The sequence below is a fragment of the Shewanella septentrionalis genome (assembly GCF_025370265.1).
Taxonomy (GTDB): Bacteria; Pseudomonadota; Gammaproteobacteria; order Enterobacterales; family Shewanellaceae; genus Shewanella; species Shewanella hafniensis.
Map to the genome: position 1 here is coordinate 173,014 of NZ_JAMTCC010000003.1, position 41,528 is coordinate 214,541.

The following is a 41,528-nucleotide window of genomic DNA, read 5'->3' on the forward strand; positions in this document are numbered from 1 at the left end:
GCTATAAAACCCATCCTGTGATTGCAAAGTATTTAACCGGCGGCGAACGTCTCAGTTACGGCGCCCGTGCTATCACTAAAGGCGGCTTGAACTCGCTTCCTAAAATGAGCTTCCCCGGCGGCCTGATCATCGGCTGTAACGCTGGGACTTTGAATTTCGCGAAAATCAAAGGCACTCACACTGCGATGAAGAGCGGTATCGTTGCGGCAGAAACCTTAGGCAAAGCCATGATGGCGGGTGTTGAAGGCGGTAAAGATCTCGACTGTTACCAGACTCATATCGAAGAAAGCTGGCTACATGAGGAGCTGTATAAATCGCGCAACTTTGGCCCAGCGATGCATAAATTTGGCACCTATTTAGGCGGCGCATTCAATTACATAGATCAAAACTGGTTTGGTGGAAAGTTCCCGATCACGCTACGTGATGAACACCCAGACTATGCACAAATGGCCTCAGTGAGCGCTTACAGCAAGATTGATTACCCAAAACCCGATGGCAAGCTTAGCTTCGATAAACTGTCCTCAGTGTATCTGTCGAGCACTTATCATGAAGAAGACCAGCCTTGCCATTTACGTCTTAAAGACAGCAGCATTCCACTGGGTATTAACCTGACTCAGTTTAATGAGCCAGCACAACGTTACTGCCCAGCTGGTGTGTATGAAATTGTCGAAGAGGCGGGTCAGCCTAAATTTGTAATCAATGCGCAAAACTGCATTCACTGCAAAACCTGCGATATTAAAGATCCTAGCCAAAACATCACTTGGGTTACGCCGGAAGGCGGTGGTGGTCCTAACTATCCCAACATGTAATTAGTTGCCAACAAATGTTAATAACGGCGCTCAATAGAGCGCCTTTTTTTCACCTTTGACACAAATATCTCACTTTTTTTGCTTGCCCTTAGCTACGACATTAGCCACAATTGCCACACAAAAAAGAGTTCGTTTTCAATCACCATCTCATTTCCATCTATACTCTACATAATTAGATCTACTGCAAGACCAACGGGTTAAGCCAAATAAGTTTTTATTCGCTGTTTTATTCGGCATTCGGCCTAGACTAAGGTTAACTTTTCACATTCCTGTCCGATAATCTTTTACCGTACAAGAGTGCGTTGACCGATAACGCAAAACAGTCCAACACAGGCATATTGATATTTATGATATTTAATAACCTCACCATTAAGCAGAAAATTCTGCTAACAGTGACATTTGCAGTACTGCTGTCGACCATACTCGTCGGCGTATTAAGCCAACGTAGCGCTAAAAATGTCGTACAACAACGGATGTTAGGTTCGGAACTGCCGAGTTTGATGATGCAGATCCGCAATAAGATCGATCTCGACATCTCCACTTTAATGAATGCTGCAGAGCAATTAGCCAGTAGCCGCATGTTACTGCAATGGCTCGAAGATGGCAGACCGCAGGCCCAAGAAACCCAAGTGGTTGCCCAACTGAAAGACATCACGCGTCAATATAAGCTAGCGCAAGCCTCCTACGCCGACAGACAAACTGCCGCCTATTACACTCAGGATGGGTTTTTGCGCGTGCTTACCCCCGCGCAGGATGGCTGGTTTTTTGGTTACCGAGACAGTGGTCAAGAACGTATGTTGAACGTATTCACTGAGGCCAACGGCGAAGTCAAACTCTTCATCAACTACCAACAACCCAATGGCCGTGGCTTAGTTGGGCTCGCTAAATCACTCGATGATATGGTGCGCTTACTAAGCTCGTTTAAGATTGAGGAAACGGGATTTGTTTACTTAGTTGATGCTAAAGGTGAAGTGAAACTCCACCCAGATACGGGTCAAATTGGTAAGAGCAACCTAGGTAACTTATATCAAGATGCAAACTCAAGCGCCTTACTTAACCGTGGCGATTTCAATCTTATCGAAACCAAGATCAATGGCGAAAACATGCTGGTTGCCAGTAGCTATATCGCATCTATGGATTGGTATTTAGTGGCACAAGTGCCAGAAGCCGAAGTGTTTGCGCTATTAACCGAAGCCGCTTATCAGATCTTAATCTGGACGCTGATTATTGCTGCGGGCTTTATTGTCCTCGCTATCGCTGTTGCAGGCTCTGTGAGTCGCCCCATAGCCCAGGTTGCCGCTATGTTCCGCGACATAGGCGAAGGTGAAGGTGACTTGCGCCAACGCTTACCCGTCAATGGTGAAGATGAAATTGCGCAGCTCGCTAAAGGATTTAACAGCTTTATCAGCAAGATCCAAGATTCGGTCATCGAAGTAGCGCAAACCAGCGAACAACTCGGCTTCTCGGCTAAGGATGTGTCGAATCAGGCACAACAAACCTTAGAAGACAGCCACGAGCAGAAAGATCGCACTATGATGGTGGTCACTGCCATTAATGAAATGGGCGCGACGGTTAACGAAATCGCCAGTAATGCCGCTCAAGCTGCGGTTGCTGCAAGAGATGCAGACACTGAAGCCAGCAGCGGTCAAGTGGTCGTGACCCGTGCCCGTGATACCATTAATCAATTGTCTAAGGACGTTGGCCAAGTGGGCGAAGTGATTGAGTCCCTCGCGACCCACACTAAATCCATTGGTGGGATTTTAGATGTGATCCGCGCTATCTCTGAACAGACCAACTTGTTAGCCCTCAACGCGGCCATCGAAGCGGCACGTGCCGGTGAAGCTGGGCGCGGTTTTGCTGTCGTCGCCGATGAAGTACGTAACTTAGCATCACGCACAGCAGCATCGACCAATGAAGTGCAAGGCATGATCGACAAGCTGCAATCGGAAGCCAGCCGCGCGGTTAATGCGATGGCTCAGAGTCGTACTCGCTCCCACGAAGGTGTTGTGGCCGTCGATGAAGCTAGCAAATCGTTGATTGGTATTAGCGACCGCATTGGTCTTATCAGCGACATGAACATCCAAGTTGCTGCGGCAACGGAAGAACAATCCACTGTAGTGGAAGACATCAACCGTAACGTCACAGAAATCAATGACATTACTCAACGTACTGCCAATACTGCACAAGCGGCAGCGCAGGCGAGTTTAGCCTTGAATCAACTGTCACACCGTTTAGATACCTTAGTGGCCAAGTTTAAGGTGTAACACCTTAAACTTACGCAATAAAAAAACGCCTTAGATGGAAACATCTAAGGCGTTTTTCTTTAATTCGAAAAAGCGATTAATCCATAGCAATAAATTTAATCGTTAATGGGTATTTATATACCTTACCCTCACTGGCCTTAATAATCGCCAGCACAGTGCACACCAAATCGAATATGCCGAGTATGGCTAAAAAGATGAAACCTATTCCGACCAAAGCTAATACGCCACTGATGATTACATAAATCAGCAGGCTCAATTTAAAGTTCAGACAACTACGGCCACATTGATCGACAAATGCGGACTCTTCACGCTTCATCAGCCAGATAATCAAAGGACCAAGAATAGAGCCCAACGGCACTAGGTATCCAACAAAGCTTGAGGCGTATACCAGTAAGCCAAAATCTTTATCACTTTTTGTAACGGGTTCAATCATAAGGTCATCCCTGTTTTATCATTATGAATATAAATACTTATTTACCGCTCGGCCCATATAAACGCATTTGCCAATCTTCCACTGTTTGCGATACTAAGCGCCGTTGTAGGCTATTCACCCAGCTCTGCGCTAATCCCTCACAGCAAGCTAAACGATCATAGCCGCTAGCATTAAACGTTGGCGAGAAATAGAGTGACATAGCCTCAGCAACACTAATGTCCGTGCGGCGCTCAACCAACTCAATCTTATCGTTTAACTGAATAATCCCTGGGGTTAAGATTCTATAAAACCAACCACATAATTGGCTCTGCTGCATGGCGAGGGCAAATTCTTTGTGCCCAAATTGCAGATTCAACTTAAAGCAAGGTGAACGTGGCTGAGTAATCTGCACTGTTACGGCGCCAATTTGTAAGATATCACCAATATTAACTTGGGTTTCGTTCAGCCCAACGGTACTGATGTTCTCTCCCATACTGGGCGCATCTTCGAGTTGAGTGATTAAATCCCAACGACGATATTGGCCGTAATGCTCGCGGGGAAAATGATGTAACACGCGATCGAGTCCGCCATGGTGTTTAGGATCGGCCTGCGCGTCCCCGTCTACATGGCTAACATGTACTAGCAGTTGTTGAGCCGCTTGCTTGCCATCAATCCCAGTAGCAACACCGGACATGTCTTGAAGATGGGTTCCTAAGTACAATCCTGATAACTTATTGATCAACAACTTTGACATCTGCAACTCCCAATCCATAACCCATCTCGCATTACCGCCAGAGTGTAAACTGCGATACGCCAGTAACACAATCAACTCGCTCAATAACTCATAAAAGTAGGCGCAATCTTGCCGCCAGTAAGCACGAGGCTAAATCTATGAATGATTTAACACCACTTGATTTCGACCGGCTTCTTTAGCCTGATACAAGGCCAGATCGGCACGCTTGATCAGATCTTCCGCAGGCTCTTGCGCCTGATGCTCAGCAACGCCAATACTAACGGTAATAGAAATGTGTAAGCCATTCACTTTAATTTCCCGCTGAAAAATAAGCTCACGGATCTGCTCAGCCAGTTCTGCCGCTTGGGTTAAATCCATCCCCGGAAGTAAAATCAAGAACTCCTCGCCGCCCCAACGGCATAAGATATCCTGTTGCTGCAGTGCGCTCCGCAGCATATTTGTCATGGTTTTTAATACTAAGTCACCAATCCCATGCCCATAGCTGTCGTTCACTTTTTTAAAATGGTCGATGTCCAGCAAGAGTATTGAAATCGGCGATTGTGTCAGCTTAGCTTTATCTAATGCCAGCCTAAAGTACCCATCGAACACCTGACGGTTAGCGGCGCCAGTGAGCTTATCGGTAGACGCCATTACTTCTAATTTGCGCTGATAACGACCTAAGGTCATGTTAGAGATGAATAAAATCCCTAGAGTCACCATTAGGCTTAACGCCAAGTTGCCCCAAAAAGTATTCAGTAACTCCCGCTCCTGTGGCGCATCTTCCTGCTCAACAATCAAATACCACTTAAATTCGGGGACTAGACGGCTGTTGAGATAAACGGTTTTGCCATTTCTCTGGTAGCTAAAAGCCGCACTTGGACTCGTTAAAATACGCGTCGCTAAATTTTCAAGCCCTAAGCTGGTTTGCAGCGAATCTGCACCATCATATTCATCTCCATGCAAGGTGACATTGCCCTGCCTATCGGTAAAGAACACTCGGCGGTTATAACGTTTTTGATAAAGTTCGATGAGGGACTTAACCTTTTCAACCGCCAAACCAACACCGGTAACGCCTATAAATTTACCTTCAAAATCAAAAACTTTATAGTTCACGAAAACGGTTGTTTTACTGCGGTCCGCCGTATCGGCGTCGATATTAACCTCATAATGCTCAGATTCGGGTAAAGATCGCACTCGAAAGTACCAAGCATCATCTGGCTCAACATCTTGGATTTGTTTTAAAATCCCCGTGGAGTGGTAATAATTTCGGCTCTTTTCTGACACAAAAAAACTGGTAACAGTATCGTATTTTTCTTGGATTTCCTTAAGATAACGGATCAGCTTTTCTGGCTCTTGCTCGTGACTTAATGTCCAATCGCGAACAAAGGTATCCTGCGCCATCAAGGATGAAATAAAGATAGGTCGCAGCAGATCCTGCTGAATTTCAGAGTAAATATTGTCACTTGTGAGTGGTAGGGTATTACTCTCGATTTGTTGACTCAGTGAGTCATGGGCCACCTTGTAACTGATACCACTGGTCACTAAAAAGGCGACCAAAAGCAGAACAGAGAGCAGCCAAATAAATTTATTCTTATCATTCCAAGCGTTATTGCCCATTCTCAACTCCAAAGACTACAGAACACCTTGAGTGGCTTATTATTTTAATGTCACGATAACTATTTTAGTTGAATAAATGTTAACGCAATTGCGCCATGGTCGCACAACATTTCAGCTTTATGAATGTTCTGCGATGGAATAACTTTATTTTGAGCAAAAAAATGCCTCGTTGGGGAAACGAGGCAAAAAACATACTAACCAATAAATGGGAGAAAAGCACAAGAAAACGTTAAGGGACAAGAGCTATGCGCCACATGACATACTCTAGCAAGGCCGTATGACAGAAAGATGACTCAAACTGCTCATCCGCAGATTTATCATGCTATTTGCTTGGCCTCTAAATACTGTTTCAGTGCCTCACCCGGAATAGAACTATCGGTTGCCACCGCAAATGCCGCCCAAACAGCACCTTCAGCCATCGCCTCGGTAATCGACTGACCAGTGCATAGACTATGGATAAGTCCCGCCGCATAGGCATCGCCAGCGCCAGTGGTATCAACAACAGTGGCAGGGATAGCAGCAACATGCTGCACTTGATCGTGCGTGTAAACCTTAGCCCCATTGATGCCATCGGTGACAATAAAGTAACGCAGACACTCACCGCCAATGTTTTTGCCATATTCCCAAGAGGCGCCATCACAACGCCCTTGGATATCACTCATTGATGCCAGTAGAATATGACAAGGTCTCTGCCTGTCATCTTTGGCTAATTGCGCGACCACAAGGCAATGTTCCAAGGCTGTCTTTGCCCAACTGACCGATCCCTCAGCGGAAGTATTAAAATACAGCGCGTCCCATGGCTGCCATTTCGGCGGCACTGATAACTCAAATATGGGTCTTTGTGGCCGAATAATCGTCCGTTCACCGTCTGGCGTCATCACGAGTAACATTTCGCAAGTGTTACCGGCTCGGCGCTGCACTAAGCGGCAATCGAGTCCTTGAGTGCTGGCTTCTGCAATGAGCCAATCTCCCATGTCATCACGGCCAACTTGACTCACCAACGCGACGCTATGCCCAGCCCAAACTAAACCTAATCCAGTATTTGCCCCGCCACCACCTGGCCTTTGCCCACCATCTTGATAATGGAAACGCCCACCTGTTTTTAAAGGTTTATCAAGCAATAAGATCCGATCACAGTTGAGATTGGCAACTAACATAATATTCGCCATTACGCGGCTCCAAAGGACAAAGAAGACTCAAGGCCAGAAGATAAAAACAAAGAAATATCAATCTAGAGCAAAATGCTCACAGGTACAATCCAATCATCAAGCTAGCAACACAATCAGGCTATGGCTGCCGCCTGTGTAAGCATTTGTCCCGAATAAGATAAGGAGAAAAGTCCATCAACATACGGTAAAACCAACTTTTTGGCTTCAACACTCTGTTTAAAAATAGATTTTTACATTGTGTAACGCCAATCGGCATAGATACATCCGATAAATTTCAAACCCGCTGAGTTAAATAGCAATAACTGTCGTTAAAATATGTGAAGTGAATAAGGAATTAAATTTATGAATGGAATCAAACGCTATGCTAATGGAAAGATGGGATGCAGATGAGGAAAAAGCTGAGCAGCTACGCCGTTACCAGCTCTGCCTAGATGAGTTTAATGAGTTAGATTTTCACGATGTGTATATCGCAGAAATAAAACAAGAATACCAACAACTTGCAGAGCTAGTAAAAGTGCAGTCAACGTCAGCTCCCGAACGTTAACTGCACTTACTTATTTATTAGTCGCTTAACGATAAATCTTCAATTACTTTATTGGCGTCAATGGTGATAAAGACGCAAATTGTACTGCCAACGTCCAATCTGTGATGACCATATCTGACGGCTGCCAACTGTCATCAACCCACTCATAAATCAATCCTGGATTTTCCTCAGCATTGACTAATAAACGCCGTCCATCTTGCAATACCAGCGTATAATCGAGCCCCTGTGCATCGACACTTTCAATGTCCTCCAAGACATTATGTTTAATGGCCGAAATGGTTCCCGTAGCCTTGGCGGCATCACTCCCCTTTGCACCGCTGTAAAATGTTAACGCCTCGTTTGCGACAGTCTTATGAAAGACAAACTCCTCAGTCACACCCACTACGATCGATTGATCAAGTTCGTACCAGGCGGGTATCCATAATGCGTTAATTGTCATCCCGTTATATCCTGCATAATAATTTTACGGACGGGATCATTCTGCCTTAACCCCGACAGAGAAAATACTCTTCAGGGATAAAATAATTTTAATCCTAAAAAGGATGGCATCACGAAACGCAGTGCTCACTTCCTTTGTAAGATAATCTTAACTCCAAAGGTCATATCCGAGATGTTTTAGTGCCAGTGGCTGATGTTGGACTCAATTCGTGTTTCTGTTAGTTTGTAAAACACTTTGCCTCAAATCGACACATTAAGCTGACAAAGTGATCCTGAGCCCAGTAATCGCGTATAGAGTCACACACGATAGATTCATAATCCATGCTTGCACCGCAGGCCGATAAATACGGAGTTTACTTGCCTATGGATAAGCCCATAACGCAACCCCCTCAAACCCTTAAGCTAATTGGTGAAACTGAGGCAGGAAAGCGTCTAGAGCTTAAGCAGTACTTTAATCAGACATGGGCTCTGTACGAGTCACTGTTTGATTTGATCCAAGAAGATAGCGCCTATTACCTCAAAGCCGAGCCACTGCGCCATCCGTTGATCTTTTATTTTGGCCATACGGCCACTTTCTATATCAACAAACTCAAACTCGGCAAATTTCTCGACGAACGGGTAAACGATAACTTCGAATCCATGTTTGCCATTGGTGTCGATGAGATGTCTTGGGACGATCTGAACGAGCAACATTACCCATGGCCGAACGTGGCAGAAGTGCGCAGCTATCGCCAACAAGTTAATGCTGTCGTCAATCGCGTGATTGATGAAATGCCGCTGGCGCTGCCGATCACTCAAGACAGCCCCGCTTGGATTATTTTGATGGGCATTGAACATGAGCGAATTCATTTAGAAACCTCATCGGTGATCATCCGCCAACTGCCATTGGAACATGTCGCACCTAACAGCCTCTGGGCTGCGTGCCAAGACTTCACCGCCGCCGAAGCCAACTGTTTACTGGCAGTAAAAGGGCAGAAAGTGACCTTAGGTAAAACTGAGCAAGATCAAACCTACGGCTGGGACAACGAATACGGCCATAAAATCTTTAATGTTGTCGACTTTAAAGCCTCTAAATTCTTAGTCTCGAATCAAGAGTACCTCGCATTCGTCGAAGCTGGCGGCTATTGCTCACCCCAATTTTGGAATGAAGAAGGTCAAGCTTGGCTCGCTTACACCCAAGCTCAAATGCCGCGTTTTTGGCGCTTAAAACAAGATAAATGGTGGCAACGTAACTTAGCGGAAGAAATCCCGCTGCCATTGAACTGGCCTGTAGAAGTGAATCAACTCGAAGCTAAGGCCTTCTGCAATTGGAAAACCGAGCAAAAGCAAAGCAACATTCGCCTACTGACGGAAGCCGAATGGTACATCTTACGCGAGAATATGCCCGCCGATGCGCCCGATTGGCACGAAGTGCCGGGCAATATTGCTTTGGCTTATTACGCCTCTTCTTGCCCAGTGAATCGCTTCGAACATAATGGCTTTTTCGATATTGTCGGTAATGTTTGGCAATGGACAGAAACCGCAATCGATGGCTTTAATGGTTTTGCCGTGCATCCGCTCTACGATGATTTTTCGACCCCCACCTTCGATGGTAAGCATAATCTCATCAAAGGTGGTTCGTGGATCTCCACAGGTAATGAAGCCATTGCTTCGTCACGCTATGCGTTTCGTCGACATTTTTATCAACATGCTGGCTTCCGCTATGTGGAATCCACGCAAAATCCCGCCCAAATGGCCGAGGTCAATGTGTACGAAACTGATGAACTGATTTCCCAATACCTTGAATTCCACTACGGCGCCGAATATTTCGGGGTTGCTAACTTCTGTGTCAATGGCGTGCAACAAGCGCTCAGTGAAATTCAACTCACCCATACCACCAAAGCCCTCGATATCGGCTGCTCCGTAGGTAGAGCGAGTTTTGAACTGGCAAAAGTGTTTGATCATGTTGATGGTATCGACTTTTCGGCACGCTTTATTCAACAGGCCTATGCCCTAACTGAACAAGGTGAAAAACGTTACACCATACGTACCGAAGGCGATTTACAGGAATTTAAGAGTGCGAGTCTGGCTAAACTTGGATATGAGCTTGAGGCGAAAAAAGTCAACTTTATGCAAGGTGATGCCTGTAATTTAAAGCCAATGTATACAGGTTATGACTTAGTTTATGCCTCGAACCTTATCGACAGACTGAACGATCCTAAGCACTTTTTAACCAGTATTGCCCAGCGGATTAATCAAGGTGGATACCTTGTTATTACTTCGCCATACACTTGGCTTGAGGATTATACGCCGAAGGATAAATGGCTCGGTGGCGTTAAAGTCAAAGGAGAGAACTTCACCACCTTAGATGGCTTGACCGAAACCTTGATCGGCCAATTTGAGCTAGTCGCAGTGAAGGAAATCCCCTTCGTCATCCGCGAGACTAAACGCAAATTCCAACATTCTGTCTCAGAAATGACAATTTGGCGTAAGCGTTAATGCTCTCATGGAATAAACTGCTGAAATTTAGATAAAAATATCCGCCAGAAATCCATTTCTGGCGGATGTGTAACATTCAGCTCAGTCATATTTGCAGCACCCAATAAGGTTGAACGCGGCAAATACAGCGCAAATACCTACACCTTGAACTGTGCCGTTGTTAAACCAAGCTGATTCGCTAACCCTAACAAACTGCGCGTACTCGCTGCCACTTGGCTGATCGCCGCGCTATTTTCTTCCGCCGCCACGCTCAAGCCAGCAATCCCCTGTGCAATCGTTGCCGAAACCGTTGTTTGCTCCTCCGCGGCGGTAGCGGTTTGGATCATTAATGCCTTTAAGGTTTCCAAACGCAAAGCGATGTCATCCACTGCGGCTTGCATGCCATCGGCATCTTCTGCGGTTTTAGAGGCTTCAGTAGTACAAGTCACACTATGCAGCGCCAACACGCCAGACTGCTGTTGAATGCCTTTTAGCACTTGGCCAATATCCTGAGTCGCCAACTGAACCTTAACTGCTAACTGGCGCACCTCATCGGCAACTACGGCAAAACCACGACCATGCTCACCAGCTCTCGCCGCTTCAATCGCCGCATTAAGTGACAGCAGATTCGTTTGTTCAGCAATCGCATTAATCACAGCCAATACCGAACCGATTTTCTGACTGTCAGCCTCAAGGCTGCCCACCTGTTGATGTATGGTCGCAAAACTGCTCAAGGTCACTTTCAAGCTTTTACGTGTACTGGCTAAATTTTGCGAAAGAATTTCACTCGAATGGGTACAGGCAGACACTTCATCGGAGGATTTAAGCGTATTCGTGCTGATTTCCGCGGCGGCATAACTCATTTCTTCGACTGCGGTTGCTAACATATCGGTTTCTTTCGCCTGCATCTGAATACTGCAATCGGCTTGGGTCATAGCGGCAGAATTTTGTTCCGCGGCGGATTCGAGTTCATGTCCAACGCCCACCAGCTGACTAATGATTTCTTTGAGCTTTGTTTGCATCCTGGCCAACCAGCTCATCAGATGATTATCCGTTTGAACATGGGGCAGATTATGGGTGAGATCCCCTGAGGCGATCATGCTGGTCAAATTGCACATGTCCTCAGGCTCACCGCCGAGTGGCTTCAACACAAATCCTGTGACTAACTTAGCAGCAGCGAATGCCAGCACTAAGGCCGCCACGCAAACAAATAAGCCAATAAACAACATTCGATAAGCCGGCGCCGCGATTTCGCTTACGTCAATTTCAGCCATCAAGCCCCAACGTAAGCCAAGTTCAACAACGGGAGAATAAGCAGATAACACTGGATTATGATTGTAGTCATTCACTTGCATCACACCAGTCTTACCCGCCAACGCCTCTTTCACCGCAAGTGTGTCGACGCCATTCTGGGCAACCGTTCCAGCGAAGGAAGCGGTCACAGTGCGATTGTTCGGATCAAGAAAAGAATCGGATCGCATGCGATTATTGGGACCAATTAAATAGGTCTCGCCACTTTGTCCCATACCTTCGCGGATCTGCATAACTCGGTTGATGCGGTCAATTGATACTTGGGCCGCCACCACCAATCTTTGCTGATTGAATTGAATCGACTGACCAATAAATGCTGCCGGTTGGCCATTTGAAGGGGCGTATGCGGAGAAGTCTTGCAATAATACAGTACCAGTAGCCCCCAAAGCCTTATTGAATAACTGCGCTAATCCCGAATCATGGTAGGGCCCAGTGCGAAGATTTGTGCCGAAATCAGACTCCTTCGCGGCGGTGTAAAACACAGTGCCGTCATCCCGAATGATGAACAGATCATAGAAACCTAAAGACTTATTTAACGACTTTAAGGTCTCATCAAGGTCGGAGATAGTATCGAGGCTTTTTTGGCTGGCGATCACCGCACTGACGGCCTGCAGGTTATCTGAAAAGTCCTGAAACATACCGACAATCTGTCGCTGCTTGATCTCGCGCACCGCCACTAAACGAGACTGAGCCTCGGCAAATAACTCATCCCGAGCAATGTAAGTCACTATCGCGGTAGCAAATATGAGGGGTAATAGGACAATCAATAAACTGATCAGCTGAATTTTACGAGTAAAACCCATGGTGAGACTCCTTGTCGCGCTTCGAATTCCATTCATTCACTTTTTGCAAAATTAAATCTGCCCTAAAACTATAGGAGAAGAATCTCAGCTAAACAAAGCGACGCAGACTATTTTCATCAAAAGTTCACCGAAATGCTGCCAACCAATTATTTTTAAATAGAAAAATGATTAATAACTTTAAATGACAGCCAAGCCATACTGACCTTTTCAAACAAAATGATATAGTGGAAAACACGTTATAAACCGAACGTTAGCATCACCTTATATTCAGTACGCACATCCACACGACAAATGATGCATTGAAATTTATTAAATATGCATATAAATTCATGTCAAGCCAATTTATAGAGGATTAAAAATGAGTTTACTCGAGCAAGTGTCTGTATCTAAAAAAGCCAATATTTACTTTGATGGTAAAGTTGCCAGTCGTAGCGTATTTTTTGCCGATGGCAGTAAGCAAACCTTAGGCGTAGTACAGCCTGGAGAGTATGAGTTCTCGACTTCACAAGGCGAAATCATGGAAGTGATTAGCGGCCGTTTTGAGGTGTTACTACCAGAAACGACCACTTGGCAAGAATTTAGCGAAGGAACTCAGTTTGAACTGGCTGCAAATGTCAGCTTTAAAATTCGTAACACAGCCATTGCAGAGTACTGTTGCAGCTACCTCTAATCATCTTGATTGAGTAAAAGTTTCAATATCAATTGTGAATCTAATGCTCACAGTGACGGTTTATCTCAGCACTGTGGGTATTTTGCCCTACCGAACCATTTCTCCTTGCCACAATTTCACCCTCTGCATACTTTATCCGTCCGGTTTTTTATCAATCTGGCAGTTTTGTTAAGCAGACTCAGGACTGCTTAAACCTCGCGACTTAAAGAAGACTAAATCGGGCGTGTTGATATCGCCGATAAAAACAATGCTAGACGACCGGTCTAATTTGTTTTATCCTAACCCACATGAAAATTGAAACTCAATCCACTCGCCAGCACATTCTCGACATCGGCTATAAGCTGATCGTACGAAAAGGCTTCTCCAGCGTCGGCTTATCGCTACTGCTGCAGGCCGCCGAAGTGCCTAAAGGCTCGTTTTATCATTACTTCAAATCCAAAGAACAATTTGGCGAAGCGCTCATAACTGATTATTTCGAAAAATATCAGTTAGATTTAGACACATTATTCAATAACTCGACGCTGACGGGCTATCAACGCTTGATGCAGTACTGGCAACAATGGTTGCACGTACAAGCTGACGGCTGCGTAGATCAAAAATGCCTCGTCGTGAAACTCAGTGCTGAAGTGGCCGATTTATCCGAAGCCATGCGCCTTGCCTTACTTAAAGGTTCCGCCGGCATCATAGACAGGTTAACCACTTGTGTTCACGTTGGCATAAACGACAGTTCAATCGCCGAGCAAGATCCGCAATCGACCGCTGAAATGTTGTATCACATGTGGTTAGGTGCCAGCTTAATGAACAAGTTAGGCCACAGCCCCGCGGCACTCGAACGTGCGCTCGTGACGACTAAAGCTATTTTAACGCCTAAAACGGCCCTTTAACTTAATACCGATTCAAGACCAATATTGGCTGATATCAATCAGCCTAGATTTTTAAAGAATGTATCTTCACGCCACAGAATTAGACGACTGGTCTACTAATTTGACAGGCGATTAATCAACGCAGCGCATTTAACACCGCTAATTTAAAGAAGCTCACTTAAAGTAATAAGGGATAAATCATCCATGCTAAATTTTAACTATTACAACCCGACCCGTATCCGTTTTGGTAAAGACACTATCGCCGAAATTGATGCTTTAGTACCGAGCGATGCTAAAGTGATGATCCTCTTTGGTGGCAGCAGCGCCAGAAAAACAGGCACGCTAGACGAAGTAAAACAATCATTGGGCAATCGTTTCATCGTCGAGTTCAATGGCATTGAGCCAAACCCAACCTATGAAACCTTAATGAAAGCCGTCGCCCAAGTGCGTGAGCAGAATATCGACTTCCTCCTCGCGGTTGGCGGTGGTTCGGTTATCGATGGCACTAAATTTGTTGCCGCTGCAGCGGTATTTGAAGGTGAACCTTGGGATATTCTCACTAGCTGGGGCGCAAAAGTCACTCAAGCTATGCCCTTTGGCTCAGTATTAACCTTGCCAGCGACGGGTTCAGAAATGAACAACGCCAGCGTAGTGACCCGTAAATCACTGCAAGCTAAGCTGCCATTCCGTAATGACTTGGTTTATCCACAATTCTCAATACTCGACCCGACGAAAACCTTCACCCTGCCAGAACGCCAAGTGGCCAACGGTGTCGTCGATGCTTTTGTACATATTACAGAGCAATACCTCACTTACCCCGTTAACGCCGCCGTACAGGACAGATTTGCCGAAGGACTGTTACAAACCTTGATTGAGCTTGGTCCACAAGTGCTAGTTCAACCCGAAGACTACGACATTCGCGCTAACTTAATGTGGGTCGCCACTATGGCACTCAACGGCACGATTGGCGTAGGCGTTCCGCACGATTGGGCAACCCACATGATAGGCCATGAACTGACTGCGCTTTACGACATCGACCATGCGCGTACATTGGCAATCGTATTGCCTGCCCTGCTGCAATGTACCAAAGAGGCTAAGCGCGAAAAGTTACTCCAGTACGCAGACCGAGTGTGGCACATCAACACAGGTACCGATGACGAGCGCATCGATGCCGCTATTGCAAAAACTAAGGCTTTCTTCGAAGCCATGGGCATACCGACACATTTATCTGCCTATGATCTCGATGCCAGCCACGTTGATATCCTAGTAAAACAGCTTGAACTGCACGGCATGGTGGCTCTTGGCGAACACGGCAATATTGACCCAGCAATGAGTCGTGACATTTTGACCTTAGCCCTATAACGCCAAACCGTATCCTGATTGAACTAAACCCAAAGCTCACACGTATAGATGTGAGCAACTAAGGTAAAGGTATGAAAATGAATATATTAATGGTACTAACTTCACACGATAAACTCGGCGACACAGGTTTAAAAACCGGCTTTTGGCTCGAGGAATTCGCCTCACCTTTTTATGAGTTTAAAGATAAAGGTTTTGACATTACCTTAGCCTCGCCATTGGGCGGTCAACCACCGCTCGACCCTAAAAGTGATGAGCCAGACTTTCAGACCGCAGCTACTGCGCGCTTTAGTAAAGATCCTGAGGCACAAGCACTGCTGGCAAATACGACTCGCTTAAGTGAAATCAATGCAGCGGATTATGATGCGGTTTTCTATCCAGGCGGCCACGGCCCACTGTGGGATCTTGCCGAAGATAAACACTCAATCGCCTTGATTGAACAGTTCTATCAAGCGAATAAACCCCTAGGGCTAGTCTGTCATGCACCTGCGGCATTGCTGCACCCTAAGGCCAGTGATGGTAAGCCATTGGTCAGCGGTAAGCGGGTTACCGGTTTCAGTAATTCTGAAGAAGAAGCCGTGCAACTCACTCATATCGTGCCATTTCTAGTCGAAGACATGCTGCAGAAAAACGGCGGCACTTATGTCAAAGGTGATGATTGGACAAGCTTTGTTGTCGCAGATGGCCATTTGATCACAGGTCAAAACCCAGGATCATCCGAAGCCGTTGCGCAGGCCATAGTCGCGCAACTGAACGCTAGAGGCTAGAGGCTAAGCGATAAATGACGCGACACGCTCAGCTTGAAGTACATAATGACAAGCTCGAGTGTGCTAAATGCGGTAGAAATAGCTATCGCACCATAATGGTGCGATAGCTAAAAATGTACTCTCACAATAGAAAGGGAAGCCAATGATCACCTTGCACCATCTCAATAAATCACGCTCTAAACGTATCATCTGGTTGCTAGAAGAACTCGGTCAACCTTATCAAATTAAGAGTTATCAGCGTGATAGCCAGACTTTTCTCGCGCCACCCGAACTTAAGCAAATTCATCCGTTGGGCAAATCACCCGTTATCGAAATGGACGGTCAAGTGATTGCCGAGTCAGGCGCGATCACTGAGTATCTGATTGAAAAATATGCGGCGGATACCTTAGCCCCCGCCAGAGACAGCGCTGACTACGTCGATTATCTGCAATGGCTACACTTTGCCGAAAGTTCAGCCATGCTACCTTTGTTGCTGCGCATGTTCGTGCAAAAGGACGGCTGCAAAACCAACTTCCTTGAAGGTTATGCGGCGATAGAAGTCAGTAAGATAAGCCACTACTTCAATGATAGGTTGGCCGATAAAACCTATTTGGTTGCAGGCAAGCTCACAGGTGCGGATATCATGATGTCCTTCGTAGTTGAGCTACTGGCTAACAGTGGCGACCTCGAAAAATTCGAACACATTCAACGCTATGCCACTCAATTATCCCTGCATGCCGCTTGGGTTAAAGCGAGTGAGATCGAGAAACAACTCGACGCAAGCGTGTAATTTGCAACTCGAGTTCGGGCACATGAGTGTGTCCGAACTTCAGCTCATTCAACCCAGTCCGATTTCTAGCTCCCCTTTCCTGTCTCGCTTTACGCCTTCCATGTAGCGACGCCGCATAACAAACACCATGATTTTTGATGTAAAAGAGACTAATCTTGATTAACTCTCTCTCAAGGCTACAGGGACTTTAGCATGCGTTCACTCACACTCATCGGCTTAGTGCTATTTAGCATGTTAGCGCAAGCAACGGTTTATAAATGGGTCGATAAGGATGGCAAAGTCCATTACTCCGATGAGCCGCAGCCCAATGCCCAAGTCGTTGAGCTCAAAGAGAAGACCTTAAATCAAATTGCCCTTCCTCTGCCCAAAACAGAGTCAAATAACGCAAACCAAGCAATTGAATCTATTCAATACAAAGTTAATATCACTTCCCCAGCAGAAGAAGAAACCGTCAGAGATAATAATGGTGATTTCGACGTCGTTGCGACTATCACCCCAGAGCTAAAAAGCCAGTATTTAATGATCCTAAAACTCGATGGCACCCCCGTCGGTCAACCGCAAATTGGCGGTACCTTCAAACTCAAAAACATCGACCGGGGTGAACATACCTTAGTCGTTGACGCTTTGACTCAAAACGGCAAAGTCTTTGCATCAAGTTCACCAAGAAAGATATTTCTTCATCAAGCAGCTAAGCGTTAATGCCACTCATTGCATAGATAAAGTTAGTATAAAAACTTTAAATACATAGAGTTAGATTAATCGCCCCAGACTAAACCGTTTGATGAAGACAAGTTGCAGCTTGCACCAGATTGGTGCACCATAGTGGTGCAACCCTATTTCTAGGAACGGTCGATGGATAAAGAGACACTGCTCAATCATTTAGTTACCGCGGTACTTGTCATAGATAAGGATCTTAAGCCTTGTTATGCCAACGCAGCAGCAGAGCAATTATTAGGTGTTGGCAGCCATAGACTCGTAGAACAAGCTTTGCCTGAGCATTATCAAATCCTCGGTGTCGAAGCCCAGTTATTGAGGGATGCGGTAACAGCTGGCCAAGGTTTAACGGTCAATACGGCGGCCCTAGTCATGCTCGATGGTCAGCACCATACCGTTGATTTAACCCTTATTCCACTCGATGATGAGGCTGAACTCAGCCTGCTCGAACTGCGCCAAGTCGATCAACAAAGACGCATTCATCAGCAGCTGAGCCAAGATGCACAGCAACAAGCGGCGCAGTTTCTGGTGCGCAACTTAGCCCATGAAATCAAAAATCCTTTAGGCGGTCTTCGCGGTGCGGCGCAATTGTTATCGCGGGAGTTGGATGATCCGGCGCTGAAGGAATTCACTACCCTCATCATAGAGCAGGCCGATCGACTGCGTAATTTAGTGGATCGCCTGCTCGGCCCCCAAAGGCCGACGCAGCACAGTCTGCACAACATCCATCAAGTGGTACAGAAGGTCTATAAGCTAGTTGAAATGGCGCTACCCGCTAACATTCAGCTTAAACGGGATTACGATCCATCCATTCCCGATATCGAGATGGACCCAGACCAAATGCAGCAAGCCGTGCTCAACATTTTACAAAATGCGGTGCAGGCGCTTGAGCATACGGGCGGCGAGATTTTGCTCCGCACTCGCACTCAACACCAAGTCACCATAGGTTCACAGCGCCACAAGCTAGTGTTAACCCTATCGATAATCGACAACGGCCCCGGCATACCGCTTGAGCTGATGGACACATTATTTTATCCAATGGTGACAGGCCGTGAGCAAGGTTCAGGTTTAGGCCTCTCAATTGCCCATAATATTGCCCGTTTACACTCGGGCAGAATCGATTGCCTCTCCAGCGCTGGGCACACCGAATTCATCATTTCATTACCGATTTTAGGCGCTAAATAATTTCGACAGTACCTACCCATACCGTATGAGGAAGCAAGATGCGAATTAGTGAACAAGTGTGGATCCTCGACGATGACAGCTCGATACGTTGGGTACTCGAAAAGGCACTTCAAGGTGCCAAGCTCAGTACCGCCAGCTTTGCCGCCGCCGAATCCCTATGGCAGGCCTTAGAAATATCGCAACCGCACGTGATAGTGTCGGACATCCGTATGCCAGGCACGGACGGGTTAAGTCTGCTCGAACGATTGCAGGTGCATTACCCCCATATTCCCGTGATCATTATGACGGCGCACTCGGACTTAGACAGCGCCGTCAGTGCCTATCAAGCGGGCGCATTTGAGTATCTGCCTAAACCCTTCGACATCGATGAGGCGATCTCTCTGGTCGAGCGCGCACTCACCCATGCCACTGAACAGAGCCCCGCACCCGCGCAGGAAGCCCAAGTCAAAACACCCGAAATCATAGGTGAAGCGCCAGCGATGCAGGAAGTGTTTCGCGCCATAGGCAGGCTTTCACGCTCGTCGATCAGCGTGCTGATCAATGGCCAATCGGGGACTGGTAAAGAATTAGTGGCTGGCGCGTTACACAAACACAGCCCACGTAAAGATAAGCCGTTTATCGCGCTGAACATGGCTGCGATCCCTAAGGATTTGATCGAATCAGAGCTATTCGGCCACGAAAAAGGTGCCTTCACTGGCGCAGCCAATGTCCGCCAAGGTCGCTTCGAACAAGCGAACGGCGGCACGCTCTTTTTAGATGAAATCGGCGATATGCCGCTAGATGTACAAACACGGTTACTCAGAGTACTTGCCGATGGCCAGTTCTACCGCGTCGGTGGTCATAATGCGGTGCAAGTGGATGTGCGTATTATAGCGGCGACTCACCAAGATCTTGAATTATTAGTGCAAAAAGGCGGCTTTAGGGAAGACTTATTCCATCGCCTCAACGTGATCCGCGTGCACTTACCGCCACTGTCACAAAGACGGGAAGACATTCCCCAACTCGCCACCCATTTCCTCGCCTCGGCAGCGAAGGAAATTGGCGTGGAAACTAAGATCATGACCAAGGAAACCGCGGTAAAACTCTCCCAATTACCTTGGCCCGGTAATGTCAGACAACTCGAAAACACCTGCCGCTGGTTAACCGTTATGGCATCGGGGCAAGAAATTTTACCCCAAGATTTACCGCCAGAATTACTGAAAGATCCTGTGAGTGTCACCCACACGGCGAAAGGCAGCCAAGATTGGCAATCGGCACTGACTGAGTGGATAGATCAAAAACTCTCGGAAGGAAACAGCGATCTATTAACTGAGGTACAACCCGCTTTCGAACGCATACTACTAGAAACTGCGCTGCGCCATACTCAAGGCCATAAACAGGAAGCGGCGAAACGTTTGGGCTGGGGACGAAATACCTTAACGCGAAAACTCAAAGAGCTGTCGATGGAGTAAACTAGCGTAATGGAGTTGCCTTTGGCAACTCCTAGTATCAAACATATTAAGTAATAACTTGCAGCATTACTCGCAGTAAATTGATTATGCCCAAATAAATAACACGCACGATACTTCTACGCTTGCGGCCCACCAAACATTCTTCAATCACAATGTTGCCTGTTTCAGCACAACGCAAACGCGCACGCCAAAAAAAGGGAAAAGGCAAAACTCTCAGCTGATATTGCCTATCCTCATGATTAAGCTTGATATGTCTTGGAAGATAAAAAAGAGGTCGTTTATACCATTGTATTGGCTGCATCTTTTTTATCTCTAATTGCACATCTCCCTGACAAACCAACGGGCTTTCGTCTTGCTGTAATACCAATTCAAAGCAAGTCGATAAGCGATGGTAACGGCAAATGAGCTGAGTACTCTCACTTAATCGATGGCTTTGCTTCTCTATCCATAACGCCATATCCCTACTCCTAAGCGATTAATATCGCTTTATCATCCTTGAATTAGACCATCAAGCGGCTTTTAGCTTACCGGATCTTGGTGAATAATCACCTCGGCATCTTCGAAGGCAGCTTTGACTCTTATTCCTGTCGTATCGGCAATACTGTGGGCTTCATTCAAACTCAAATTGCCATCAAGCTCTAAATGAAATTGGATAAAAACGGTTTTGCCAGCCTGACGAGTGCGTAAATCATGCAGCCCTTGCACCCGTGGATCTTCCATCGCGATTTGCGTGATTTGCTGGCGAGTTTCTTCGTCTAACTCTCGGTCTAACAAGGCTTGAATTGAGCGATAACCTAAGCCAAAGGCTTGATGACCAATATAGAATGCAATCATTACTGCAAACAGTCCGTCAGCCCACCACCAACCATATTGGGATAGGACGAGTGCTAGCAATACCGCACCATTAAGGAATAAATCTGATTTATAGTGTAGCGAATCAGCCTCAACCACAGTACTTTTTGTTGCCGCCAATGCGCGTTTCTGCAACATGACCAAGGCTAACGTCATCACAATCGCTATGACAGAAACCACCACACCTATGGTGGCATTTTCAACCGGAACAGGTGTTAATAGACGCTCGCCACCATAGAAAAGTAATAAAAATGCGGAGCCCATAATAAAGGCGGATTGCGCTAGAGACGCTAACGGCTCAGCCTTACCATGGCCATATCTGTGGTCATGATCAGGCGGCACAAGCGCGTAACGAATGGCAATAAAATTGATAATAGAAGCGAGAGCATCAGCAAAGGAATCCGTCAAAGATGCCAACATACTGGCAGAGCCGGAATAAAGCCAAGCGAACAGCTTGATAAGAATAAGGATCAAAGCGGTAGCCACGGAAGCGCGGCTAGCCAGTTTGACCCAAAAATCGTATTGGGAAGTCTGAGTCATAAGGGATCTATCTTGGGAAGCTATGACCCTATTGTATATCAGCTAAGACGCTTAACCGCGAGGTTCTTTACCAGCTTGTGCTTCAAATCGCGCTTTAAACTTAGCTTGCTGCTCTGGTGTCAACAGATTGTAGATTTGATTATGCAGCTTCATACGTTCAATGGCTTGAGCTTGACGCTGTTCTTGCTGCGCGCTCATCAGTGCCTTGGCTTGCACTTCATCAAAATTAGGGGCCGTCATCAAGGCCTGCATTTCAGTGCGATGGGCCAAACGCTGCTCTTTCGTTGGGCGGCTATCGGCACGCGCGGCTTTCTGATCGGCAAACAGCTTTTTGATATCAGCTTTTTGGGCATCGGTTAAATCTAGCCCTTCAAACATACGATGCATGCCACGCTTATCCATGTGTCGGCCGCCATGTTCCATACGGTCGCCTTTGTGGAATTCAGAACGGGAGAAATCACAGCCACCGTCTGTCGGTTCGGCATTGACTGTTGTCGCTAAAACCGCAGAACTCGCTAGAATGGCAAACAGGCTCGCTTTCAAAGGTGATAATGTTTTCATAGTGTTAACCTCAGTGGTTCAACTTTAATATGGCAAATAAAAGATACAGTGACGACCCTTTTAAGCCGAGTCACTTTCGACCCTTCCAGTCTAAACCCCTATATGTAAGTGAGGACGTTGCCTGAGTAAATCACTGTAAAGTTGCATCAATTCAAAAGGTGGCCGACATTCTGTCATTGATGCGCCTTGAATTGAATCACCCTAGACGCTCTGAAACTCTTATCCTGAGGCTGCTTGGGTATAACAGATTCTCTATTCTTTACTTTGGCTTACATTGCTACACAGCAATTGACATCAAAACAGGTATACTCAGCCAAAGCGCTAAAAGTGCCAGTATTACATGGGCGCATAAGGCCATATTACAGAGATTAAGGAACAATATGAGTCGGATATTATTAATCGATGACGATCTGGGTTTATCTGAGCTGCTAGGGCAACTGCTCGAGTTAGAAGGGTTTCAGTTAACCTTGGCTTACGATGGTAAACAGGGTTTAGATCTGGCACTAAATGCGGATTACGATCTAATCTTACTCGATGTCATGCTACCTAAATTGAACGGTTTTGAAGTCCTGCGTGCACTGCGTCAGCACAAGCAAACGCCAGTATTAATGCTGACCGCTCGCGGCGATGAAATCGATCGCGTAGTTGGGCTTGAAATCGGCGCCGATGATTATCTGCCAAAGCCGTTTAATGACAGAGAATTAATCGCCCGTATCCGCGCCATTATTCGTCGCTCGAACTTAACAACCCAAGAAATCCATGCCGCGCCAGCCCAAGAGTTTGGCGATCTGCGCTTAGATCCATCGCGCCAAGAAGCTTACTGTAATGAGCAATTAATCATACTCACAGGCACAGAATTCACTCTGCTGCACACCCTTGCGCTGCACGCGGGAGAGTTGATGAATAAGGAAGAGTTGAACGAGAAAGTACTCGGCAAAAAACTCATGCCCTTCGATCGCAGCTTAGACATGCATTTATCGAATCTACGTAAAAAACTCCCCGAGCGTAGCGATGGTCGGCCAAGGGTGAAAACCATCCGTGGCAAAGGTTATATTTGGCTCCCTTAATGGCGGTATCGACTGTGCCTAATCGTTTATTTATCAAATTATTGCTCGGATTCTGGCTCTGCAGCTCGCTGATCATTGCCTTGGTCGGTCTGTTGCCATTGCTGCAACAGAGTCACGACCGTGCGCCGCTGCCACCTCACCTTGAAAAAGTCCTATCGACTATAGCTAAGCGCATTCAAGAAAACCCCGCCTTACTGGAGTCCGATTTTCTTCGCCGCTGGGAAAGACATCGAGACATGGAAGGCAAGCCGCTACGGGTCTATCTTGTCAACAGCCAAGGTCAAGTAGTCAACACCCACAGAGTGAGTCGCGGTGTGCGCAGCTTTATGCTGATGGCAGATGAAGAAAAACAACCGATTAGCCATCAATTTAAAGATGAGTTGGTGTTTGGTCCCTATCAATTTAATCTGGGCGCTGAAACCTATTCACTCTACGGCCGCTTGCCGGATAACCATCCGCGGCCTTGGTTTTTCTTCTTCGCCGAAAATAAGTTATTAACTTTAAGCTTAGCAATTTTCCTATCGGGATTATTATGTGGCCTGCTCGCGTGGCATTTAGGTAAGGCATTAAATTCACTTAAAAAGAGTGCTAATGCCCTCGCAGAGGGTGACTTAAGTCATCGTGTCGATAAGTCCACTACACAGCGTAAAGATGAAATAGGCCAATTAGCTAAGGCCTTCAATAGCATGGCCGACTCCATCGAATCTATGATGAACAATCAACAGAGATTGATGGGCGATATTTCCCATGAGCTACGTACCCCGCTCACCCGTTTACAATTGTCGTTAGCCCTCGCCCGTAAAAAGGGCCAGCAAACGGCAGAAACGGATCGTATCGGCTATGAAGCCGAGCAACTCGAAAAGCTTATCAGTGAATTATTAGAGCTCTCGCGGGTCAAGCTCAGTACTAACGAAACCAAAGTACATTTAGGCTTGGCAGAATCCCTGAGCCAAGTTTTAGACGATGCAGAATTTGAAGCAGAACAGCAAGGTAAAAGCATTACTATCGATATCGATGAAGAAATTGAGTTAGCGCATTTTCCTAAATCACTTTCCCGCGCGATTGAAAATCTGCTGCGTAATGCAATTCGCTATGCCGCAAGCGACATTCAGTTACAGGCGAGTGCAACAGCTGATCAAGTAAAAATCACGATAAAAGACGATGGACCTGGCATAGATGCCGCCGAACTCGATGCCATTTTCAAACCCTTCTATCGCCCTGACTCAGCACGACAAAGAGAAAGCGGTGGCTGGGGACTTGGGCTGGCAATCACTGAAGCTGCGATTACCGCCCACAAAGGTAAGATTAAAGCCGAGAACCGTATACCAACGGGCCTTAAAGTGACGATTACACTGCCGAAATAGCCGATATGAAGAACAAGTACAGGAGGCTGAACTAATTAGTCGTAATTGGCAACACCTCAGTGTTGCCATTGTGTTAAAACGTAGAAAACGAGATTATAGCTTAACTAATACACGTCCGGTAACTTGACCTTGGATAATTTTATTCGCGAAATCAGGCACCTCTGCCAATGATATCTGCTGGCAAGCTTGCTGATAAAAATGTGCAGGCAGTGCTTTAATCACAGCTTCCCACGCCGCTTTTCGTTTCTCGAATGGACAAGAAACGGAGTCAATTCCCAGTAGGCTCACACCCCGTAAAATAAACGGCATAACGGTTGTTGGTAATGCAAAACCTCCCGCTAAACCACAGATAGCGGCGGCGCCACCGTACTGCATTTGCGCTAATGCTTTGGCAAGGATCTTGTTGCCAACGGTATCGACCACACCCGCCCAGAGCTGCGCCTCAAGCGGCTTAGCATCTTGTTCAAGCTCACTGCGATCAATCACTTCTGCAGCACCAAGCTCCTTCAATAAAGGCGCATTCTGTTCAACTCGACCACTGCAGGCGACCACACGATAGCCAGCATTGGCGAGCAAAGTTACCGCCACAGAACCCACACCACCACTGGCACCTGTGACAAGAATATCCCCACTTTGCGGTGTTATCCCAGCCTGTTGCAGCGCTTGCACGCACAACATAGCCGTAAGCCCAGCCGTGCCTATCATCATGGATTTAGCGGCATCACAACCTTGCGGCATGGGCACCAGCCAGTCGGCTTTAACTCGCGCTTTTTGCGCCATACCACCCCAGTGGTTTTCGCCCACGCCCCAGCCCGTCAAAATCACCTGATCGCCAACTTGGTATCTTGCATCCGTCGATTCGCGCACCACGCCCGCAAAATCGATGCCTGGTACCATAGGAAACTGACGAATGATTTTGCCAGCACCCGTCACAGCTAAACCATCTTTATAATTCAGCGAGGAATAGGCGACATCAACCAAGACTTCCCCTTCTGGCAAATCAGCTTCTGTGATTTGTGAAACTTGAGCAAACGTACGTTTATCTTCTTGCGTCAGTAGTAAAGCATCAAACATAAATCGCTCTCCGAAGGCCAAACCGTATTAAACGATATTCAAAAAGTTACCATAAAAGGCATAGACATCATTAACAAGCAGACTTATTGCTAATAGTAAATGCTGAGATCTAAACAGATTAAAGATAATGACCAAAAGTGATCAAGCGCAAGAGATGGCAAGATCTAGCGTCTTTATTGCTTTAAACTCGCCTGCTGTAAAGCGCCGCTTTGACCCCAGTAGCGGGCAAACTCAGTCAAGGTCATTCCGGCATTATTCGTTAGGTTCGCATCGCATTCTTTCGCGTATAGCCGCTTTACGATAGTGAATTCGGCCTTAATCACTGCGCCCATCATTGCCGTATTACCACGCTTATCTTGCAAACAAGCATTAGCACCATGCTCAAGCAATAAATCCGTTGCAGCCTCTTGGCCGTTATAGGCCGCCATCATTAGCGCGGTATAGGTTTGACTATTTCTCTGGTCAATAGGGAAGCCCGCATCGAGAAAATGCTCAAGCACAGTGATATCGCCGGTACGCGCTGCAGCAAAAAAGTAGTCCACCAGCAATTGTACTTGTGCGGTATCGGGCTCGTCCGTTTGACTGACAGTTGCGGGTGTAACCAATGGCGCTTGAAGCGAACCCGCCCCCATTGCCACCGACATACTCAGGGCCACAATAATCAATAATAAGATAGCAATAGTGTGTTTCATCAATGGCTCCCAGCACAGCTAAAATAGAGATTTAAACAATGAGACGTGACGAAATGCCCGCAAGACGCCCTCTTAAACTGGGCAGAAAAGAGCTTGTTTACGTCTTGCGGGACTTACTAGGTTCGGACTGTTAACGCGCAAATCTCTGCGACCCAAACAGTCCTAAAAATAACAAAATCAGATTGAACGCTGTTTAACGTCGGCCAGATCACCCTTTACGACCTTGGTTAAACGCTCACCAAACTCTGGGTCTGCACGATAAAAGTGACTGAGCATCTGATGCTTCACATTGGTATCGTTCACTTTGCCTAAGTCACCGGCCAAGTTAGTGATCAGATCTGCTCTATCTTGCTTGCTCAAGCTGCGATAAAAGACGCCCGCTTGGCTAAAGTTATCCTGCTTGCTAATAGCCGTTTGTTGCACAGTCCCCGTCAGCGCAGTTGTTACCGCACGATAACGATTATCTTCGGCCAAGGCTAAATGTACGCTCGGTTGGTAGTTCACATCGGACTGGGTATGCCCCATATTGCCCGCACCTTCTTGGTTGTGGTTTGCCACCGCCACTAAGGGTTTATTAATCGGCAATTGCGACAAATTCGTGCCGAGTCGATACAGCTGAGTATCGGCGTAGGAGAACATACGACCTTGCAATAATCTGTCTTCCGAAGGCTCAATCCCAGGGATCAAATTCGATGGCGCAAATGCCGCTTGCTCAGTTTCTTGGAAGAAGTTTGCTGGCATGCGATTAAGCGTCATAGTACCGACTTTTTGTTCAGGCACATTTGGCCATACTTTAGTGGCATCTAACGGGTTGTAATCAAACTTATTCAGCTCACTTGGGTCGAGTAATTGGACGTATAAATCCCATTTTGGGAAATTACCTTTATTGATCTCGCCATAGAGATCATCGGTCAAATGATTAAAGTTTTGACCTTGTACCTTAACCACTTCATCAGGGCGTAACCCTTTTACACCTTGCTGACTCTTCCAGTGAAACTTAACGTATTTCACTTGCTTGTCTTGGTTAATAAACTTGTAAGCATGCACGCCCCAACCGTCCATTTCTCGATAACTGGCAGGTACACCTAAGTTACTGTAAACCTGAGTCAACATATGGGTCGAGCCCGCTTCGTGGCTAAAAAAATCGAAAAAACGATTCGGATCTTGCATATTGGTCACAGGCGATGGTTTAAGCGAATGCACCATGTCTGGAAACTTGATCGCATCGCGAATAAAGAATACGGGTAAGTTATTACCCACTAAGTCCCAGTTACCTTGGTCCGAATAAAATTTGGTCGCAAATCCACGGGGGTCGCGCAGCGTTTCTGGCGAACCTTTCGAGTGAATAACAGTAGAAAAACGCACAAACACAGGCGTGACTTTGCCTTTCTGTGCAAAGGGTGCTGCTTGAGTCAGATGATTAAAATCACCACTCGATACAAACTCACCGTGCACACCTGTGCCTCTGGCATGGACGACACGCTCAGGAATACGTTCACGGGCAAAGCGTTGTAGCTTCTGGATCAGCTGCACATCCTGTAATAACACACTGCCATTACTGCCCGCCGTCATCGAGTTCTGGTTGTCACCCACAGGGGCGCCATTGTCACGTGTCAGGGTATTTGTTGGTAAAGTTTGAGCCTGCACATTCAATGTCAGACCCATAGAAATAATTAAAAGGCTTTTAGTAAGATGCATAACAGTTCCTCTCTATGCATAACGCCAAGCTCTTTTCTGCCTGCCCGCAGTATAGTTCTGAATTTATAATTAAAAGAAAGGATCTTTATCGATTATATGAATCAATAAAACCTATTAGGCATGAATAAGCTACAACAAGACCTCATTTTACCTGACTCCGAAATCTGAGTTTATGGACTAAAATCTCACAGTTTTAGTCCATTGCGAGTTGGTTAGTCATGGGCGTGATAAGCGAGCTTTGCGTTGTTTATTACACTTACTGATAAGCGCCGCGAGCTAATATTAACCCTTAAGTCCCATCTGTTTTAATCGACGATACAAGGCATTACGGCTGATCCCCAAACGCTTGGCGCATTGGCTCACATTACCATCAGAGGCTTGGTATGCCTGTAGCACATTGCTATAAATCGCCTCGTGGAGAGAATCCGATTGAACCGCAGTGTTGCCACTCGTAACTTTGTCACTCACAACTTTGCCAGCCAGCAGATATGATGCAGAGTTTTGACCGGTTTTAACCTCTTCACCTAATGGCAGCTCTTCATTTAACCGCTGTGTGTTTAACGGATCCACTTTTAACGGCCCTGCCGCTAATTTTTGTGCAAGATAATCGGGTAAATGCTGCCAAGTTAGGGTGTCATCCCCTTCAGCCATCAAGCAAGCGACTTGCATAAGATTATCCAGCTCACGCAAATTGCCGGGCCAGTCGTGTTGCATCATCTGTCCTAACAGTTCAGGGCAAATCGCCTGCGGCGCAATGCGATGTTTACGATGTAATTTATGGATAATGCGCTCGATATCCTGCCGCTCACGCAGCGCAGGTAAGCGCACTTGTAGACCATTTAATCGATAGAATAAATCCTGCCGAAACAGCCCCTGAGCCACTTGTTGATCCAAATCCATATGGGTCGCGGCAATGATTTGAATATCAACTTTAAAACTTTGATTACTGCCAACGGGTACCACTTCGCGCTCCTGTAACACCCTAAGTAAACGACTCTGGGCTGCGAGCGGCATTTCGCCAATTTCATCTAAAAACAAAAAACCGCCGTGGGCTTGGCGAATTTTGCCGATAAATCCAGTGCGGTTCGCCCCAGTAAAAGCGCCCGCCTGATAACCAAAGAGTTCAGATTCGACTAACTCGGCAGGCAATGCCGCGCAGTTCACCGCCACTAAAGGCTCGCTGCGACGCGCGCTTTGGGCGTGGAGTTTTTTAACAAACTGCTCTTTACCGACACCGGTTTCACCGAGCACTAACAGCGGAATTTGCTTGGTGATCACCTTATTGGCATGTTGCCATGCGCGCTCAAGTTGAGGGTCGCGAAACCGCACGCCCAGTTGATTGAGCGATTTATTGCTAGTCGCTACCCGACTCTTGATGCTGGGAATATTTAAGGGCTGAGTCTGTAGATGCAAGTCTAAATGCTGATTAAAGCCACCCGCACGGCTCCAATTATCGCCTAAGTACTGCTCGACGGCATCGCCAACCTTGGCATGGCTAAGTAATTGTTTCGCCATGGGATTGCACCCCACAATGCGACCATCACTATCGGCAATCACTATGCCCTGCCAACCCGAATTCAACAGGTTTGGCTGCGCCGCTAAATCGATTCGATAACGGCTATCGGGCAAATGACACAAGAGTGCGGTTTCGACCTGCTGCGCCAAGCTCGACACTAACATCAGCGTCTGCTGAGTGTGTCTTTGCTGCTCGCTGGTGATATCTATCACCCCGAGCATCTCACCTTGGGGGGAAAATATCGGGCAGGCGGTGCAACTCATAAAACGATTCTGACGAATAAAATGCTGCTCACCCACTACAGATACGGCTTGCTTGGCGGTGAGCGCCGTCCCTATCGCATTGGTGCCTTTGTGCTGTTCGAGCCAATTCACCCCGATATCCAAAGCCACGTCCGCCAGTTTTGTGGAGTAGCGGCTCACGCCCCAGTGCCTAAGCACATAACCCTCGGCATCGGAGAGCAAGAGTCGGCTATTAGAATGCGCCATCAACTGATTGAACAAGGGCAAAGCATGGGATTGCACTAATGCAATGAGCATTTGATATTGCTCATGTTTCTGCTTTAGTTCGCTGGCGTCGAGCCTAAGCTCTTGGGGTAACTGAAATTCTGACAAGCCAGCGCCAATGCTGCGCTGCCACGAATCGGCCAACCACGCCTGTGTCGATGGTAAATGCGGTTTAACTGCCATAGCCGTGCTCCCCCGAGCTGTGTTCCGTTTCGGCACAGTTGCAGTGTGCCGTTCGATGACAAAGTAACCACAGGACACACCTCTCTCCCTGAGTGCCCACACTGTTTCAAATCTGCAAAATTAGCTTTTCATCATACTGTTAGCGCAACAAGTGTACAACTCTTGCCAGTTTGGCACTCTCCTTGCGATGCACCCTTAGTATGCAGGCCTTAGGTGTTGCATAAGAGAACACTAAGCCAATCAATAGGATTGGCTTAAAGCAAAACGAAAAATATATAAAAAGGCATCCATTAGAGATGCATCAACAAGACTCCCTTGCTGAAGCTCAGAGCGTAAAAAGCGCCAACGCCCAGCATGCCATCCACAAGAAGGAATGATTCTATGATTTATGCTCAACCCGGAACCGCAGGCGCAATCGTTAACTTCAAAGAAAAATACGCCAACTTCATCGGCGGTAAATGGGTCGCCCCAGTCAATGGCAAATACTTCGACAATCGCTCACCCGTGAATGGCCAAAACTTTTGCCAAATTCCGCGATCCGATGCACAAGATATTGAATTAGCGTTAGATGCCGCCCACGCAGCAAAAGAAGCATGGGGCAAAACTTCAGTCACCGAACGCTCAAACCTGTTACTGCGCATTGCCGATCGGGTCGAACAAAATCTCGAATATTTAGCCGTCGCCGAAACCTGGGAAAACGGTAAAGCGGTGCGTGAAACCTTAAACGCCGACTTGCCCTTATTTGTCGATCACTTCCGCTACTTTGCCGGTTGTATCCGCGCACAGGAAGGCAGCGCCGCTGATATCGACGGCAACACAGTCAGCTATCATTTCCCAGAACCTTTAGGCGTGGTCGGCCAGATCATTCCTTGGAACTTCCCGCTCTTGATGGCAGCATGGAAAATCGCTCCTGCGCTGGCGGCGGGTAACTGTGTGGTACTCAAGCCTGCGGAGCAAACGCCGGTATCGATTCTGGTATTACTCGAGCTGATTGAAGACCTATTACCCGCGGGCATTCTTAACGTAGTCAACGGCTTTGGCGCTGAGGCGGGACAAGCTCTGGCCACCAGCAAACGCATTGCTAAACTTGCGTTTACGGGCTCCACCGAAATTGGTTATCACATTTTAAAATGCGCCGCCGAATCCTTAATCCCATCAACCGTTGAGCTTGGCGGTAAGTCGCCGAACGTATTTTTTGCCGATGTGATGGACCATGAAGACGAATATTTAAATAAGGCCGTCGAAGGCATGTTACTGGCCTTCTTTAACCAAGGTGAAGTCTGTACCTGCCCATCTCGGGTGCTAGTCCAAGAATCGATTTTCGATCGCTTTATCGAGAAAGTGCTCGCCCGTGCGCAAACCATTAAGCAAGGTGATCCCTTAGATACCGACACTCAAGTTGGCGCTCAAGCCTCTAAAGAACAGTTCGATAAAATCTTAAGCTACTTAGCCATAGGTAAGGCTGAAGGTGCAGAAGTGCTACTGGGCGGCACACTTTGCCAACTCGATGGCGGCCAAAGCGAAGGTTATTACATCAGCCCGACGATTATGAAAGGCCACAATAAGATGCGTATCTTCCAAGAGGAGATCTTCGGCCCAGTGATTTCGGTCACCACCTTCAAAGATGAAGCCGAAGCCCTAGCGATCGCGAACGATACTGAGTACGGCTTAGGCGCTGGTGTGTGGACGCGAGACATGAACACGGCTCAACGTATGGGACGCGGCATTCAAGCGGGCCGCGTGTGGATTAACTGTTACCATGCCTATCCTGCCCATGCCGCCTTTGGCGGATACAAAAAATCCGGTATTGGCCGCGAAACCCATAAGATGATGCTCAACCACTATCAAAATACGAAGAATCTCTTGGTAAGTTACGATGTGAATCCACTGGGTTTCTTCTAAGGGACTTTGTTAGGAGATTTATCTAAGATACTTTCTATAAAGGACGTCTCTAACCTGCTACAGCAGTTGTTCTTAGCATTTGTTCTTAGCGGTTGCAGCTAAGCGTTGTTGAAGATGGTGCATTCGCAGTGATTGCTCTGTAAAAGTCACATAAATAAGAAAGGGCTATTCGCCCTTTCTTTATTTCTATCTCACATATAAATAAATCACATGCTTATAAAAAACCTAAAGAAACATACCGCCTGAAGCTTCGATACGTTGGGCATTAATCCAAGCGGCCGCAGGCGATAGCAAGGCACTAATCGCGCCGCCGATATCGTCCGGCAAGCCCACACGCCCTAACGCAGTTTGCTGCGCTAAAAACTGATTCATCTGTTCATTATCCCGTACAGCACCGCCGCCAAAATCTGTTTCAATCGCCCCAGGGGCAAGCACATTGACCCGAATACCCCGTGGGCCTAACTCCTTCGCCCAATACTTAGTCATAGTTTCGACCGCGCCCTTCATAGTGGCATACGCGCCAAATCCGGGAATCGCAAAACGCGTCAAGCCGGTGGAAATATTGACAATGCTTCCCCCACCCATCAGCTGCGGCAATAAGGTTTGAGTCAAAAAGAACGGTCCTTTGACGTGGATGTTCATCAAGGTATCGAACTGTTCGATACTGGTTTCCGCCATAGGCACATGAATCCCGATACCAGCATTGTTAATCAAATAGTTAAACGACTCCCGCTGCCAAGCCTGAGCTAATACAGTGCTAACTTGGGTGGCAAACTCGGCAAATGAGCCGCTATCGCTCACATCCAGTGGCAGTGCTACCGCTTTGCGTCCCAGCCATTCAATCTCGGCGACCACTTCAGCGGCCGCTGCGGTATTCGTTTGATAGGTCAGGATAATATCTATCCCCTGCGCCGCTAATTTCAGGGCAGTGTTTTTACCTAAACCGCGGCTAGCGCCAGTGATAAGTGCAATTGGAGTCGTGTTCATGGTCAGTCCTTATAATCGTCGCAGGAAGTGAAACCTAAGCCTTGAGGCCTAATTAACTGCACACAGCTTATTACTTGCAATTAACGAGATAAACACACTATAAATGCTAAGACTGTTAACCAATAAAGGACAATCACCGTGCAAGATAGACTGCAAGCCATGCAAATTTTTATGCGGGTCGCTGAATTACAAAGCTTTACCCAAGCAAGTGTCAGCTTAGGTCTATCGAAAACCCATGTATCGAATGTGGTGGCGCAGTTCGAAACATTTCTAGGCGCACGCTTGTTGCAACGCACCACGCGGACGGTACGCTTAACCCAAGATGGCCAGAGCTGTTACGAGCGCTGTAAAAGTTTACTGGCGGAATTTCAAGAATTAGAAAGCCTGTTCCAACTGCAAGCCGAGCAAGTGTCGGGACGGCTCAGAGTCGATATGTCGACAGGCATTGCCCGCAACTTAGTGATCCCTAAACTGGCTGAGTTTATTGAGCAATATCCGCATATCGAGCTTGAACTAAGCAGCACAGATCGTAAGGTGGATGTCATTGCCGAAGGGTTCGATTGTGTGATTAGGGTCGGCAGTGTGCAGCAAGAAGGATTAATAGCGAAAAAGCTGGGGCATTTTAAGATGCTGAACTGTGTCAGCCCAGCTTATATTGCCCAATACGGTAAACCCGAAAGCCTTGAAGATTTGACCCAACACAACCACAAACTCGTCCACTACGTAAGCCAATTAGGCGGCACTGACTCAGGCTTTGAATATCAAGATCCCCACACTCATCAAGGGAACCTTACTATCCAACTGCCTAAATTGATTACGGTAAATAATGCCGATGCCTATAGCTCAGCCTGCTTGGCGGGGTTGGGGATCATTCAAGTTCCCAGCATAGGGGTGGCTAAGTATTTACACACTGGCGAGTTGGTCGAGATCCTGCCAAATTACCCTGCGCCGCCCATGCCTGTAAGCTTGCTCTACCCACACAGGCGGCATTTATCTAAACGCCTGCAAGTCTTTATGGCATGGTTAAATCAGCAGATGACGCCATTTTTAGTCCCACATTAGTGACTTTTCGATGGCTGCTAAACGCTGATCCAATTCGGCCATAGCGGCGGCCGTTTGCGGATCGCTTTGGGGATCAACAACTTCAATCAGCTTAAGTTTCGGCCGAGTTGTTAACCAAGAGCTGCTCGCAGTAATGACTAAATCCAGCACAAACTGGCCGTAATAGTGCAGTCGCAAGCGGTTATCCGCCATGGGCCAGTGTGAGTGCAGTAAGAATGAATCATACATTTGCGCCAAAGATGTCGTCGCAATGAGCTTAAACGCTTCATCGAGCAGACTAAACTCGGTTGATTCTTCGAAGGGACAATCGAAAGCAGTGATGACCAAATACCCCGAGGTTTTATTGGGTAAAACGCAGCGATATTGGCCTTCAATCACTAAGCCAGCAATCGAGGTATGAGTATATTGGCCATTGAAATACAAAGGCATTTTCAGTGAATTAGGCTCAAGTCCATCAGTACGTGCTGTTAGCAGTGAAAACCCCGTTATCGGCTGCATCCCTTACCCCACTTATCTCGCCTACTTATCCGCGAACACACACATCACGCGGCACTTGCGGATTCAAATACTAGGACTGGCGGCTTTTCCAATAACAGCCCACTAAGATCAAGTAACCGACAAAATAAGCCACGAGATCGAGTGGGTCGAAATGGCTACCTATCACTATCCGCGCCAAGCGATTTCCACCCAAGCCTAACTTGTCGACTAAGCCCCAATACTGGCCAAACTCGATGGCAAAGGCAAACAGCAATACCGCAAGCGCCAGCCAAGGAGTTTGAAATAAGCGCTTAATGCCCTCGTCTTTACTATTGGCTACCGAATTGACTGCTAGAGGAACGACAGCCCGCACCATGCAAAACAGCAAGATCACCACCAATACATCGCCCACAAAACCACGAATAAAACCCGCAGGCGCATATAAGGCAATTAAGACTTCAGTCAAAAATAATAAAACCGCATAAATAAAAAAAGATTTACGACTCGGATTGCGGCTAATGAAAGCGCGAATAACGGCGGTAGACATAGATAAGTTAATCCCTTCACTCGGTTGAAGTGGCAGAATCTACCGTAATACCAAGAGGTTAACAAGCGAGCTTTCGTTGATATTTAAGGCTCGTCACCTAGGCAAGCGCGCCACTTAACGCCACCAATTCACTAAATGTTCGCCCCTCAAAATTTAAGCGAGGTTTAAGTTTGGGTTAAGTAGCCTACACCTAAACCCACTTAGGAGCGTCACACCATGTCATCAAACACACTGCAAACCATCAAAGTTTGGGACCTGTTAATCCGCATATTCCATTGGTCTCTCGTCGGCTTTTTCACCTTAGCCTACCTCACTGAAGGCGAAGACGAGTGGATGACCATCCACAGTTACGCAGGTTACAGCATCTTAATTTTACTGGTGTTTCGTCTACTGTGGGGCGTGATTGGTACCCACAATGCGCGCTTTAGCAACTTTATTACTCGCCCTAAAGAAGTGCTGGTGTACCTCAAAGGGCTCATCACAGGCAAAGCCAAAGACTACATAGGCCATAACCCCGCTGGAGCAATGATGATAGTGGCCTTGATTGCCAGCATCGCCATCACGGGATTCTCAGGCATAGCTCTATACGCCACCGACGGACACGGCCCATTAGCCACGAGCTTTTTCGCCACTTGGCCCGAAGGCGCCATAAAAGAAGTCCATGAATTCTTTGCCAACTTCACCGTGTTCCTTGTCGTCATCCATGTTGGCGGCGTCATCGTCAGCAGCCTGCTACACAAAGAAAACTTAGTCAGAGCCATGGTCACGGGCAAGAAACAACGCCCAGTGGAACAAAAAGATTAATCCATTAGCCATTTTGCTTAGCAACAAGACATCCAGCCCAAAAGGAATGCCCTATGAACAGATTCACCAGACACACGAATAAAAGTCGCCTTGCTATCGTCACAATTTCAACCTTGCTGCTGACTAGCCTTAGCGTTAGCGCCGCCAACAGTAAAGTGCAAAGCCTACCACTGAGCGCTGAGCGCATCGGCACGCAACTGCAACGCTATCAAGCCCAAGGCGCAGGACCCTTTACCGCAGCCGCAGGACAAAAGCTTTGGCTACAGGACATGGACGGTCGCAGCTGCGCCAGTTGCCATACCGCCAAAGTCACCGACATGGGGATGCACCAAAACACCCGTAAACCCATTGACCCTATGGCGCCGTCGATTACCGCAGATCGGTTAACCGACTCAGCCAAAATCGAGAAATGGTTTACCCGTAACTGTAACTGGACCTTTAAACGCGACTGCACGCCGCAGGAGAAAGGCGATGCCTTACTCTGGTTAAGCCTGCAATAACCGCCAAATTTCGACCTTATAGCTCATTCAATTAGATCAATTAATTTCAATACCTTCCACAGAAGGTAACGGCACAAAAAGGAAGATGTCATGACTAAACAAGCACACCCTATTAGCTGGTTCTTAGGTTCATCACTCACAGCTGCGGCATTAGCCATTGGCGTTATCGGTGTCAGCCTAACCTTAACCGGCACAGGCTATGCGGACGATGGCCGTGGGCTTAGCCGCGCCATTCCACAAAATGCGGAATATACGGCAGAATGTGGCAGCTGCCACATGGCTTACCCCGCGAACTTACTCCCCGCCGATAAGTGGCGCGCCATTACCGCAAATCTTGAGAATCACTTTGGTGACAACGCCAGTCTAGATCCTCAAGTCACTGCTAGAATTGAGGAATATCTGGTTCAACATGCGGCGCAAAATGGTAAGGTGATGAAAAACAGCACGCCACTGCTTGCAGGCGCTGGGCCGCAGAAGATCACAGAACTGGCATTTTTTATTCGCAAACACGATGAGATCCCAAGACGTATGGTGCAAGATAACCCCAAAGTCGGCTCATTCAGTCAATGCAGCAATTGTCACAACCTCGCAGAAAAGGGCATATTCGATGAAGATACCGTTAATATTCCTGGCTTTGGCCGTTGGGATGATTAGCAGCCCCAGCTGCGATGCCCATGACGATGATCTTTCAAACAAGGTGGTCGAGTGGGTTAAGGAGGGCAAGGTTTTGCCCTTCGACACCATAATGCAACGCTATGAATCACGGCTAAAGGGACGGTTACTCGATCTCGAAGTCGAGCAAAAACATGGAAGGATCATCTACGAGCTCGAAATCCTCCGTGACGATGGCATAGTGTATGAAATCAAGATTGACGCCAAAACTGGCGAGTGGCTAAAGGAAAAGGTCGACTGATGCGTTTGCTATTGATTGAAGATGATACCGATCTGGTCGCGCGCCTCATTCCCGCCCTTAACAAGGCGGGTTATACCGTCGAACACGCCGATAACGGTATTGATGGCGCCTTTTTAGGCGAAGAAGAAAACTTCGAAGCCGTGATCCTCGATCTCGGTTTACCCGGCAAACCCGGTCTACAAGTCCTCGGCCAATGGCGACAAAAAGGCTTAGCTATGCCAGTGCTGATCCTCACCGCTCGCGATGCGTGGCACGAACGGGTCGATGGCCTCAAGGCGGGTGCCGATGATTACCTCGGCAAGCCTTTTCACATCGAAGAACTACTCGCAAGGCTCGAAGTGTTGATCCGCCGCCACTTTGGCCGCGCCGATAATGTGTTGCAACATGCGGGCGTTTCCCTCGATGTCGACAAACAAGCCGTCACCAATGTCGACGGTGAAGTGATAGAGCTGACTAAGATTGAATATCGCCTACTGCATTATTTAATGGTCAATCCCAGCAAAATCGTCTCTAAGTCAGAGCTCAGTGAACGCATTTACGAAGAAGATCAAATCAAGGACAGCAATGTCATCGAAGTGTACGTCAACCGCCTGCGCCAACGCTTAGGCAAGGATTATATCGAAACCCGTCGCGGCCAAGGTTATCGACTCAAGGAGTAAAAGGCGTGTATTCACTCAAGGGTTATCTGACGCGCAATCTGCTGATCACGCTCACCTTTGCCATGGTGCTGTTACTGTATTTTCTGTACCAAGGTATCCAAATATTAACCCAAGACTTTGTTGCCTCGCGATTGCAACACGATGCCGACAGCCTGATCTCCGCCCTGAATAACCATCCCGATGGCACCTGGGCGCTCACCACCGACCGCTTGCCCAATGTGTACCACAGGGTTAATTCTGGGCATTATTTTGCAATTCAAATCGGCGAGCAAACCCTGCGCTCACGCTCCCTATTCGACCATAACGTGAACATGCCAAAACTGACCGCCGGTGAGCACCAGCAAGCCACTGAGTTTGTCGGCAAAGAACATTGGCTGATGTTCAGTCAGGCCGTAATCAAAGATGATCAGTTAGTGACACTGTGGGTGACAGAAGACATCAGCGAGCTCGAACAGACCCAAGTACAGTTTTTAGCCTTTGCCAGCGCGGCGGTGTTGCTCACGATTGTTATTCTATTAATGGCACAGTATCAATTACTTAAACGCGGCTTTAAACCCTTAGAGCAGATGCCCGAAGCCATCCGGCAGATGCGCACCCAAGGGCAAGAAATTAATCCAGACCAAATGCCGAGTGAAATCATCCCGCTGATTGAGGAGATAGATCGTTTAGTCAATCAATTGGGCCAACGAGTACAACGCTCCCGCAATGCCTTGGGTAACTTAGCCCACGAAATGAAACGTCCGCTACAAGGGCTGCAGTCCTACCTAGAAAGCCTTCCACCGGAACAGAGGAGTGAGGGCAGCAAGGTGCTCGCAAACCTGCACCACATCATTGAGAGAGAGCTTAAGCGCACTAAGATTGTCGGCCTGTCCACTCCGGGGCGTTATACCGTGCTCGATGACGATCTCGCGCCGCTGATTCAAGTGATGCAGCGTATCTACCCAGATCGCATTATTCATAGCCATTACGCGAGTGGCTTAGTGATGCCATTTGACAGGGATGACTTACTCGAACTCTTAGGCAATTTACTGGATAACGCCTGCAAACATAGCCGCAAGAAGATTGAGATCCGTATAGTGCATCAAACGGCTCCCACCGCAGGTTATGGGATCATAGTCAGTGATGATGGCGAAGGCGTCTCCGATGCCGCATTGTCGATTATCATCGAGCGCGGCATTCGACTAGATGAAAGCATCCAAGGCCATGGCTTAGGATTATCTATCTGCAAAGATATCATCGACAGTTATCAGGGCGAACTTAGCTTTAGCCACGCGAAACAAGGTGGACTCGAAGCCAGCGTATTTCTGCCGATCCCAAGTTAAGCGGTATACTCAGCCAAACCGTGCTTAATTAATCCTGCCGCCACATCATTCAGACCAGCGAACAGACTTAAGTATTCGTGCCACTATGTCGCACCATTAAGCCCTTTGCATAACACACGTCAGAGATTTATATGAAAGTTATCGACCTAAAATCGGCCCCGCAGCATATTCCACTGCTAGCACAATGGCATCATCAAGAATGGGCACATTTAAGTTCCGCGGACGCCACAGTCACCACACTCATTGAGCAGATGAGCGAGTACCTCTCTGACGCCGCTATTCCTAAGATGTTTATCTGTGAAGAAGCTAACCAAGTCATGGGCTCCTCCTCATTAACCGCAGCAGATATGGATACCCGAACCGACTTAAGCCCTTGGCTGGCGAATGTGTATGTTAATGCACATTATCGAAATAAAGGCTTAGGGAAATTATTAGTCAATGCCGTCGTTGATTATGCCAAAGCACTCGGATTACAAAAAATCTATTTGTTTACCGCAGACAAAGCAGACTTTTATCAGACACTTGGTTGGTCAAAGATTTCACGGGAAGATTATATGGGCGAGATGGTCACGATAATGGAATATGAATTTAAGAAGTGAATGCTTAAGGAGAGTGAGCTAGCCCCACGACGGGCGTCGTGAAGCTGTACATGCTGGCTAAATATCTAGATGTGATATCCAATACTTAGCGACAAGCCAAAGGCTTTAGTCAATTTCTATATCCACGCCGAAACGATTGGATAGTTGGCGTTGCTCGTGCAGAATTTCAATTCGGCGGCGAGTGTCTTGGGTCAACTTGTCTTTGAGGCGCAAACCACTAGTAATGGCGGCTTTTTTTGCTTTCGTGCTCTTTATCGGTAAATCAGTTGTCGTCGCATCCGTTGGACTCTCGACGGCTTGAGATTCGATAGACATAGCTAACTCCTTTAATTAGAACCTTAAATAGGCTCTTCCAGTAAATCCCTGCTCAAAACGAACAAACAGGTCATCTTTATAATGAGTCAATTCGCCATTCACTATTTAAGTAATAGATAATTTGGCGACTCATAAACTTACGGCCCATATCATTTACCTAAGCCAACAAAATTAAATCACATGCTAACAGGATAAAAATAATCGAGACGTAAGGTCGAAATGAAAAACTGAGTATTGATTGACTTCATCGGCGTAACAGAACCCTAACGAGCCCAAAATTTCCAGCGACAAAGCGGCATAACATAGGTAGAGAAAGAACAGGTAGTAATGCAGAAAGGTTGGTAAGCTCAAGCGGCAAAGCGCTGCTGCGCAACAATTAGGCTGCGCAACAGTACTACATCTAGCCTAGATTTACGACTTATATGGCATAGCGCCAAGGTAATCTTTCTTGCCAATTTCAACACCGTTGTGTCGCAAAATCGCGTAGGCTGTTGTTACATGGAAGTAAATGTTCGGAATCGCATGCTCAATGGCAAACTCATAACCCGTAAGATATTTTCCTTCCCAACGTGGTTGTGAGACATGGATCGTGGCCGCATTAGCAAAATCATCCGCTTTGAACGTCGCTAAGTAATCTAATACTGAGCTAATACGCGCTTGCAAATCAGCTAAAGTCGTTTCGCTATCATCGTGCTTTGGCACTGTATCTAAGTTATCGGTCAAACGTGCCACGCCAATTTTGGCAGTATCGCAGGCAATCTGAACTTGGCGAATAAGGTTAAATTGATCCGGCGCTAAACGTGAGTTTAATAGCACCGCCATATCGACTTTCTTGAGGTTTGCGAAGCATTCGCCCTTTTCAAGAATAACGCTTAAATTTTTCAGCATCTTGCTAAATTGTACAACCGTTAAATCATAAAGCATGGCATTGACCTCAGTGATGGACGCTACAAAACTGCAGCACTTAAGACTATCTTGGGGCAAATAACACAATTTCAATCATTCTTAGAATTTAAGTATTTGCTTAACAATAAACACATCAAAATAAGCCCT

The 41,528-nt window shown here is 47.0% G+C and carries 41 protein-coding genes (1 of these 41 running past the window's edge); 23 read left to right on the forward strand and 18 right to left on the reverse strand.

The genetic code is table 11. The annotated features are described in order from the left end of the window. Positions 1 to 809 carry the 3' portion of an electron transfer flavoprotein-ubiquinone oxidoreductase gene (locus NE536_RS02765; protein ID WP_259588069.1) on the forward strand. 841 nt of this gene lie to the left of the window's left edge, so 809 of the gene's 1,650 nt are visible here — the last part of the coding sequence; the start codon falls outside the window, past its left edge; it ends in the stop codon at positions 807 to 809. Between the two features lie 347 nt (positions 810 to 1,156). Continuing rightward, positions 1,157 to 3,073 (forward strand): methyl-accepting chemotaxis protein, encoded by a 1,917-nt coding sequence (locus NE536_RS02770; RefSeq protein WP_261271728.1) that lies wholly within the window; start codon positions 1,157 to 1,159, stop codon positions 3,071 to 3,073. A 76-nt stretch (positions 3,074 to 3,149) separates the two neighbouring features. Here the strand turns inward: NE536_RS02770 and NE536_RS02775 are convergent, their stop codons facing one another. From NE536_RS02775 to NE536_RS02790, 4 genes are all read right to left on the reverse strand, one after another. Then, positions 3,150 to 3,506: a DUF4870 domain-containing protein gene (locus NE536_RS02775; protein WP_006079751.1), complete on the reverse strand. Its 357-nt coding sequence runs from the start codon at positions 3,504 to 3,506 to the stop codon at positions 3,150 to 3,152. Positions 3,507 to 3,543: 37 nt separating this feature from the next. After that, positions 3,544 to 4,239, reverse strand: a complete 696-nt coding sequence (locus tag NE536_RS02780) for an MOSC domain-containing protein (protein WP_261271729.1) — start codon at positions 4,237 to 4,239, stop codon at positions 3,544 to 3,546. A 135-nt stretch (positions 4,240 to 4,374) separates the two neighbouring features. Beyond that, positions 4,375 to 5,835, reverse strand: a complete 1,461-nt coding sequence (locus tag NE536_RS02785; protein WP_261271730.1) for a sensor domain-containing diguanylate cyclase — start codon at positions 5,833 to 5,835, stop codon at positions 4,375 to 4,377. Positions 5,836 to 6,152: 317 nt separating this feature from the next. Further along, on the reverse strand, positions 6,153 to 7,004 hold the full coding sequence (locus tag NE536_RS02790; protein ID WP_261271731.1) for a PfkB family carbohydrate kinase: 852 nt from the start codon (positions 7,002 to 7,004) through the stop codon (positions 6,153 to 6,155). 361 nt (positions 7,005 to 7,365) lie between these two features. Here NE536_RS02790 and NE536_RS02795 point away from each other — a divergent pair, with 361 nt between their 5' ends. Further along, a complete protein-coding gene (locus tag NE536_RS02795; RefSeq protein ID WP_342455068.1) occupies positions 7,366 to 7,548 on the forward strand; it encodes a hypothetical protein in 183 nt (60 codons plus the stop codon). 43 nt (positions 7,549 to 7,591) lie between these two features. Here the strand turns inward: NE536_RS02795 and NE536_RS02800 are convergent, their stop codons facing one another. Beyond that, a complete protein-coding gene (locus tag NE536_RS02800) occupies positions 7,592 to 7,987 on the reverse strand; it encodes a hypothetical protein (protein WP_261271733.1) in 396 nt (131 codons plus the stop codon). 362 nt (positions 7,988 to 8,349) lie between these two features. On the opposite strand from NE536_RS02800, the gene ovoA reads away from it, so the two are divergent. Then, positions 8,350 to 10,464: a 5-histidylcysteine sulfoxide synthase gene (gene ovoA / locus NE536_RS02805; protein WP_261271734.1), complete on the forward strand. Its 2,115-nt coding sequence runs from the start codon at positions 8,350 to 8,352 to the stop codon at positions 10,462 to 10,464. Positions 10,465 to 10,601: 137 nt separating this feature from the next. Here ovoA and NE536_RS02810 read toward each other — a convergent pair whose 3' ends face one another. After that, entirely contained in the window at positions 10,602 to 12,557 is a 1,956-nt protein-coding gene (locus NE536_RS02810) for a methyl-accepting chemotaxis protein (protein ID WP_259544441.1), read from the reverse strand. A 358-nt stretch (positions 12,558 to 12,915) separates the two neighbouring features. Here NE536_RS02810 and ppnP point away from each other — a divergent pair, with 358 nt between their 5' ends. From ppnP to glnG, 8 genes are all read left to right on the forward strand, one after another. Continuing rightward, positions 12,916 to 13,227 (forward strand): pyrimidine/purine nucleoside phosphorylase, encoded by a 312-nt coding sequence (ppnP, locus tag NE536_RS02815; protein ID WP_006086532.1) that lies wholly within the window; start codon positions 12,916 to 12,918, stop codon positions 13,225 to 13,227. 287 nt (positions 13,228 to 13,514) lie between these two features. After that, the gene (locus NE536_RS02820) at positions 13,515 to 14,111 is read left to right on the forward strand and encodes a TetR/AcrR family transcriptional regulator (protein ID WP_261271735.1); all 597 of its coding nucleotides are present in this window, start codon (positions 13,515 to 13,517) and stop codon (positions 14,109 to 14,111) included. Positions 14,112 to 14,294: 183 nt separating this feature from the next. Beyond that, positions 14,295 to 15,452, forward strand: a complete 1,158-nt coding sequence (locus tag NE536_RS02825; protein WP_261271736.1) for an iron-containing alcohol dehydrogenase — start codon at positions 14,295 to 14,297, stop codon at positions 15,450 to 15,452. Between the two features lie 71 nt (positions 15,453 to 15,523). Next, positions 15,524 to 16,216 carry a type 1 glutamine amidotransferase domain-containing protein gene (locus tag NE536_RS02830; RefSeq protein ID WP_261271737.1) on the forward strand — a complete coding sequence of 231 codons (693 nt, stop codon included), beginning with the start codon at positions 15,524 to 15,526 and terminating at the stop codon, positions 16,214 to 16,216. Between the two features lie 142 nt (positions 16,217 to 16,358). Beyond that, positions 16,359 to 16,985: a glutathione S-transferase family protein gene (locus NE536_RS02835; protein WP_261271738.1), complete on the forward strand. Its 627-nt coding sequence runs from the start codon at positions 16,359 to 16,361 to the stop codon at positions 16,983 to 16,985. A 192-nt stretch (positions 16,986 to 17,177) separates the two neighbouring features. After that, a complete protein-coding gene (locus tag NE536_RS02840) occupies positions 17,178 to 17,684 on the forward strand; it encodes a DUF4124 domain-containing protein (protein ID WP_259521488.1) in 507 nt (168 codons plus the stop codon). A 153-nt stretch (positions 17,685 to 17,837) separates the two neighbouring features. Then, entirely contained in the window at positions 17,838 to 18,884 is a 1,047-nt protein-coding gene (glnL, locus tag NE536_RS02845; protein WP_261271739.1) for a nitrogen regulation protein NR(II), read from the forward strand. Positions 18,885 to 18,922: 38 nt separating this feature from the next. Continuing rightward, positions 18,923 to 20,335: a nitrogen regulation protein NR(I) gene (glnG, locus tag NE536_RS02850; protein ID WP_011982139.1), complete on the forward strand. Its 1,413-nt coding sequence runs from the start codon at positions 18,923 to 18,925 to the stop codon at positions 20,333 to 20,335. 46 nt (positions 20,336 to 20,381) lie between these two features. On the opposite strand, the gene NE536_RS02855 is transcribed toward glnG, so the two are convergent. The 3 genes from NE536_RS02855 to NE536_RS02865 form a co-directional block, all read right to left on the reverse strand. Continuing rightward, positions 20,382 to 20,792: a hypothetical protein gene (locus NE536_RS02855; RefSeq protein ID WP_261271740.1), complete on the reverse strand. Its 411-nt coding sequence runs from the start codon at positions 20,790 to 20,792 to the stop codon at positions 20,382 to 20,384. 62 nt (positions 20,793 to 20,854) lie between these two features. Then, positions 20,855 to 21,727, reverse strand: coding sequence for a cation efflux pump FieF (gene fieF, locus NE536_RS02860; RefSeq protein WP_011982137.1), 873 nt, complete (start codon positions 21,725 to 21,727; stop codon positions 20,855 to 20,857). Between the two features lie 51 nt (positions 21,728 to 21,778). After that, positions 21,779 to 22,288, reverse strand: coding sequence for a Spy/CpxP family protein refolding chaperone (locus NE536_RS02865; RefSeq protein WP_107403272.1), 510 nt, complete (start codon positions 22,286 to 22,288; stop codon positions 21,779 to 21,781). 380 nt (positions 22,289 to 22,668) lie between these two features. Here NE536_RS02865 and NE536_RS02870 point away from each other — a divergent pair, with 380 nt between their 5' ends. Together NE536_RS02870 and NE536_RS02875 are read left to right on the forward strand one after the other, a co-directional pair. After that, entirely contained in the window at positions 22,669 to 23,355 is a 687-nt protein-coding gene (locus tag NE536_RS02870; RefSeq protein WP_106648428.1) for a response regulator, read from the forward strand. Next, positions 23,355 to 24,719: an ATP-binding protein gene (locus NE536_RS02875; RefSeq protein WP_261271741.1), complete on the forward strand. Its 1,365-nt coding sequence runs from the start codon at positions 23,355 to 23,357 to the stop codon at positions 24,717 to 24,719. The genes NE536_RS02870 and NE536_RS02875 overlap by 1 nt, the downstream gene beginning before the upstream one ends. A 93-nt stretch (positions 24,720 to 24,812) precedes the next feature. Here the strand turns inward: NE536_RS02875 and acuI are convergent, their stop codons facing one another. From acuI to NE536_RS02895, 4 genes are all read right to left on the reverse strand, one after another. After that, the gene (gene acuI / locus NE536_RS02880; protein WP_261271742.1) at positions 24,813 to 25,793 is read right to left on the reverse strand and encodes an acrylyl-CoA reductase (NADPH); all 981 of its coding nucleotides are present in this window, start codon (positions 25,791 to 25,793) and stop codon (positions 24,813 to 24,815) included. A 173-nt stretch (positions 25,794 to 25,966) separates the two neighbouring features. Then, on the reverse strand, positions 25,967 to 26,485 hold the full coding sequence (locus tag NE536_RS02885; protein WP_261271743.1) for an ankyrin repeat domain-containing protein: 519 nt from the start codon (positions 26,483 to 26,485) through the stop codon (positions 25,967 to 25,969). A gap of 177 nt (positions 26,486 to 26,662) precedes the next feature. After that, positions 26,663 to 28,183: a catalase KatE1 gene (katE1, locus tag NE536_RS02890; protein WP_280925546.1), complete on the reverse strand. Its 1,521-nt coding sequence runs from the start codon at positions 28,181 to 28,183 to the stop codon at positions 26,663 to 26,665. A gap of 282 nt (positions 28,184 to 28,465) precedes the next feature. Next, positions 28,466 to 30,388 (reverse strand): sigma-54-dependent Fis family transcriptional regulator, encoded by a 1,923-nt coding sequence (locus tag NE536_RS02895; RefSeq protein WP_261271744.1) that lies wholly within the window; start codon positions 30,386 to 30,388, stop codon positions 28,466 to 28,468. A gap of 381 nt (positions 30,389 to 30,769) precedes the next feature. Between NE536_RS02895 and exaC the strand changes: the two genes are divergently transcribed. After that, complete coding sequence (gene exaC / locus NE536_RS02900) at positions 30,770 to 32,290, forward strand: acetaldehyde dehydrogenase ExaC (protein ID WP_006079725.1); 1,521 nt, start codon at positions 30,770 to 30,772, stop codon at positions 32,288 to 32,290. Between the two features lie 225 nt (positions 32,291 to 32,515). On the opposite strand, the gene NE536_RS02905 is transcribed toward exaC, so the two are convergent. Continuing rightward, positions 32,516 to 33,277, reverse strand: coding sequence for an SDR family NAD(P)-dependent oxidoreductase (locus NE536_RS02905; protein ID WP_261271745.1), 762 nt, complete (start codon positions 33,275 to 33,277; stop codon positions 32,516 to 32,518). Positions 33,278 to 33,415: 138 nt separating this feature from the next. Here NE536_RS02905 and NE536_RS02910 point away from each other — a divergent pair, with 138 nt between their 5' ends. Beyond that, on the forward strand, positions 33,416 to 34,339 hold the full coding sequence (locus NE536_RS02910) for a LysR family transcriptional regulator (protein WP_261271746.1): 924 nt from the start codon (positions 33,416 to 33,418) through the stop codon (positions 34,337 to 34,339). Here the strand turns inward: NE536_RS02910 and NE536_RS02915 are convergent. Next, positions 34,325 to 34,837, reverse strand: a complete 513-nt coding sequence (locus NE536_RS02915; protein WP_261271747.1) for a hypothetical protein — start codon at positions 34,835 to 34,837, stop codon at positions 34,325 to 34,327. The two genes, NE536_RS02910 and NE536_RS02915, sit on opposite strands and share 15 nt — an antisense overlap. A gap of 70 nt (positions 34,838 to 34,907) precedes the next feature. Beyond that, a complete protein-coding gene (locus tag NE536_RS02920) occupies positions 34,908 to 35,363 on the reverse strand; it encodes a ribosomal maturation YjgA family protein (protein WP_106648437.1) in 456 nt (151 codons plus the stop codon). Between the two features lie 216 nt (positions 35,364 to 35,579). On the opposite strand from NE536_RS02920, the gene NE536_RS02925 reads away from it, so the two are divergent. From NE536_RS02925 to NE536_RS02955, 7 genes are all read left to right on the forward strand, one after another. After that, positions 35,580 to 36,167: a cytochrome b/b6 domain-containing protein gene (locus NE536_RS02925; RefSeq protein WP_259521481.1), complete on the forward strand. Its 588-nt coding sequence runs from the start codon at positions 35,580 to 35,582 to the stop codon at positions 36,165 to 36,167. Between the two features lie 53 nt (positions 36,168 to 36,220). Beyond that, on the forward strand, positions 36,221 to 36,667 hold the full coding sequence (locus NE536_RS02930; protein ID WP_261271748.1) for a DUF1924 domain-containing protein: 447 nt from the start codon (positions 36,221 to 36,223) through the stop codon (positions 36,665 to 36,667). A 90-nt stretch (positions 36,668 to 36,757) separates the two neighbouring features. Next, entirely contained in the window at positions 36,758 to 37,321 is a 564-nt protein-coding gene (locus NE536_RS02935; protein WP_261271749.1) for a diheme cytochrome c, read from the forward strand. Continuing rightward, entirely contained in the window at positions 37,314 to 37,580 is a 267-nt protein-coding gene (locus tag NE536_RS02940) for a PepSY domain-containing protein (RefSeq protein ID WP_011845502.1), read from the forward strand. The genes NE536_RS02935 and NE536_RS02940 overlap by 8 nt, the downstream gene beginning before the upstream one ends. Next, positions 37,580 to 38,239 (forward strand): winged helix-turn-helix domain-containing protein, encoded by a 660-nt coding sequence (locus NE536_RS02945; RefSeq protein ID WP_006079718.1) that lies wholly within the window; start codon positions 37,580 to 37,582, stop codon positions 38,237 to 38,239. Before NE536_RS02940 ends, NE536_RS02945 begins: the two co-directional genes overlap by 1 nt. 5 nt (positions 38,240 to 38,244) lie before the next feature. Further along, the gene (locus tag NE536_RS02950) at positions 38,245 to 39,561 is read left to right on the forward strand and encodes a sensor histidine kinase (RefSeq protein WP_261271750.1); all 1,317 of its coding nucleotides are present in this window, start codon (positions 38,245 to 38,247) and stop codon (positions 39,559 to 39,561) included. Between the two features lie 131 nt (positions 39,562 to 39,692). Next, entirely contained in the window at positions 39,693 to 40,160 is a 468-nt protein-coding gene (locus NE536_RS02955) for a GNAT family N-acetyltransferase (RefSeq protein ID WP_259591062.1), read from the forward strand. Positions 40,161 to 40,265: 105 nt separating this feature from the next. Here the strand turns inward: NE536_RS02955 and NE536_RS02960 are convergent, their stop codons facing one another. Together NE536_RS02960 and NE536_RS02965 are read right to left on the reverse strand one after the other, a co-directional pair. Beyond that, positions 40,266 to 40,475 (reverse strand): hypothetical protein, encoded by a 210-nt coding sequence (locus tag NE536_RS02960; protein WP_220591706.1) that lies wholly within the window; start codon positions 40,473 to 40,475, stop codon positions 40,266 to 40,268. A gap of 411 nt (positions 40,476 to 40,886) precedes the next feature. Further along, positions 40,887 to 41,399: a DUF1993 domain-containing protein gene (locus NE536_RS02965; protein ID WP_011845500.1), complete on the reverse strand. Its 513-nt coding sequence runs from the start codon at positions 41,397 to 41,399 to the stop codon at positions 40,887 to 40,889. Positions 41,400 to 41,528 lie beyond the last annotated feature (129 nt).

Coding starts and splice junctions, on each gene's coding strand:
- NE536_RS02770 (WP_261271728.1), top strand. CDS start 1,157: ATGATATTTAATAACCTCACCATTAAGCAGAAAATTCTGCTAACAGTG.
- NE536_RS02775 (WP_006079751.1), bottom strand. CDS start 3,506: ATGATTGAACCCGTTACAAAAAGTGATAAAGATTTTGGCTTACTGGTA.
- NE536_RS02780 (WP_261271729.1), bottom strand. CDS start 4,239: ATGTCAAAGTTGTTGATCAATAAGTTATCAGGATTGTACTTAGGAACC.
- NE536_RS02785 (WP_261271730.1), bottom strand. CDS start 5,835: ATGGGCAATAACGCTTGGAATGATAAGAATAAATTTATTTGGCTGCTC.
- NE536_RS02790 (WP_261271731.1), bottom strand. CDS start 7,004: ATGGCGAATATTATGTTAGTTGCCAATCTCAACTGTGATCGGATCTTA.
- NE536_RS02795 (WP_342455068.1), top strand. CDS start 7,366: ATGCTAATGGAAAGATGGGATGCAGATGAGGAAAAAGCTGAGCAGCTA.
- NE536_RS02800 (WP_261271733.1), bottom strand. CDS start 7,987: ATGACAATTAACGCATTATGGATACCCGCCTGGTACGAACTTGATCAA.
- ovoA (WP_261271734.1), top strand. CDS start 8,350: ATGGATAAGCCCATAACGCAACCCCCTCAAACCCTTAAGCTAATTGGT.
- NE536_RS02810 (WP_259544441.1), bottom strand. CDS start 12,557: ATGGGTTTTACTCGTAAAATTCAGCTGATCAGTTTATTGATTGTCCTA.
- ppnP (WP_006086532.1), top strand. CDS start 12,916: ATGAGTTTACTCGAGCAAGTGTCTGTATCTAAAAAAGCCAATATTTAC.
- NE536_RS02820 (WP_261271735.1), top strand. CDS start 13,515: ATGAAAATTGAAACTCAATCCACTCGCCAGCACATTCTCGACATCGGC.
- NE536_RS02825 (WP_261271736.1), top strand. CDS start 14,295: ATGCTAAATTTTAACTATTACAACCCGACCCGTATCCGTTTTGGTAAA.
- NE536_RS02830 (WP_261271737.1), top strand. CDS start 15,524: ATGAAAATGAATATATTAATGGTACTAACTTCACACGATAAACTCGGC.
- NE536_RS02835 (WP_261271738.1), top strand. CDS start 16,359: ATGATCACCTTGCACCATCTCAATAAATCACGCTCTAAACGTATCATC.
- NE536_RS02840 (WP_259521488.1), top strand. CDS start 17,178: ATGCGTTCACTCACACTCATCGGCTTAGTGCTATTTAGCATGTTAGCG.
- glnL (WP_261271739.1), top strand. CDS start 17,838: ATGGATAAAGAGACACTGCTCAATCATTTAGTTACCGCGGTACTTGTC.
- glnG (WP_011982139.1), top strand. CDS start 18,923: ATGCGAATTAGTGAACAAGTGTGGATCCTCGACGATGACAGCTCGATA.
- NE536_RS02855 (WP_261271740.1), bottom strand. CDS start 20,792: ATGGCGTTATGGATAGAGAAGCAAAGCCATCGATTAAGTGAGAGTACT.
- fieF (WP_011982137.1), bottom strand. CDS start 21,727: ATGACTCAGACTTCCCAATACGATTTTTGGGTCAAACTGGCTAGCCGC.
- NE536_RS02865 (WP_107403272.1), bottom strand. CDS start 22,288: ATGAAAACATTATCACCTTTGAAAGCGAGCCTGTTTGCCATTCTAGCG.
- NE536_RS02870 (WP_106648428.1), top strand. CDS start 22,669: ATGAGTCGGATATTATTAATCGATGACGATCTGGGTTTATCTGAGCTG.
- NE536_RS02875 (WP_261271741.1), top strand. CDS start 23,355: ATGGCGGTATCGACTGTGCCTAATCGTTTATTTATCAAATTATTGCTC.
- acuI (WP_261271742.1), bottom strand. CDS start 25,793: ATGTTTGATGCTTTACTACTGACGCAAGAAGATAAACGTACGTTTGCT.
- NE536_RS02885 (WP_261271743.1), bottom strand. CDS start 26,485: ATGAAACACACTATTGCTATCTTATTATTGATTATTGTGGCCCTGAGT.
- katE1 (WP_280925546.1), bottom strand. CDS start 28,183: ATGCATCTTACTAAAAGCCTTTTAATTATTTCTATGGGTCTGACATTG.
- NE536_RS02895 (WP_261271744.1), bottom strand. CDS start 30,388: ATGGCAGTTAAACCGCATTTACCATCGACACAGGCGTGGTTGGCCGAT.
- exaC (WP_006079725.1), top strand. CDS start 30,770: ATGATTTATGCTCAACCCGGAACCGCAGGCGCAATCGTTAACTTCAAA.
- NE536_RS02905 (WP_261271745.1), bottom strand. CDS start 33,277: ATGAACACGACTCCAATTGCACTTATCACTGGCGCTAGCCGCGGTTTA.
- NE536_RS02915 (WP_261271747.1), bottom strand. CDS start 34,837: ATGCAGCCGATAACGGGGTTTTCACTGCTAACAGCACGTACTGATGGA.
- NE536_RS02920 (WP_106648437.1), bottom strand. CDS start 35,363: ATGTCTACCGCCGTTATTCGCGCTTTCATTAGCCGCAATCCGAGTCGT.
- NE536_RS02925 (WP_259521481.1), top strand. CDS start 35,580: ATGTCATCAAACACACTGCAAACCATCAAAGTTTGGGACCTGTTAATC.
- NE536_RS02930 (WP_261271748.1), top strand. CDS start 36,221: ATGAACAGATTCACCAGACACACGAATAAAAGTCGCCTTGCTATCGTC.
- NE536_RS02935 (WP_261271749.1), top strand. CDS start 36,758: ATGACTAAACAAGCACACCCTATTAGCTGGTTCTTAGGTTCATCACTC.
- NE536_RS02940 (WP_011845502.1), top strand. CDS start 37,314: ATGATTAGCAGCCCCAGCTGCGATGCCCATGACGATGATCTTTCAAAC.
- NE536_RS02945 (WP_006079718.1), top strand. CDS start 37,580: ATGCGTTTGCTATTGATTGAAGATGATACCGATCTGGTCGCGCGCCTC.
- NE536_RS02955 (WP_259591062.1), top strand. CDS start 39,693: ATGAAAGTTATCGACCTAAAATCGGCCCCGCAGCATATTCCACTGCTA.
- NE536_RS02960 (WP_220591706.1), bottom strand. CDS start 40,475: ATGTCTATCGAATCTCAAGCCGTCGAGAGTCCAACGGATGCGACGACA.
- NE536_RS02965 (WP_011845500.1), bottom strand. CDS start 41,399: ATGCTTTATGATTTAACGGTTGTACAATTTAGCAAGATGCTGAAAAAT.